The following is a 41,772-nucleotide window of genomic DNA, read 5'->3' as shown; positions in this document are numbered from 1 at the left end:
GGCGTGTCCCCTGAACCCCGCCCCCAGATCTGTTCGCGTTCACCCCAGTCGGGCGGTGCCGCCGGGGGGTCACGACAGGCGGCCGTGCAACCTTACGGTGTCCGGGCCCGCTGCGGCCTTGAGGGGCTACCGGGGCACTCAGGCCTCGGTCTTCTCCTCGGCGGAGGTCTCCTCGGCGGCGGCCTCGACGGTCTCGGCCGTCTCGTCCTCGTCGTCGAAGTTGATCTCGTTGCCCTCGGTGTCGACGACCTTGGCGGCCTCGACCACGGTGGCCAGCGCCTTGCCGCGGGCGACCTCGCCGACCAGCAGCGGAACCTGGCCGCCCTGGACGACCTGCTGGGCGAACTGGTCCGGGGTGAGGCCGGAGCCGGCGGCGCGGCGGATGAGGTGCTCGGTCAGCTCCTCCTGGTTAACACCCAGCTCCTCGTCGGCGACGATCTGGTCCAGGACGAACTGGGTCTTGATGCCCTTCTTCGCCTGCTCCTCGATCTCCGCGTCCCACTCCTCGGCGGTCTTGCCCTGGGTCTCCAGGTAGGCGTCGAGGGAGAGGCCCATCGGCTGGAGCTGGTGGTGCTCCACGTTGTGCTTGCGGGTCTCGACCTCGTCCTTGAGGAGCTTCTCGGGGTACTCGATCTCAACCAGGGCGAGCAGCGCGTCCAGGACCTTCTCCTGGGCCTGGGTGGCCTGGTCGTACTCCTTCATGCGCTCCAGGCGCTTGCGGGAGTCGGCGCGCAGGTCCTCCAGGGTGTCGAACTCGCTGGCCAGCTGGGCGAACTCGTCGTCCAGCTCGGGCAGCTCCTTCTCCTGGACGGCGGTGACGGTGACGGTGACCTCGGAGGTCTTGCCCGCCTGGGTGCCACCCTTGAGCTCGGTCTCGAAGGTCTTCTCCTCGCCGGCCGACAGGCCGACGACGGCCTCGTCGATGCCGTCGATGAGGCGGCCCGAGCCGATCTCGTAGCTGACGCCGTTGGCGGTGCCGTCGTCCGGCACCTCACCGTCGACCTTGGCGACCAGGTCCACGACCACGATGTCGCCCTCGGCGGCGGCGCGCTCGACGTCCTTGACCGAGGAGAAGCGCTCGCGCAGCTGCTCCAGCGACTTCTCGATGTCCTCGTCGGAGACGACGATCGGGTCGACGGTCACCTCGATGGAGGAGAACTCCGGCAGGGTGACCTCCGGACGGACGTCGACCTCGGCGGTGAACTTCAGGTCGCCGCCATCGGCGATCTTCTCGACACCCTCGATGTTGGTGATGTCGGGCTGTCCGAGGACCTCGATCTTGACCTCGTCGACGGCCTGCGTGTAGAAGCGCGGCAGGGCGTCGTTGACGGCCTCTTCCAGCACGGCACCACGGCCGAAGCGCTGGTCGATGACCCGGTTCGGGATCTTGCCCTTGCGGAAGCCCGGGACCGAGACCTGCTGGTTGATCTTCTTGTACGCCGCGTCGAGGCTGGGCTTGAGCTCCTCGAAGGGCACCTCGACGGTGAGTCGAACCCGGGTCGGGTTCAGAGTCTCGACGGCGCTCTTCACGGTTAGGTCTCCTAGGGGCTTGCGGTCAGGTTGTCTCCGCCCGTCCCCATCGCCCGGCCGGAGCCGGAAGGGGGGTCGGACGAGACGGGCGATGGGCGGTTGGAGCTGCATCTCCCGTGGGGTGGACGGTGAGCTTGACTCCTCGCCCTCGTGCGGTTGACCTGGGGGGACGCCACAGGGACTACCGCCAGCGCCCCATCCTACCGGTACCACCAAAGGCGGACGCCAGGCGCCACCGTACCGCCGCCGGGGAGCTCCCACACAGAACAGGGCCCCGCCCCCGTCGGGCGAGACCCTGCCGCACTGTCGGGGTGACCGGATTCGAACCGACGGCCTTCCGCTCCCAAAGCGGACGCGCTACCAAACTGCGCCACACCCCGTGGTGCCGAGAGGAAGCGTACACGCCGGGCCTGCACGGCTCGCCGAGTTGTTCCGCGCGGGCGCGACCGCGACATATACCGCGCGGGCGCGAGGGGGTGCGCGCAGGGCGCTGGGCGAGGGGGCGTGCGCTCGGACGGCCGGACCAGGTACGCTGTCCCCCGGACTTCCGGCCGGTGACGGCTGGGAGCGTCGTGCGGGCGTAGCTCAATGGTAGAGCCCTAGTCTTCCAAACTAGTCACGCGAGTTCGATTCTCGTCGCCCGCTCTCCGATCCGGCCCCGGTGTGCCCAGCGCACCGGGGCCGTCGGCGTTCCCCGGGCCGCCGCGGCCTCTTCCGCCTCAGAGTCCGAGCCGTGCGGCCCGGGCGGCGGCCCGGTCCAGCAGCTGGTGGACGTCGCCCTCCCGGGTGGTCGGGCGGTCGTTGTACTCGTCCGGGGAGCGCGCCGGGCGGCCGGTGGCGTGCAGCACCTCCATCAGCTGCACCCGGGCGGTGCGCACGGTGTCCGGGGTCCCGTAGCCGTGTGCCAGGACGGCGGCCTGCGCGCCGAGCAGGCAGACCCGGCCGGCCGCGTCCCACATCGCGCCCTGGAGCCAGCCGTGCGCGCCGATGTAGCGGGAGGCGAGCCGGAGGTGGTCGGCCGCGCCGACCGGCACGGGGCGCGCGGGCCGGCCCAGTGCCCGGTCGAGCAGGGTGGCCCGGGGCTCGGGGTGGCCGGCCTGCCAGGGCCGCAGGACGCTGCCGTGAGGGCAGACGTACGGCACCGGGGTGCGCGCGGGGGCGGGCAGCGAGGCGAGGTAGGCCTCGATCTCGGCGACCAGCCCGGGGCCGGCCGGACCGAACGGCGGCGCCCCGGGGGCGAGGAGGACGGGCGGGGGCGGGGCGGTGGCGCGGGGCATGCGGGTCCTCCGGGCGGACGGCCTTCAGGTTCCGCTGCCCAAAGTGGGGCATCCAGGACATTTCCGCGACCGGAGGACCGCGGGGTCCGCATGGTTTCCCGGCGGGCTGTCGGGCCGATAGCCTCGGCGGCGTTCGAGCGCAGTTCGAGCGCGAGCTCAGCCGCCGCGCTCCCGAGGTGGAGGAGTCCCGGTGCATCCTCAGGAGCGACTGGCCGTCATTCAGCGCTGTGTGGTCCGGGAGATGGCACGCCTGGGCCAGGTGTTCCGCCCGGACGGCGAGGTGGTCCGCGGCCCCGGCACCACCGCCGTGGCGGTGCGCGAGCACCCCGGGGACGACGGCGTCGGGCACGTGGACCTCGGCTTCGTGCTCCACCTGGGCCGGGCGGACGCCCCGGTGGTGTGGGACTGCGCGGCGGGCCTCGGCAAGACCGAGGAGGAGAAGCTCGCCAACGCGGTGAAGATGTGGGCGACCACCACCGCCCCGGTGCTGGTCGAGGTCGCGGGGAGCCGCGGGATCCGCGCCGACCGCCCGGCCCTGCCCGGACTCCCGGGCTGGCGCGCGGTGCAGGGGCCGGCCGCGGTGTTCGGCTTCGGCAACGAGCACCTGGCGGGCTGGCTCGCCGAGCACCGGGTGCTGCCGGCGCTGGCGCCCGCGCTGCGCGCCGGGTTGACCGGGCCCGGGCCGGTGGGCGTCAAGCTCTTCCTGGGCGGGAAGGCGGGGGACGACGTCGCCGAGGTCCGGGTGGGCGGCGAGGTGTCGGAGGCCGCGTCGGCGGCGCTGCGCGCGCTGGACTGGCCGCGAGGTGAACGGCTGTGCTGGGCACGGCTGTTCGTGCTGCTCACGGCCGAGCCGACGGCATCGGGGCAGCACCCGCCGGCGGGTGCGGTGGCACCCGCGCCGATGCGTGCCCCGGCGGCGGCGCGCCCCCGGGGACTGTTCGCTCGCTGGCGGGAGGCCAGACGGGCCGACCGGTGACCCCTGGGCGAGGGTGCGGACGGCCCGGCCGGGTCAGCCCCCGGTGATGCCGGAGATGCTGTGCGCGAGGTTGGCCAGCAGGGAGTTGATGGAGCCGGCGACCGTGGTCTCGTGGAGCATGAAGCCGAACAGGGCGGCGACGATCGCGTGCGGGATCTTCATCTGCTTGTTGCGGATGAAGATGATGCACAGGATCGCGAACAGGACCAGTGCGGAGACGGAGAGTGCCACCCGGACTCACTTCCTCGTTTTCATAGCGGGGTGCCGCCGCCCGGCGGCACCTGCGAAAGCCGGACCCCGGCCTGTCCGACGGTCCCGAGGCGGAATCGCGGACCGTCCGGCGCAGCGCCGGCGAGGGAGCCCACAGTCGACCGCTGTCTGTCGTACCGCACGTGACGCCCCCAATCCCCCGAATCCTGAACAGTCCCGCCCGGACTCAGTGTGGTCGACCGTGCCGATTGCGTAAAGGTCTGAAAGTCAGCCCAACGCCGATATCCTGCGATGCGAGACGAGTTTCCGCCGACCGGGACGATAGCGGAGCCGTCCTGACGAATCGTCGGCGGGGCCGTGCTGAGCGGCCGGAAAACGGCCCGGGGCGGGGAACGGAAGCCGCTGGTCCGCTCCGTCGACGGGGCCTGCGAATTGGCCGAAGATCAGCTGCCGGGCTTGACAGCGGCGGATGCCCTCGGCATGTGCCCCGGCGGCACCGTCAGTCGCGCCAGAGCAGCAGCACGGCGCGGTCGTCGTTGATGTCCCGGGCGACCGTCTCGATCAGCGCGGCCGCGGTGCCCGTGCCCGTCCCGGGTCCGCCGCCGGGCACCAGCCGGTCCGCCTCCCCCATCAGCCGGTCCATGCCCTCCCCGAGGTCCCGGCCCGGGGCCTCGACCATGCCGTCGGTGCACAGCATCAGCACGTCGCCCCGGTTCAGCCGGCCGCGCACGCCCTCGAACTTGGCGCCGTCGTAGATCCCGAGCAGCGGGCCCTCGGCCTGCTTGACCTCCCAGCGCCCCTCCCCGGCCAGCCGCTGCATGCCCGGCAGGTGCCCGGCCGAGAGCAGCTCGTACTCCCCGGTGTCCAGGTCCAGCACCAGGTGGACGGCGGTGGCGAAGCCCTCCTCCCAGGACTGGCGCAGCAGGTAGCCGTTGGCGGCGGGCAGGAAGTCGTGCGCGGGCAGCGAACCGACCAGGCCGCCGAAGGCGCCGGAGAGCAGCAGCGCGCGGGAGCCGGCGTCCATGCCCTTGCCGGAGACGTCCGCGAGGACCACCTCCAGCAGCCGCTGGCCGGGGCCGGTGCGGGCGGCGACCACGAAGTCCCCGGAGAAGGACTGGCCGCCGGCCGGGCGCAGCGCCATGTCCGCGTGCCAGCCCTCCGGCAGCTCGGGCACCCGGCTCTGCACCCGCAGCCGCTCGCGCAGGTCGAACAGCATGGTGGAGCCGCCCCACCAGGGCACGCCGACCCGGGCCCGGAACTGGGCGAGCAGCAGGCCGCCCACCCCGGCGGCGCCGACCACCAGGGCCGCGCCCGGGGTCACGCCGTAGATGTACGCCTCGGGGTTGTCGCTGGCGACCCGCTGGCCGGTGTGGATCACGGACTCGGAGGAGAGGCCCAGCGCGGCCAGCGCGTAGAGCACCACCAGGCTGCCGGGGCGCAGCAGCAGGGCGCCGGCCAGGATCGGCAGGACCAGGGAGGTGGGCGGGGCCCAGTCGGGCATCCAGATGTTGAGCAGGATCAGCAGCGGGACGAGCAGGGCGAGCGCGCAGAGCACCGGCCAGTCGGCGGCGCCGCCGCGGAAGTAGTCCACACCGGCTGTGCGCAGCCTTCGGCGGACCCGGCGGACCCTCTTGCGCAACCGGGCCGTCACGGACTCGGACGCCGTGGCGGCGCCGGGCCTCGTCGCAGTCGTCTGGGGCGGTTTGCCCGGCGCTCTGCCAGCCATGGGGTCCGACCCTATCCACGGGCACGGCCCGGCGTCGACGGGCCGGGGGCGGGCGCGGGCGCCGGAGCGCGGGGCGCCCGGCGGGTTTCGGCCGATCGGCGGGGTTGCGGGCGTGCCGTCAGGAGGCGTACGCCGGTTGGGCGTACGGAACCGTGCGGGCGGTGTGCGCGCCCCGCGTACGGGGGTGTCCGAGCGCCGGGGTCTGTGGCCGATCCCACAGGCGGAGCGGGCCGCCGCGGGCCTGTCGGGCGAGGTCCGGGGCCGTCCGGGGGCGCCCGGACACGGCGGCGGCCGGTCGCACGGGAGCGTGCGGCCGGCCGTCGGGAAGGGTGGGTGGCGGGATCAGCCCTGCGGGTGGTGGGCCGGGATCGGCGGGAGTTCGCCGGTGGTCTCGTACTCGCTCAGCATCTCGATCCGGCGGGTGTGCCGGGGCTCGCCGCTGTACGGGGTCTTGAGGAAGACCTCGACGAACTCGGTGGCCTCATCCTGGGTGTGCATGCGGCCGCCGATGGAGATCACGTTGGCGTTGTTGTGCTGACGGCCGAGCTCGGCGGTCTGCACGCTCCAGGCCAGCGCGGCCCGGACGCCCTTGACCTTGTTGGCGGCGATCGCCTCGCCGTTGCCCGAGCCGCCGATCACGATGCCCAGGGCGTCCTCGTCGGCGGCGGTGCGCTCGGCGGCACGCAGGCAGAACGGCGGGTAGTCGTCCTCGGCGTCGTAGATGTGCGGCCCGCAGTCGACCGGCTCGTGGCCGGCCCCCTTGAGCCACTCCACGAGGTGGTTCTTCAGTTCGTATCCGGCATGGTCTGAGCCCAGGTACACGCGCATGCCATGAGTGTGGCATGCGCGTGCGCCCGGGCCCGACAACGGGGGCGCCGACCGGGTGGGGCGGCGGGGTGGGACGGCCGGGCGGGCGGGCGGATCAGCGCCGGCCGAGCAGCTTCCAGGCCAGCGGCAGGGCGCCGGCGGCGAAGGCGGCCTTGACGGCGTCGCCGACCAGGTACGGGTAGAGGCCGAGCTCGGCGGCGCGGGCGAGCGGCACGTGCAGCGACAGGGCGAGGTACGGGACGCCGACCGCGTAGATGGCGAGGCTGCCGAGGACCATGGTGACGGCGGTGTTGACCGGGGTGCGGTCGGCGCCGCGGCGGGCCAGCGCGCCGGTCACGGCGGCGGCGAGGACGAAGCCGATCACGTAGCCGAAGGAGGCCGTCGCCCAGCCCGAGGTGCCCTCGGCGAACCAGGGCAGGCCCGCCATGCCGGCCAGCAGGTAGAGCACCATCGAGGCGACGCCGCGGCGGGCGCCGAGCGCGGTGCCGACCAGCAGGGCGGCGAAGGTCTGGCCGGTGACGGGCACCGGCGAGCCGGGGACGTTCACCGACAGCTGGGCGGCCAGGCCGGTCAGCGCGGCGCCGCCGGCCACCAGGGCCAGGTCGCGGGCCTGGGCGCCGAGGCGGGTGGAGGCGGCGGGCAGCAGGTCGGCGAGGACGGTGCGGCGCGGTATCGGGGTGGTGGCAGTGGCCATCGGGGCTCCTCCGTGAGAGTCCAGGTGAGTGAACACCTGTGAACCTACGCGGTGATCCACTGGGCGAACGGCACGGTTTCGGACAAACCCCCACCCTCGGGCATTGTCGGAACCGGACCGGAACAACTCCTGGTCACAGCATGATCACGGTAGGTTTCGGCAGGGTCCGCATGGTGGGCCCGAATCGAACATTCTTGGCATGGACAGGGGTGCCCCCGGATATTGGACAGCTCATGTCGCATACCGCACAGTCTGGAACCACCCCTATGGCCCCCACTTCCGCCCCGACGGCGACCGGGACCCCCACCGGCACCCAGCCGGCCGCAGGCCCGGCGTCGGGTGGTCAGCAGCTCTCGCACGGCCTGAAGCAGCGCCACCTGTCCATGATCGCCCTCGGCGGCGTGATCGGCGCCGGCCTCTTCGTCGGCTCCGGCGCCGGCATCGCGGCCGCCGGCCCGGCGATCATCCTGGCGTTCGTGCTCTCCGGCCTCCTGGTCATGCTGATCATGAGAATGCTCGGCGAGATGTCCGCCGCCCGCCCCGCCTCCGGCTCGTTCTCGGTGCACGCCGAGAAGGAGATCGGCCCCTGGGCCGGGATCACGGCCGGCTGGATGTACTGGGTGATGCTCTGCTGCGGCGTCGCCGCCGAGGCCACCGCCGCCGGGAAGATCGTCAACGGCTGGATCCCCGGCGTCTCCGCCTGGGTCTGGGTCGGCCTGTTCATGGCCTTCTTCTGCGCCAGCAACCTCACCGCGGTGAAGAACTTCGGCGAGTTCGAGTTCTGGTTCGCCGCGATCAAGGTCGCCGCGATCATCGCCTTCCTGGTCCTCGGCGGACTCGGCATCGCCGGGGTGATCGGCCCCGGCGCCCCCGGCACGGCGAACCTCACCGGCCAGGGCGGCTTCCTGCCCAACGGCGTCGACGGACTGATCATCGGCCTGCTCGCCTCGGTCTTCGCGTACGGCGGCCTGGAAACCGTCACCATCGCCGCCGCCGAGTCCGACGACCCCAAGAAGAACGTCGCCAACGCCGTGCGCACCGCGGTGTGGCGGATCGCGATCTTCTACATCGGCTCGATGGCCCTGGTGGTCACCCTGGTCTCCTGGAAGGACCCGAAGGTCGTCGCCGACGGCCCGTACGTCACCGTGCTGAGCCACCTCGGGGTGCCCGCCGCCGGAACGATCATGCAGGTGGTGGTGCTGGTCGCGCTGCTGTCCGCGATGAACGCCAACATCTACGGCGCCTCCCGGATGGCGTACTCGCTGGTCGGCCGCGGCCAGGGCCCCAAGGCGCTGGCCAAGGTCAGCGGCGGCGTGCCGCGCAGAGCCGTGCTGATCTCCTGCCTGTTCGGCTTCGGCGCCGTGCTGGCGGCCAAGTTCTGGCCGGACACCGTGTTCACCTGGCTGATGAACACCACCGGCGTGGCGATCCTGGTGGTCTGGCTGTTCATCTGCGTCGTCCAGCTGCGGATGCGCCGCCGGCTGGAGCGCGAGGCGCCCGAGCTGCTCACCGTGAAGATGTGGGGCTACCCGTACCTCACCTGGGTCGCGATGGCCGCCGTGGCCGCCATCCTCGCCCTGATGACCACCACCGAGGGCAACCGCGACCAGCTGTACGCGGCCGGCGTGCTGGTCGCGCTGCTCACCGTCGCCGGGCTGCTCAAGCAGCGCCGGGACGCCGCCGCCCTGCGCTGACCTCCCCGTCGGTGAAGGCGAGGGCCCGGTACCGATCGGTACCGGGCCCTGCCGCGTCTTTGGGGAACTACGTACGGCTCACTCGAAGGACGGGCCGGCCGTGCGGGTGCGCTTGATCTCGTAGAAGCCCGGGGTGGAGGCCACCAGCAGGGTGCCGTCCCACAGCCGGGCCGCGGCCTCGCCCTTCGGGGCGGGGGTGACCACCGGGCCGAAGAAGGCCACCCGCTCGCCGTCCGCGCCCTCGACCGCGATCACCGGGGTGCCGACGTCCTCGCCGACCAGGGTGATGCCCTCCTTGTGCGAGGCGCGCAGGGCGTCGTCGTAGGCGTCCGTGCCGCCCGCGTCGGCCAGCTCCGCCGGCAGGCCCGCGGCCACCAGGGCGGCCTCGATGGTCTCCCGGTTCTGCGGCAGGCCCTGGTTGTGGAAGCGCACGCCCAGCTCGGTGTAGAGCCGGCCGAGCACCTGCGGCCCGTGCTGCTCGGCGGCGGCGATGCAGACCCGCACCGCGCCCCAGGCGTTGTCCAGCAGTTCCCGGTAGCTCTCCGGGAGGTCCCGGTGCTCGTTGAGCACCGACAGGCTCATCACGTGCCAGCGCACGTCGACCGGACGCAGCCGCTCGACCTCGACCATCCAGCGGGAGGTCATCCACGCCCACGGGCAGGCCGGGTCGAACCAGAAGTCGGCGGTCTTGCGCTCAGTGGCAGTCGTCACTGGTGGTGTCCTTCGTGAGGCGATCCTGGGCAGGGAGGAGTTCCACCCCCGGAACGCCAACACCCGCCCGGGGCCGCTGATTCCGGCGCGGACGCGGCGGCCTGTGCAATGGTACTGACGGCGAGCGGCGTGAAAGGATGACCCCGCGCGCGGCACACCCCGCGCGAGACCGCACCACCCACAGGCGCACCACCGTGCGAGCCGGACAAAGGAGTACCGCCGTGCCGGGCAAGAACCTCAGCCGCGACGAGGCGCAGCAGCGGGCCAGCATCCTGACCGTGGACGGCTACCGGGTCCGGCTGGACGTGACCTCGGCCCCTGACCGGGCGGCCGGCACCTTCCGCTCCACCACCACCGTCACCTTCCGCTGCTCCCAGCCCGGTGCCGGCACCTTCCTCGACCTGCTCGCCCCCGCCGTCCGCTCGGTCACCCTGAACGGCCGAGCCCTCGACCCGGCCACCGCCTACGACGGCGCCCGGGTGCACATCGACGGCCTGGCCGCCGAGAACGTGCTGACCGTCGAGGCGGACTGCGCCTACAGCCGCACCGGCGAGGGCCTGCACCGCTTCGTCGACCCGGTGGACGGCGAGACCTACCTCTACACCCACTACGAGCCGGCCGACGCCCGCCGGGTGTTCGCGAACTTCGAGCAGCCCGACCTGAAGGCCCCGTTCACCTTCACCGTGACCGCACCGGCCGCCTGGAACGTGTGGTCCAACGCCACGTACGAGAAGGTCACCGAGCAGGACGGCACCGGACAGGACGGCGCCGAGCAGGACGGCACCGGGCAGGACGGCGCCGAGCAGGACGGCACCGGGCAGGACGGCGGCCGCACCTGGGAGTTCGCGCCGACCAAGCCGATCTCCACCTACCTCACCGCCGTCGTCGCCGGCCCGTACCACGTCGCCCGCGACCACTACCGCCGCGAGCTGGCCGACGGCACCGCGCTGGAGATCCCGCTCTCCGCGATGTGCCGCCAGTCGCTGGCCCCGTACTTCGACGCGGACGAGATCCTCGGCGTCACCAAGCTCGGACTCGACTTCTTCCACGAGGAGTTCGACTACCCGTACCCGTTCGGCAAGTACGACCAGGCCTTCGTTCCCGAGTACAACATCGGCGCGATGGAGAACCCCGGCTGCGTCACCTTCCGCGAGGAGTTCGTCTTCCGCTCGAAGGTCACCGACGCCGCGTACGAGGGCCGGGCCAACGTCATCCTGCACGAGATGGCGCACATGTGGTTCGGCGACCTGGTCACCATGCGCTGGTGGGACGACCTGTGGCTGAAGGAGTCCTTCGCCGACTTCATGGGCTCCTACGGCCTGATCGGCGCCCGCACCCGCTACTCCTCCGCCTGGGTCACCTTCGCCAACCAGCGCAAGGCCTGGGCCTACCGGCAGGACCAGTTCCCCACCACCCACCCGATCACCGCGGACATCCGGGACCTGGAGGACGCCAAGCTCAACTTCGACGGCATCACCTACGCCAAGGGCGCCTCCGTCCTCAAGCAGCTGGTGGCGTACGTCGGGTCCGAGGCCTTCTTCGAGGGCGCCCGCCGCTACTTCAAGCGCCACGCCTTCGGCAACACCGAGCTGGGCGACCTGCTGGAGGTGCTGGAGGAGACCAGCGGCCGCGACCTCAAGGCCTGGGCCGCCGCCTGGCTCCAGACCTCCGGGGTCAACTCGCTCACCCCGCAGGTCACCACCGACGCCGAGGGCCGGATCACCGAGCTGGCGGTGCTCCAGGACGGCGAGGTGCTGCGCCCCCACCGGATCGCGGTCGGCCTGTACGACCGGGACGCCGACGGCGCCCTGGTCCGCACCGGGCGGATCGAACTGGACGTCACCGGCGCCCGGACCGTCGTCGCCGAGGCCGCCGGCCTGCCCCGCCCTGCGCTGGTGCTGCTCAACGACGACGACCTGACCTACTGCAAGATCCGCTTCGACGAGGAGTCGCTGGAGAACCTGCGCGCCGGCCTCGGCGACATCCGCGACGAGCTGGCCCGCGCGCTGACCTGGTCCGCGGTCTGGAACCTCACCCGGGACGGCCTGATGCCGGCCCGCGACTACGTCGCCCTGGTGCTGCGGTTCGCCGGCCAGGAGGGCAACATCGGCGTGCTCCAGTCGCTGCACGCCCAGGCCAAGACCGCCGTCGACCTGTACGCGGACCCGGCCTGGCGCGGCGAGGGCGGCCGGCTGCTCGCCGACGGCGCCCTGCGCGAGCTGCGCGAAGCCGTCCCCGGCAGCGACCACCAGCTGGCCTGGGCCCGCTTCCTCGCCCAGACCGCCGGCGGCGCCGAGCACCTCGGCCTGGTCCGCGGCCTGCTGTCCGGCAGCGCCCGGATCGACGGGCTGGAGGTCGACCAGGACCTGCGCTGGTCGCTGTGGCTGGCGCTGGCCGCGTCCGGCCAGGCCGCCGACGAGGAGCTGGCCGCCGAACTGGCCGCCGACAACACCGCGAGCGGCAAGCGGCACCACACCCAGTGCCTGGCCGCCCGGCCCACCGCGGAGGCCAAGGCCGCCGCCTGGTCGGCCGTGATCGACTCGGACGAGCTGCCGAGCGCCCTGGTCGAGGCCAACACCGCGGGCTTCTCGATCCCCTCCCAGCGCGACCTGAGCGCCCTCTACGCGGCGCCGTACTTCAAGCTGCTGGAGCGGATCTGGGCCGACCGGACCATCGAGATCGCGATGCGGATCGTCGGCGGCTTCTTCCCGATCGCCCAGACCGACGAGCAGACCCTGGCCGAGGCCGACGCCTGGCTCGCCGGGCACCCGCAGGCCGCGCCCGCGCTGCGCCGTCTGGTGCTGGAGCGCCGGGACGACCTGGCCCGCGCGCTGCGGGCGCAGGCCTGCGACCGGGCCTGACGGGCCGCCCCCGGGCCTGACCGGCCGTACGCCGCAACGGCCGTACGCCACAAGGGCCTTCACCGCAACGGCCGGCTCGCCGGGACGGTTCACGTCCGCGCGCGCAGCCGGCGTAGCGGGGCCCGCCGCGGGTGCTTCCGCGGCGGGCCCTGGAGGCGGGGCGGTCAGTCGCGGCGCAGACCGCGGTCCAGCGCGGCGATCGCGCTGCCCTGGGCGTCGTCGCCGTCCAGCGACCAGACCATCACCCCGGCCAGGTCGTTCCAGCGCGTGTACCGCGCCTTCTGGGTGAGCACCTCGGCCGTGTCGTAGCTGTAGAAGGTGGTGCCGTCGTACTTCCAGGACGCGCCGTGGTCACGGTCCAGGTGGACCTTGCCCGGCAGCGCGTTGATCTCCTGGTACGAGTGGTCGGCCGCGGCCGCGGTGGCGCTCTGGAAGAGGCCGCCGCGCTTGCCGGGGGCGACGCCGGTCCAGCCGTGGCCGTACAGCGGGGCCCCGAGGACGAGCTGCTCGGAAGGCATTCCGCGCTCCTGGTAGTGCGTCACGGCGGTGTCGGCGCTGCGCCTGCGCGGGTCCGGGTCGGTCGGGTCGGAGTACAGGTTGGCCTGGTGGTTGGCCGGGCCCTTGCCCTCCCACGGACCGTGCAGGTCGTAGGTCATCACGTTCAGCCAGTCCATCGACTCGCTGAGCCTGGGCAGTTCGAGCCGGTCGGCGACGGTCTCGTTGGCGGCCACGGCGGCGGTCAGCAGGTAGTGCTTGCCCTTCCTGCCGCTCAGGGCGTCCAGCTGGTCGCGGAACTCCTGCATCAGCAGGGTGAAGTTGCGGCCGTCCTCGGGCCGGACCACGTTGCCCGCGTCCCCGCCGCCGCCCGGGTACTCCCAGTCGACGTCGATGCCGTCGAAGACGCCCGCGGCCGCGCCCTTGCCGCCCTCCGGGGAGCCGGCCAGGACCGGCACGTCGCCCTTGAGGTAGAGGTCGATGCAGGAGGAGACGAACTTCTCGCGGGCCTCGGGGGTGGCGGCCGCGTCGGAGAAGTACTTGGACCAGCTCCAGCCGCCCAGTGAGATCACCGTGCGCAGCTGGGGGTTCTTCGCCTTGAGCTTGCGCAGCTGGTTGAAGTGGCCCTTCAGTTTCTGGCCCGGGGCGTCGGCCACGCCGTCCACCGACTCGGCCGCGGAGAAGGAGCGCTGGTAGTCGTTGTGGGCGTCACCCTGGCCGGCCTCGTTGCTCTCGAAGCAGGTGCCCTCGACGGAGACGTTGCCGAAGGCGTAGTTGATGACGGTGAGCCTGGCCGCCTGGCCGGACTCCTGGACCCGCTTGGCGGAGCTGTCGGCGCCCCACTGGGTGAAGTAGCCGACCCGCTGGCCCTTCAGCTTCGGGCCGTGCCGTCCGTCGGCGGCGTTGGCGGTGGCGGGGGCGGCGAGCAGCGCGGCGACGGTGGCGGCGGCGAGCAGGGCTGAGGCGCGAGTGGGCATACCGGACCTGTTCTCTGAAGCGACGTCAAATGGTCTGGACCAGATGAGAGAGAGGTTTAGTCCATCTGCCGTTCACCGCACAAGGGGGCGGGCCCGGTCGGTGCAGCATGCAAAAGAGGGGCCGGACCGCGATGTGCGGTCCGGCCCCTCCTCGGGCCCGTGCGGGACTCGGCCGCCGTGCCCGGTCAGCCGATGAGCCTGATCAGCCGATGAGCCCGATCAGCCGATGAGCGAGCGCAGCACGTACTGCAGGATGCCGCCGTTGCGGTAGTAGTCCGCCTCACCGGGGGTGTCGATGCGCACGACCGCGTCGAACTCGACGTCACCGGCCTTGACCTTGACGGTCTTCGGGGTGCGGCCCTCGTTGAGCTCGGTCACGCCGGTGAAGGAGAAGGTCTCCTCGCCGGTCAGGCCGAGGGACTCGGCGTTCTCGCCCTCCGGGAACTGCAGCGGCAGGACGCCCATGCCGATCAGGTTCGAGCGGTGGATGCGCTCGTACGACTCGGCGATGACGGCCTTGACGCCCAGCAGCGCGGTGCCCTTGGCCGCCCAGTCGCGGGACGAGCCGGAGCCGTACTCCTTGCCGGCCAGGACGACCAGCGGGATGCCGGCGGCCTGGTAGTTCTGCGAGGCGTCGTAGATGAACGACACCGGCGCGTCGGCCTGGGTGAAGTCGCGGGTGTAGCCGCCCTCGGTGCCCGGCGCGATCTGGTTGCGCAGGCGGATGTTGGCGAAGGTGCCGCGGATCATCACCTCGTGGTTGCCACGACGGGAACCGTAGGAGTTGAAGTCGCGCTTCTCGACACCGTTGGCGGTCAGGTACTGAGCCGCCGGGGTGCCCGGCTTGATGTTGCCGGCCGGGGAGATGTGGTCGGTGGTGACCGAGTCGCCCAGCTTGGCCAGGACGCGGGCGCCGGCGATGTCGGTCACCGGGCTCGGGGTCTTGGCCATGCCCTCGAAGTACGGGGGCTTGCGGACGTAGGTGGACTCGGCGTCCCACTCGAAGGTGTTGCCGGTCGGGACCGGGAGCGACTGCCAGCGGTGGTCACCGGCGAAGACATCCTGGTAGCCCTTGTCGAACATGGCCTCGTCGATGGAGCCGGCGACGGTGTCGGCGACCTCCTGCTCCGACGGCCAGATGTCGGCGAGGAACACGTCGTTGCCGTCGGCGTCCTGACCCAGGGCGTCCTTGGTGATGTCGATGTTCATGTTGCCGGCGAGGGCGTAGGCGACCACCAGCGGCGGGGAGGCCAGGTAGTTCATCTTGACGTCCGGGTTGATCCGGCCCTCGAAGTTGCGGTTGCCGGAGAGCACCGAGACGACCGCGAGGTCGGCCTCGTTGACGGCGGCCGAGACCTCCTCGGGCAGCGGGCCCGAGTTGCCGATGCAGGTGACGCAGCCGTAGCCGACCAGGTTGAAGCCCAGCTTCTCCATGTACGGGAGCAGGCCGGCCTTCTCGTAGTAGTCCATGACGACCTTGGAGCCGGGCGCCAGGGTGGTCTTGACCCAGGGCTTGACGTGCAGGCCCTTCTCCACGGCCTTCTTCGCCAGCAGGGCGGCGCCCAGCATGACGGAGGGGTTGGAGGTGTTGGTGCAGGAGGTGATCGAGGCGATCACGACCGCGCCGTTGTCGATCTCGTAGGACGAGCCGTCGGGGGCGGTGACGGCGGTCGGCTTCGAGGCCTCGGCGGAGTAGGTCGGCAGCGCCTCAGCGAACCGCTCGGCGGCCTCGGCCAGGATCACGCGGTCCTGCGGGCGCTTCGGGCCGGAGATCGACGGGACGACGGTCGAGACGTCCAGCTCCAGGTACTCGGAGTAGACCGGCTCGTGCGACGGGTTGTGCCAGAGACCCTGCTCCTTGGCGTACGCCTCGACCAGGGCGAGCTGCTGCTCGTCGCGGCCGGTGAGCTTCAGGTAGTTGATGGTCTCGGCGTCGATCGGGAAGATCGCGCAGGTCGAGCCGAACTCCGGCGACATGTTGCCGATGGTGGCGCGGTTGGCCAGCGGGATGGAGCCGATGCCGTCGCCGTAGAACTCGACGAACTTGCCGACCACACCGTGCTTGCGCAGCATCTCGGTGATGGTGAGCACCAGGTCGGTGGCGGTGGTGCCGGCCGGCAGCTCGCCGGTCAGCTTGAAGCCGACGACGCGCGGGATCAGCATGGAGACCGGCTGGCCGAGCATGGCGGCCTCGGCCTCGATGCCGCCGACGCCCCAGCCCAGCACGCCCAGGCCGTTGACCATGGTGGTGTGCGAGTCGGTGCCGACACAGGTGTCCGGGTAGGCCTGGCCGCCGCGGACCATGACGGTGCGGGCCAGGTGCTCGATGTTCACCTGGTGGACGATGCCGGTGCCCGGCGGGACGACCTTGAACTCGTCGAAGGCGGTCTGGCCCCAGCGCAGGAACTGGTAGCGCTCCTTGTTGCGGCCGTACTCGATCTCGACGTTCTGGGTGAACGCGTCCTTGGTGCCGAACTTGTCGGCGATGACCGAGTGGTCGATGACCAGCTCGGCCGGGGCCAGCGGGTTGATCTTGGCCGGGTCGCCGCCCAGCTCCTTGACGGCCTCGCGCATGGTGGCGAGGTCGACCACGCACGGCACGCCGGTGAAGTCCTGCATGATCACGCGGGCCGGCGTGAACTGGATCTCCTGGCTCGGCTGGGCGTTCTCGTCCCAGGCGCCGAGGGCGCGGATGTGGTCGGCGGTGATGTTCGCGCCGTCCTCCGTGCGGAGCAGGTTCTCCAGCAGCACCTTGAGGCTGTACGGCAGCCGCTCGGAACCCTCGACGGCGGAGAGCTTGAAGATCTCGTACGACTCGTCGCCCACCTGCAGCGAGCTGCGGGCGTCGAAGCTGTTCGCGGACACGACTGACTCCTTCTGGGTGCTTCGTGCGATATCCGGCCGTCACACGGTGGTAAGGTCACCCTTACTTAGGCTGACCTTGCCCGCATCGCCGGCGAGCGCCTCTCGGCAAGTATCTTGATGTCGAGATATATCGTAAGGGGCAGTTATCTCGATGTCGAGATAAACCATAGTGCATGCCGTGACTCACCGGTCGTCCGGGCCGCGCCGCTTGCGCTCCAGCCTGATCAGCCACACCGCACCCGCCACGACAGCCGCCGCCACCAGCAGCACCACCACAAGCTCACCACCGGAACCGCCGGTCGGCGAGGGGGCGATGTCGGCCAGCCGGATCGTCGTCACTCTTCCTCCTCCGTTCGCGCCCGGTTCACTCCCGGGCCCAGAACCAGCATCAGCAGCACCGGGAACTCCAGATAGGCGTGGTAACTCGCCAACGCGGCGTACACCGACCGGCCCCGGGCGTAGTCCACGGCGAACAACAGGGCCAGCAGCAGCCCCAGGCCCGCGCCCAGCCCCCAGGCCCGCACCCCGCGCAGCCCCGGCACCCGGGCCTCGAAGCGCTCCGCCGCCTCCGGCGCGTACCGCGGCAGGAACCACACCCAGACCACGTAGTGCATCGACTGGAGGAAGGCGAACACCGCCAGGAAGCGCAGACCCGCCTGCGGCGTCAGCAGGGCCGGCGGGGTGTACGCCGCCGCCAGCCGGTCCGTCCAGCCACCGGGGCGCTGGGACAGCAGCCCGTCCAGCAGACCGCTCAACAACAGGGCCGGCACCAGCAGCACCCAGGCCGACTGCAACGCCAGGAACGCCGCACGGCCCCGCGCCAGCCGGCGCGACCACTCGGCCAGGAACAGCAGCGGCACCACGTTGTGCAGATGGGCCAGCACCACGAAGTGGTACGCGGGAAACGCCAGCGAGGCCGCGCCGGCCACCCCCAGCAGCGCCACGCCCGCGAGCAGCAGCCGGGGACGGCCGCGCAGCCCGTACCGGCAGGCCGCCGCCAGCAGGCCGTACGCGAGCAGGATCTCCGCCGACTGGGCGGCCCGCGAAGGCGGCAGCAGGCGGCACAGCACGATGCCGGTCACCAGCGCCAGCAGCAGCCGCAGCAGCGGGCCGGTCAGCACGGCGGCGAAGCGGCCGGCCACGTAGCGCAGCTCCAGCACGTTGTGCAGCAGGCCGAAGACGGCCAGGCCCAGCACCGCCAGGCCGGTCGGCGCCCGCAGCGCCAGCGCCAGGGCCAGGACGGCCGCCAGGGCGAAGCCCGCGAACGGCGCGACGCCGGGCCGGGCGGCCGGGCCGGGCGCGGGCCAGGCGGCTCCCTCGGGTCCTGCGGGTCCTGCGGGTCCTGCGGGTCCTGCGGTTCCGGGGGCGCTGGTGGCGCCGGTGGCGCCGGTTGCGCCGGTGGCGCCGGTTGCGCCGGTGGCGCCGGTTGCGCCGGTGGCGCCGGTTGCGCCGGTGGCGCCGGTGGCGCCGGTTGTCGCGCCCGCGCTCGTGGTCGCCATGCTCCCCCTCTCCGTGGCACGATCCCCGCCGTGCGCTACCCGGTGGCCCTCGCCCTCACCCTGCTGACCGAGACGCCCGTCTACACGGCCGCCCTCGTCCGCGTGGGGCGGGTCCGACCCGGGCGGGCGGCCGCGGCCGCCGTCCTGGTCAACCTGGTGACGCACCCACTGCTCTGGTGGACCCTCCGGCACTGGACCGACGGGCCGGCGGCAGCGTACTGGACGGGCTTCACGCTCGGCGAGGCCGCGGTCTGCGCCGTCGAGGCGCTGCTGCTGGGCCCGCTCGCCGGGCTCCGCCCGCGCGACCCGCTGCCCTGGCTCGCCGCCGGCACCGCCAACGCCGCCTCGCTGCTGGCCGGACTGCTGATCCTGTCCTGACCGCCCGCCCCGCCCACCTCGTCACGGGGCGGGCGGGGACGGCAGGGATCCGCGGGACGCGCCCGCGGGCCGCCCCGGTACCGTGACCGGTGACTCGACGTGCGGAAACGGGCAGGGGCCGACAGATGATCGTGGTGGACGCATCCGCGCTGGTACTGGCGCTCGCCGACCAGGGCCCGCGCGGGATCCGGGCCCGCGCGGAACTCACCTCCGGCGGCGAATGGGTGGCGCCCGAGCACATCGTCATCGAGGTGATGCAGTCGCTGCGCGGGCTCTACCTGGCCAAGGAACTGACTGCCGAGCGGGTCGCCGAACTCACCCGAGAACTCGCGGCGGTGACGATCCGCAAGGTCGAGGTGGCGCCGCTGCTCGGCCGGATCTGGGAGCTCAAGGACAACCTCACCCCGGACGACGCCGCGTACGTCGCGGTCGCCGAGCGGTACGGGGTGCCGCTGGTCACCGCCGACCTGCGGCTGATGCGGGCCAGCGGGCCGCGCTGCGAGATCCGGGGGATCCGGCGCGACTGAGCCGCCACGGGCCGGGTGTCCTCGGAGCCCCGGCCGCGTTAGCAGGGCGACCCCCGCCCCGCCCGTGGAAGGCCCCGTCCCGATGACCGCTCCGTTCGCCGCCGCCCTGCTGCCACTGGCCCTGCTCGTCCCCGCCACCTCGCCGGTCTCCGTCGTCGAGGCCGACTTCGACCCGGCCACCGCCTTCGTCCCGCCGGCCGCCATCAGCTACGCGAGCGACCTGGTGCCGTACGGCTCGCACGTTCGGATCGTCACCGACCGCTCGGTGCCCGGGCGGACGGTGCTTACCCTGACGGCCTCCGGGCTCGCCCCCGACCACGAGTTCCCGGTGCACCTGCACACCGGCGGCTGCGGGGCCGACCCGGCCTCCTCCGGGCCGCACTACCAGGACGATGTCGACCCGGTGCAGCCGTCCAGCGACCCGGTGTACGCCAACGAGCGCAACGAGCTGCGGCTGGTGCTGTTCACCAACGGGCGGGGCGGGGGCAGTGCCACCACCGCGGTGGCCTGGCAGCCGCGGCCGGGCGAGGCCCGCTCGCTGGTGCTGCACGCGGGCACCCCGGCCGGCCCGCACGCGGCGGGCGACCGGGTGGCCTGCGTCAAGCTGGACGACTGAGGCCGGGCGCCGAGCCGGCCCCAACCCGCCGGCCTCCGCGGCCTCCGCGGCCCCCGGACCAGTCGGGGCCGGTCAGGAGCCGAGGGTGGCGACCAGCACCGCCTTGATGGTGTGCAGCCGGTTCTCGGCCTGGTCGAACACGATGGAGTGCGCCGACTCGAACAGCTCGTCGGTGCACTCCAGCTCGGTCATGCCGGTCGCCTCGTGCATCTGCCGCCCGACCACCGTGCCGAGGTCGTGGAAGGCGGGCAGGCAGTGCAGGAACTTCACGTCCGGGTTGCCGGTGGCCCGGACGGTGTCCATGGAGACCTGGTACGGCTTGAGCAGCTCGATCCGCTCGGTCCAGACCTCCTTGGGCTCGCCCATCGAGACCCAGACGTCGGTGTAGAGGAAGTCGGCGCCGGCCACGCCCTCGGCCACGTCCTCGGTCAGGGTGATCCGGGCGCCGGTCGTCCCGGCCAGGGCCTGTGCCGACTTCTGCACCTCCTCGGTGGGCCAGAGCGCGCGCGGGGCCACGATCCGGATGTCCATGCCGAGCAGGGCGCCGGTGACCAGCAGCGAGTTGCCCATGTTGGAGCGGGCGTCGCCGAGGTAGGCGAGGGCGACCTCGGACAGCGGCTTGGCGGTGTGCTCGGTGACGGTGAGCACGTCGGCCAGCATCTGGGTGGGGTGCCACTCGTCGGTCAGGCCGTTCCAGACCGGGACGCCGGCGTGCTCGGCCAGCTCCTCGACGACCTCCTGGCCGTGGCCGCGGTACTCGATGCCGTCGAACATCCGGCCGAGCACCCGGGCGGTGTCCTTGATGGACTCCTTGTGGCCGATCTGCGAGCCCGCGGGGTCCAGGTAGGTGGTGGTGGCGCCCTGGTCGTGGGCGGCGACCTCGAAGGCGCAGCGGGTGCGGGTGGAGGTCTTCTCGAAGATCAGCGCGATGTTCTTGCCGCGCAGCCGGGGCTGCTCGGTGCCCGCGTACTTCGCCGCCTTGAGCGTGGCGGCGAGGTCCACCAGGAAGCGGAACTCCTGGGGCGTGAAGTCGAGCTCCTTGAGGAAGTGCCTGTTCCGGAGGTTGAAGGCCATGCCGGGCTCCTGGGGTGACGGGACTACGGGAAAGCGGCAAGTCTATACGATGCTCGGAATTTCTATACAGAGGCAGGCCGGAGGAGGGGAGCCCACGGGGGGGCTCCCCTCCTCCGGCACCGCCCTCACAGCCGCGGGTCGACCGGCTCCGACTCCAGCGCGAGCACCGCGAAGACCGGCTCGTGCACCCGCCACAGCGGCTCCCCCGCCGCCAGCCGGTCCAGCGCCTCCAGGCCCAGCGCGTACTCGCGCAGCGCCAGCGAGCGCTTGTGGCCCAGCGCGCGCAGGCGCAGCCGGTCGAGGTGCTCGGTGTAGTCCGGACCGTAGATGATCCGCAGGTACTCCCGGCCGCGCACCTTCACGCCGGGCTGCACCAGGCCGCCCGGCCGGCCCTCGCCGCGCGCGGTGCGCACCAGCGAGGCCAGCGGCTTGACCACCATGCCCTCACCGCCCGCCGCGGTCAGCTCCTCCCACCAGGCGGTGGCGGCGGCCGTCGAGGCCTCGTCCTCGGTATCCACCAGGATCCGGCGGGTGCGGTGCAGCACCCGCTCCTTCCGGGGCTCCGGGCGCTCCTGGTGCTCCGTGCCGTCGGCGGAGTCGGACGCGCCAGGCCCGTCGGACGCGTCGGACGCGTCGGCGGCCACCAGGCGGTCGATCCAGGCCAGGTGCTCGTCGTGCGGGCGCACCGCGAGGTTCGCCCCCTCGGCCGCGAGCAGCTGGAACGGCGCGAGCCGGATGCCCGACAGGCCCTCGGTCGGCCAGCAGTAACGCCGGTACGCCGCGGTGAACGCCCGCGCGTCGGCCGCGCGCTGCCGCTGGCGGGCGGTCAGACCGGCCAGGTCCAGGCCGCGCCCGGCCGCCCGCTCCAGCGCGGACAGCACCTCCGGCAGGGCGGCACCCGCCGCCGCGCCGACCGCCGCGTACTGGCGGCGCAGCAGCTCCACCGCCTTCAGCGACCAGGGCATCAGCTCGGCGTCCAGCAGCAGCCAGTCGGTGGCCAGCTCCTCGAACAGCCCGGAACGCTCGGCGGCCGCCCGGACCCGGTCGAGCACGGCGCCGGTCAACTCCTCGTCGGCGAGGAAGGCACGGCCGGTCCGGGTCCAGATCGCGCCGGGGCCGGCCACCCCGAAGCGGCGCTCCAGCGCGGCCCCGTCCCGGGCGACCAGCAGCACCGCGCGCGAGCCCATGTGCTTCTCCTCGCAGACCAGGTGCCGCACGCCGTCCGCCCGGTAGCCGAGGAAGGCCTCCTCCGGGTGCTCCAGGTAGCCCTCCCGGCGGGAGGTGGCGCTCGGCGCCATCGTCGGCGGCAGGTAGGCGAGCAGCCGCGGGTCCAGCGCGAAGCGGCTCATCACCTCCAGCGCGGCGGCCGCGTTCTCCTCCCGCACGGCCACCCGCCCGTGCAGCCCGGTCTCGACGGTCCGGCGCCCGGCCACGTCGGCGAGGTCCAGCGGACGGCCCTCGCGGGCGCCCGGCGCGTCGGTGATCAGCGGGCGGACCGGGGCGTACCACTCGCGCTCGGCCTCGACGCCCACCAGCTCGCGTTCCGGGTAGCGCAGCGCGGTCAGACTGCCGCCGAACACGCAGCCGGTGTCCAGGCAGACGGTGTTGTTGACGAAGCTCGCCGACGGCACCGGGGTGTGGCCGTAGACCACCAGCGCCCGGCCCCGGTACTCCTCCGCCCACGGGTAGCGCACCGGCAGGCCGTACTCGTCGGTCTCGCCGGTGGTCTCCCCGTACAGCGCGTGCGAGCGGACCCGGCCGGAGTTGCGGCCGTGGTACCTCTCCGGCAGGCCGGCGTGGCAGACCACCAGGGCGCCGCCGTCCAGCAGGTAGTGGCTGACCAGGCCGCGCATGAACGCGCGGGCCTCGGCCCGGAACTCCTCGCTCTCCCCGGCCAGCTGGTCCAGCGACTCCTGGAGGCCGTAGGCGACGTTGACCTTCTTGCCGTCCAGCGCCCGGCCGAGCTTGTTCTCGTGGTTGCCCGGCACGCAGAGCGCGTGGCCGGCCGCCACCATGCCCATCACCAGGCGCAGCACGCCCGGGGTGTCCGGGCCGCGGTCGACCAGGTCGCCGACGAAGACGGCGGTGCGGCCCGCGGGGTGCGCGGCGTCCACCGGGCGGCCCTCGGCGTCCCGGGTGAGGGTGTAGCCGAGCCTGGTCAGCAGGGTCTCCAGCTCGGAGCGGCAGCCGTGGATGTCGCCGACGATGTCGAACGGGCCGGTGAGGTGGCGCAGGTCGTTGTAGCGTTTCTCCAGCTCGACCCCGGCCGCCGCCACCTCGGCCTCGCCACGCAGGACGTGCACCTTTCGGAAGCCCTCGCGCTCCAGGCCCCGGAGGGAACGGCGCAGCTCGCGGTGCTGGCGGGGGATCACGTGGGCCGGCAGCCGACGGTCCGGGCGGGAGCGGTTGCGCTCGGCGCACACCCCCGGCGGGACGTCCAGGACGATCGCGATCGGCAGCACGTCGTGCTCGCGGGCGATCGCGACCAGCTGACGGCGGGCCTCGGGCTGGACGTTGGTGGCGTCCACGACGGTCAGCCGGCCGGCCGCCAGGCGCTTGCCGACGATGTAGTGCAGGACGTCGAAGGCCTCGGCGGAGGCGGACTGGTCGTTCTCGTCGTCGGCGACCAGGCCCCGGCAGAAGTCGGAGGAGATCACCTGGGTGGGCAGGAAGTGGCGACGGGCGAAGGTGGACTTGCCCGCGCCGCTGGTGCCGATCAGGACGACGAGGGAGACGTCGGTGACGGGGAGGCGGCGGGGGGTGGTGCTCTCCGCGTGGTCCTGGCCCTGGTCGTCGCCAGGGGTGTCGGTCGTGTCATCGGTCATCGGGGCTCGCCTCCTTCGGGCGTCGTGGTCGTGGTGAACAGGGCCAGCTGGGTCGGGGCGCCGACCTCCTCGTCCTCCGGGCCGACCGGGCGCAGCTCCACGGTGTAGCCGTACGCGGCGGCGACCTTCCCGGCCCAGGCGCGGAACTCGGCCCGGGACCACTCGAAGCGGTGGTCGGCGTGCCGGACGGCGCCCGCCGGCAGGCTCTCCCAGCGGACGTTGTACTCGGCGTTCGGCGTGGTGACCACGACCGTCCTCGGCCGGGCGGCGCCGAACACCGCGTACTCCAGCGCGGGCAGCCGCGGCAGGTCCAGGTGCTCGATCACCTCGCACAGCACGGCCGCGTCGAAGCCCTTGAGCCGGGCGTCGGTGTAGGTGAGCGCTCCCTGTGCCAGCACCACTCGGGCCGCCTGACGCTCCGGCAACCGCTCCAGGCCCAGCTTACGACTCGCCGCCCGCAGCGCCCGGGCGGAGACGTCCACGCCGAGGATCCCGGTGAACCGCTGGTCCTTGAGCAGCTCGCCGATCAACTCGCCCTGGCCGCAACCGAGATCGGCGACACGGGCAGCACCGCTCTCACGCAGCGCGGTGAGGATCGCGGCGCGGCGCCGCTCGGCGAGGGAGGGCTGCCGGGGCTCCGGCTGCTCGCCGACCTCCTTCTCGGGCCGGACCTCCTCCTCGGGCCCGACCTCCTCCTCGGGCCGGTCGTCGACCGCGTTGTCGATCTCCTCGACCTCGCGGTCGTCGGCCTCCGCCAGCCGGGCCAGCTCCAGGCGCTCCATCGCGGCCCGGGTCAGCGACCAGCGCCGGGCCAGGTAGCGGCGGGTGATCAGGGCGCGCTCCGGGTGGGCCGCCAGCCAGCCCTGGCCGGCGGCGAGCAGCTTGTCCACCTCGTCCGGGGCGACCCAGTAGTGCTTGGCACCGTCCAGCACCGGCAGCAGCACGTACAGCTGCTGGAGCGCGTCGGCGAGCCGTACCGTTCCGGAGGAGAGCGCGATCCGCACGTAGCGGGACTCGCCCCACTCGGGGAACGACTCGTCCAGCGGGATCGCCGTCGCCTCGACCTGCCAGCCCAGCGGTTCGAACAGCCGGACCACCAGGGCCGGACCACCGCCGTCACCCGCGCCGTTGGCGGGCACGGCGGGCAGGTCGATGCGCAGCGGACGGGCCCGCCCGGGCAGTTCGGGCCGGGCCGGGCAGGCGCCCTTCATCGCGGACCGGAACACCGTCCGCAGCGCCACCGCGAGCAGCGAGGACGCCGCGTACGGGCGGTCGTTGACGTACTGGGAGAGCGCGAAGTCGGGCGAGCCGCCGCGCCCCCTGCCGTCGCCCCGGCCCTTGCGGACCAGTGCGATCGGGTCGATGTCCAGCAGCAGCGCCGCGGTGCAGACCTCGTCCCCCGCCTCGGGGTAGAAGACGTGGGCCTCGCCGTGCGACGTGGTGAACCGCTGGACCTTGTCGGGGTGCTTGTGCAGCAGGAACCCGAGGTCCGCGGCCGGGTCCTCGGCGCTGCCGGTGGTGGAGATCGACATGAACACCCGCTGAAGTATTGCCCAGCACCGGGACGGCGAGCACCGGGTTTTCCCGCCCCGCGGACCGCCGACCAGCAGGTCCGACGGGTGTGTCCGCCCGGCGGGCGTGTTCGGCACCGGGGCCCCGCATTGGTTAACGTGCACGGTGTGACTGCTGAATCCACCTCGCTCGAATCCACCTCCCCGGCGAACGGCGCCGTGGCCGCCGGTCTGGCCACCATCGCCGCCGACGGCACCGTCCTCGACACCTGGTTCCCCGCCCCCGTGCTGGCCGCCGAGCCCGGCCCGGCCGGCACCGTCCGCCTGACCGCCGAGCAGGCCGAGGCCGAGCTCGGCGCCGGCGCGGCCGAGGCGCTGCGCGCCGACGCGCGCCGTGGTGTCGAGGTGGTCGCCGTGCGCACCACCATCGCCTCGCTGGACGAGAAGCCGCTCGACACCTACGACGTGTACCTGCGGCTGCACCTGCTCAGCCACCGTCTGGTCAAGCCGCACGGCCAGAACCTGGACGGCGTCTTCGGCCTGCTGGCCAACGTCGCGTGGACCAGCATCGGCCCCGTCCCGGTGGACAAGGTCGAGCAGGCCCGCCTGGCCGTGCGCGCCCAGGGCGGCCAGCTGGCCGTGTACGGGATCGACAAGTTCCCGCGGATGACCGACTACGTCGCCCCGACCGGTGTGCGCATCGCCCACGCCGACCGCGTCCGGCTCGGCGCTCACCTGGCCGTCGGCACCACCGTGATGCACGAGGGCTTCGTCAACTTCAACGCCGGCACCCTGGGCACCTCCATGGTCGAGGGCCGGATCAGCGCGGGCGTCGTCGTCGGCGACCACAGCGACATCGGCGGCGGCGCCTCGATCATGGGCACCCTGTCCGGCGGCGGCAAGCAGGTCGTCTCGGTCGGCGAGCGCTGCCTGCTCGGCGCCAACGCGGGCATCGGCATCTCGCTCGGCAGCGACTGCGTGGTCGAGGCCGGCCTGTACGTGACCGCCGGCACCCGGGTCACCACCCCGGACGGCACGGTGGCCAAGGCCGTCGAGCTGTCCGGCCAGGACAACCTGCTGTTCCGCCGCAACTCGCAGAGCGGCGCGGTCGAGGTCATCGCCCGCTCCGGCTCCTGGGGCGGCCTGAACGCCGACCTGCACGCCCACAACTGACCTGCGGGCAGCGACTGTCGGGGTCCGGCGCCGGGCGGCGCCGGGCCCCGCTCGCATCCCGGCCCGCTCGCGCCTCGGGTTCCACTCCCGTCCCCGACGTCCGGCCGCAGGTGGGATCCGGCCGCGGGTGGAGCGGCCCACCCGTGCGGACCTCAGGGCTTGCGGTGGCGCCCCGGCGCCTTCCTCGGCCGTCGCCCGCCACTGGCGTCACCCGACCGGGCGATGCGCGTTTCGGCCCGTCCGCTCCCTCCTTCCGCAACCCGCTCCCTTCGCCACCGCCGGCTCACGAAGTCCTGAGGACCACCAGCCGCTGGGTCGCCCTGGTCATCGCGACATAGCGGTCGACCGCGCCCTCGACCCCACCGCCGAACGCCTCCGGATCCACCAGGACGACCAGGTCGAACTCGAGTCCCTTGGACAGCTCCGGGGTCAGCGACCGGACCCGCGGCCGCGCCTCGAACCCGGGGGCGCCGATCACACAGGCGATCCCCTCGGCATGGCCGGCGAGCCAGCCGTCCAGGACGGCGTCCAGCTCCGCCACCGACCCGTGCACGACGGGGATGCCGCTGCTGCGGACGGAGGTCGGCACGTTGGCGTCCGGCAGCGCGGCCCGGATCGCGGGCTCGGCCTCGGCCATGACCTCCTCCGGTGTCCGGTAGTTGATGCTCAGCGAGGCCACCGTGGTCCGGTCGAGCCCGATCCGCTCCAACCGCTCCTGCCAGGACTCCGTGAAACCGTGCCTGGCCTGCGCCCGGTCCCCGACGATGGTGAAGCTCCGGGACGGGCAGCGCAGCAGCAGCATCTGCCACTCGGCGTCGGTCAGCTCCTGGGCCTCGTCCACCACGATGTGCGCGAACGGCCCGGCGAGCGGTTCCGGGTCGGCGACGGGCAGGGCCGTTTCGTCGACCAGGGTGTCCTGGAGGTCGCGCCCGCGCAGCATCGTCACCGCGCCCTCGCCGTCGTCGTCGGCCTGCAGCAGGTCGCCGATGACGTCGGCCATCCGCGCGCGCTCGGCGGCGGCTGCGGCCTCCCGCCGGTGCCGGCGCCGGTCCGCCTCCGGATCGCCCAGCCGCTGCCGGGCCGCGTCCAGGAGCGGCAGGTCGGACACCGTCCAGGCCTGGGGCGCGTCCTTGCGCTGGAGCCTGCGGACGTCCTCGGCTGCGAGCCAGGGCGCGCACATCCGCAGGTAGGCGGGCACCGACCAGAGGTCGCCGACCAGCTCGGCCGCGTCGAGCAGCGGCCAGGCCCGGTTGAGCGTCTCGACCAGCTCCCGGTCCTGCCGCAGCGACCGGCGGAACAGCTCGGGCGAGACCCCCTCGTCCTCGTCCAGCTTGTGCATCAGGATCGTGGCCAGCTCCTCCCAGATCTGCTCGCGGGCCTCGTTGTGCGGGGTGCCCGGGTCCGGCGCGTCGAACGCGTCGGACCAGTCCTCGGCGCTCAGCCAGAGGTCGGCCCAGTGAGTGGTGACCTCCAGCCCCTCGGTGGGCGGCTCCTCGTAGAACCGGACGGCCTTCTCGATCGCCCTCACCATGTCGGCCGAGGACTTCAGCCGGGCCGCCTCCGGGTCGGCCTCGGCCCCGGCCTTCGCCCCTTCGGCGACGAGGTCCCGCACGGTGCAGGTGCGCACCCCCTCCTCGCCGAGGCTCGGCAGGACATCGGCGACGTAGGCCAGGTAGGGCTGGTGCGGGCCGACGAACAGCACGCCGCCCCGCCGGTGGCCGAGCCGGGGGTCGGAGTAGAGCAGGTACGCGGAGCGGTGCAGGGCGACGACCGTTTTGCCGGTGCCCGGTCCGCCGTCCACCACCAGGGCACCCCGGGAGCCGGCCCGGATGATGGCGTCCTGGTCGGTCTGGATGGTGGCCAGCACGTCCCGCATCCGGGCCGACCGGCCGCCGCCCAGGCCGGCGATGAACGCGGACTGGTCGTCCAGCGCGGCGTGCCCCTCCATGGCCTCGGCGGTGAACACCTCGTCCCAGTAGTCGGCGATCCGGCCACCGGTCCAGCGGTACCGGCGCCGGCTCACCAGGCCCATCGGATCGGCGTGGGTGGCCGCGAAGAACGGCTCGGCCGCGGGCGAGCGCCAGTCGACCAGCAGCCGTCGGCCCGCGCTGTCGGTGAGGCCGAGCCGCCCGATGTACACCGGCTCCGGGTCGTCGGCGAGGACGACCCGGCCGAGGCACAGGTCCAGGCCGAAGCGGCGCAGGGCGCGCAGCCGACCGGTCAGCCTGTGCACCTCGATGTCCCGGTCCATCGCCTCCCGGCCGAGGCCGCCCGGCGCGCGGCGCAGCGCGTCGAGGCGGTCGGACAGGCCAGTGATCGCCTCTTCCAGGCTCTCCGCGACGGCCGCGAAGTGCCGCTCGTCCTCGCCGATCAGTGCCGGGTCGGCCTTGGCGGCGAGGCGGGCGGGAAGGTCGAACGCACTGGTGGTCCGGCTGTTCATGGCATCAGCTCCGATCTGAGGCCTGCGATTGTGCGCCAGCACGGGGGCCTTGCCGCAAGACCCCTCGTGCGCTATACGTTGAGAGTGGCAAGGGGTGGGTTCTCCCCCAGGTCGTTCCGGTTCGTCCCCGGCTCCTTTCCGGGCACGTCGACCACGCCGCGCTCCGCATCATCGATCGCATCCCCGCTCCGCGACGCCCGGGGCCCGCTCCGCAACGCACCCGGGGGCCGTTCCGCGCCTAGCCGAGGCGGCACCGCGACGGCAACCCCGGCTCACCCGGGAGGCTTACCCCGCAGCGGAGTTGGACCGCATCGGGTGGTGTCCGGGTGACGGCGTCCGGAGCGGTTCGTTGGGTGTTACGGCGGGGGTGGGTTCCCCGGTGGCGGGCGACTGCCGCCTCCCGCCGTGCGGTCCGAGCCACCGTCGGCCGCCCCACACCGCACCACCGATGCGAAGAGGTCCCGTCATGTCCGAACCATCTGCCACGCCGCAGTTCCCGAGCAGCCCGACGGGCTCGGCCGACGGCACCTCGGCCGGACCCGCCAGCCCCAAGAGCCTGCTGGAGCAGATGCAGGAACTGCTCGCCTCCGTCTCCGCGGACCTCGCCGAACTCCAGGGCTCCGTCCCCGGGAGCGCCGACTCCACCGCCTATCCGACCGGCACGGACACCTCCGGGACCTCGGACACGCAGGGCACCCGGTAGCCATCCACCGGTTCCTCCTCGGTCGGCCCGCCCTCACCGGGCGGGCCGCCGCGGCTCGCGGCACCTCCACCGCCACCGCCACCGCCACCGCCGGACGGACCGGTGTCGCCCGGCGGGCCGATCCTGACCACCAGTAACGGCGCCCCGCCGCCGACCTGCTCCCGCTCCCGCTCGGCCCCACCGAGCGCCGCGGGCTGCGACTCCCCGGCCCGGACCGCCGCCTCACGCAGCCGTACGGTGAGGTCCTTGCACTCCGACACCGCGTCCACACCGTCGATGCACGTCCAGTAGAGGCTCTCGGTGTCCGCCCCGCAGGCGAGCACCACCAGCGTCTCGCCGACGTCCCGGAGCAATCCGTCCAGCGCCCCCAGGGCCGGCGCCAAGTCTCCCAGGTCGGTGAGCCGCGCGGCCCGGCCCCCGCTCACCAGGGCGGCCCGGAGGACGGAGCGGTCCAGGCAGACCGCCGCGTGCGCCCCGGCCTCGGACAGTTGCTGCCCCAGCCCGGTCAGCTCCTCGTCCTCCGACTCCGCCAGCCTGGCGCCCACCGCCTCGGTGAGCAGCGCGGCCTGCCGCGCCTCGGCCAGCACGTCCGGTACGTGCCTGGCCTCGGCCAGGGCGTGCCGGGCCGTCTTGATCAGTCGCAGCGCCTCCATGGCCACCGCTCCCCTCGCTCGCTGTCGCCGTCGGCCCGGGCCGCCGGGAGGGGCGGTCCGAGGGGCGACGGCTGGTCACGGCGAAAGCGTGCGAGGAAGAGCGCGGACGCGCATCCACGGTGTCAGAAGCTGTGGAAAAGTCGGGGGCTGTGGATGAATTCCTTCCCTCACAAGGGTTGGTCGCCTACGTCCGAGTTGACTCCGAGCACATTTTCACCGGCGCCGACCGCATGTTCACCGCTGCCGACGGCGTGTTCACCGCCGGCGACCGCGCCCTCCGGTACCGGGAAGCGGAGTTCGTTCCGCTCGATCTTGGCTGCCAGGGCCTCCAGCGGATCCACCCCGACCGCGGTGCAGAACTGCAGCAGGTACGCCAGCACGTCCGCGACCTCGTCGTGCACCCGGTGCGCGCGGCCCGGGTCGGACATCACCGCGCCGGCCTGCTCGGGCGTCAGCCACTGGAAGATCTCCAGCAGCTCCCCCGCCTCCACGCTCAGCGCCGCCGCCAGGTTCTTCGGGGTGTGGAAGGGCTCCCACCGCCGGGCCGCCGCGAAGTCCACCAGCCGCTGCCGCAAGGCCTCAACGGTGGGCTCCGCCGGCCCCGTCACTCGTTCGCTCACCCCTCCAGGTCTACCGCATCAAGACCCGCCGCCCCACCGTCCACCGGAAACGCCCCGCTGCCGGCCGGAGCTCCCGCGAGCCCGGCCGGCCCCTCCTGCCCCGCCGGAGCCCCCGCCGGAGCCCCTGCCGACGACCTCGCCGACGGCTCCGCCGGCCCCTCCGTCAACCCCGCCGCCGACCGGCCCGCGCCCGCCGCGGCCCCCTCGCCGGCCCCACCCCGGGCCTCCCCATTCGCCTCCCCGGCCGCCTCCCCGCGCACGCCCTGGACCGGTACCCGCGTCGTCTCCGTCCGCAGCACCGTGAGCCCCGAGTCGGGATCCCGCCGGCACTCCACCAGCACCATCCCGCCCCCGGGTGTGCCGCCCAGCACCTCCCGCGCCGCCGCCGGCTCCTGCAGGGCCGCGACCACCCGCAGCTGGCGGCGCTCCGCCATGTCCCGGGCCAGCCGCAGCAACGTGGCGGCCTGCTCCGCGGAGAGCCCCGCGCCCAGGTCCTCGGCCAGCACGATGAGCTGCCGGTGCGCCCAGGGCACCTCGGCGGCCACGTCGAGGTCGAGCACCCCGGCCCCGGTCAGCAGCACCGCGGCGAAGGAGAGGTAGCGCAGCATGCCGTCGGAGGCCTGGTCGGCCCCGGTGCGCCCGAGGACGCCCTCGTCGAAGACGGCGAGGACCTTCCGCACGCCCGCACTCTCCCGCTCGGCCAGGGTGAGCCCGAGCAGCGGGTGCGGCGCGGCGGACTGCACCGCGCGCAGCAGCTGCCCGTACCGGCGCGGGCACTCGTTGCTCAGCCGGGCCACGACGGCGGAGATGTTGGCGGCGTTGCCGCGCAGCCGGGCCTGCGGGTCGGCCCGGGCCCAGCCGCGCATCAGTGCGGGGACGGGGTGCAGCGGGAAGACCTCGCGCAGCGCCGTGAGCAGGTCCTCGGTGGCGGCGAGGACGAGGCACTCGCCGGCCGACGAGCCCGCGACCCGCAGCGGCAGCTGCGCGGTGATCATCGTGCCGCTGGGGAACGGCGCCCGGATGTCGCCCTGGCGGGTGTCGTTGTGCCAGCAGACGTTGACCCGCCGGTTGCGGACGTCCTGCTCCCCGGTGTCCATCAGGGTCCGGCCGTCGAGGGTGAGCGACTCCCGGGCGATCCGGACCGGGCCGTCGGTGCGGATCACCACGTCGAGCCGGATCAGGCCGTGCGGCGAGCGGACGGTGCAGCCGAGGATGATCGCGTCCCGCCCGTGCGGCACGCACCCGTCCAGGCCTCCGCGGACGGGCTCGGCGAGCGGACCGGTGCGGTCGGGCAGCCCGTCCAGCGAGTCGGCGATCTCCTCGCCGAGGGCGAGCCGGGAGAGCACGGCCAGCGCGTCGAGGGCGTTGGACTTGCCGACCCCGGCGGGCCCGTGCAGCACGGTGAGGGGCGCGAGCGGCAGCACCGAGCGCCGGTAGGACTTGAACGAGGTGAGCCGGAGCTCCTCGACTGTGGGGCGCGGCACGGGCGGCCGGTCGGGCCGTGGGGCGCCCGTTCGGAGGTGGGACGGCCCTGCGGGCCTGGTGGCGTCGCGGTTCACCTGTCGGACGTTAGCCGCAGGCCGACCGGAGGAAACGTGCCTGCGCGGCAGATTCATCCCAACGTGGCGCTCAGCGCCGGTACGCGGCCACCGTCACCGAGGCCGTCACCTCGACCGGCTCCGGCAACTCCGCGAGCGCGGCACCGAGCCGATCCGGATCGGTGTGCCAGGCGCTCGGACCCATGCCGACGACGGTGCGCACGTCCTGCGGGCCGAGCCGCAGGGTGAACTCGACCTCCCGCCGCCCGGCGGGCTCCAGGTACGGTCCGAGCTTCTCGTCGATCCGCCGCTGCTTCTCCTCGTCCACCGACAACAGGCCCAGTGCGTCGACGAGTTCGCGCAGATGGCGGGCGGTCGGCGAGACCAGCAGCAAGGTGCCGCCGGGGCGCAGCACCCGGCGGATCTCGGGCCCGTTGCGCGGGGCGAACACGTTGAGCATCAGCTCGGCCGAGGCGTCCCGCAGCGGCAGCGGGCGCCAGGCGTCGCACACCACGGCGCCGATCCGGGGGTGCGCCTTGGCGGCGCGGCGCAGCGCGAACTTGGAGATGTCGAGAGCCGCGCCGACCGTGCCGGGCAGGGCGTCCAGAACGTGCGCCAGGTAGTGGCCGGTGCCGGCGCCGAGGTCGGCGACCAGCCCGCCGGGCTCACCGGAGACGACGGCGGAGGCCGCCCGCGCCAGCGCCTCGGCGATCGGCCGGTAGTGCCCGGCGGCGAGGAAGTCCGCGCGGGCCGCGACCATCCCGGCGGTGTCCCCGGTACCGGTGTGGGCGTCGCCGGCGAGGAGGCTGACGTAGCCCTGCTTGGCGAGGTCGAAGCTGTGCCCGGCCGGGCAGCGCAGGCTGCGGTCGTGCCGGGTGAGGGCCTGCGCACAGTGCGGGCAGGCCAGGTAGCGCTCGATGTCCTGGAGCAAGGTTCCGTCTTCTCTCGCCGTACGCCCCGGCCGGTCGGGGCGCCAGCCAGCCTAACGACCCCGACGGACCCGCGCCCCGGGCCGCCACCCCGGCCCAGCACTGACGGATCCGCGCCCCGGGCCGCCACCCCGGCCCAGCGCCGACGGGCCCACGCCCCGGCCACGTCCGCCGGCCCTACCCCACGCCCCTCCCGAGTCCTGCGAGCTCCCGCCCGGCGGGGCCCCGCCGCGCGCGGTCCCGCCCCGCGAGCACCGGCCCCCGCTGCGCCCCGACCCGCAGCGCCAGCGCCACCAGCGCCTCCGGCGCGCCGGGGCGGCCGCGCACTCCGGGAAAGGCGTTGACGTCCACGATGACCGGCTCGGCGGGCCCGTCGAGCAGGTCGACTCCGTACACGTCGAGCCCGAACACCTCGCCGACGCGCAGCGCGAGCGCGGCCCGCCCGGCGGACGGCTCCCAGTCCTCCGCCCGCCCCGACTTCCCCGTGCCGGTGGCGAGCTCGGACTGCCGCCGGGCCGCGAACACCTGTCCGTCGACCACCCACAGCTTCTGGTCCCAACCCGTCCCCGGGACGAACGGCTGCGTGACCACCGGCTCCTCGGGCCAGCGCTCGGCGAGTTCGCGCAACCGGGCCGGGCCGTCCACCCGGGCGACCAGGTCGTGCCGCCTGCTGTGCCGGCTCTTGACCACGAACGGGTAGGCCGGATCGGCGAGTTCGCCCAGGCGTCCGGCCGCGTCCGTGGCCGCGAAGGGCAGCCCGGCGGCGCGGGCGAGGTCGGCCATCCGCACCCGGTCCTGGCACAGCCCGGTGGCCGCCGCCGAGTTGACCACCGGCACGCCCCGCCGCTCCAACTCCCCGGCCAGCGCCAGCGCCTGAGGCGTGCGGGCCTTGAGCAGGCAGACGTCGGGGAGCCCGGTCACGGGCCCGGAGGGCGGGACGACCGCCACCTCGTGCCCCCGGCGCACCAGCAGTTCGGCCGCCGATGCCAGCACCGGATGCCCCGGGTCGCCGGTGATCAGTCCGACCTTCACAGCAGCTCCCCCTCACCGAAGCCGCGTTGACCGTAGGCGTCACCGCCGGCGGGCACCAGCTCGACCGGCCCGCCGGGCACCAGTTCGGCGGGCCCCCCGGGCACCGACACGGCCGTCCCGCTGCGCGCGAGCCGCAGCACCGCCCGGGAGACCCGGGCCACCGCGTCCGGCACCTGCCGGAAACTCGGGAAGTCGTTGACGTCCACCACCACCGGCCCGTCCGGCCCCAGCAGCACGTCGACCCCGTACAGGTCCAGCCCGAACACCTCGCCGACCTGCGCCACGATCCGCGCGACGCTCCCCGGCAGCGGCACCTGCCGTTCGCGCACGCCCTGCCCCGGGTGCAGCGGGGAGGAACGTTCCGTCGCGAAGAGCTCGCCGTCGACGCAGTACACCTTGAGGTCGGTCCCGGAGTTGGGCACGTACGGCTGGGCGATCAGCAGCCCCTCCCCCGCCAGCTCCGGCCCGACCTCCAGCAGCTGGTCGGGGCTGCGCACCAGCCGGACGGCACGCCCGGAGCTGCCGTCGGCGGGCTTGACCACGAGCGGGTACTCCGTGGCCGGGATCTCGGCCAGCCGTTCCCAGCGCGCGGCCGCGTACGTCACCGGGACGGGCAGCCCGCGGGTGCGGCCGATGACCGCGGCTAGCGCCTTGTCCCGGACCCCGCGGATCGAGCGCACGTCGTTCACCGTGGTGAGGCCGACGGCGGCGGCCGACTCCAGCAGGGTCAGCCCGGGCCCGCCGGACACGGTCTTGAGCACCCAGGCGTCGTGGCTGCCGGCCCGGACCTCCTCGGAGATCGCCAGCAGCGAGTCCCCGGGGCGCAGCACGTCCACCCGGTGTCCCCACGCCGTGAGTTGGCGTGCCACGTCGAGCGGCATGCCGTCGTGCCGGTAGTGTTCCTCCACCAGAAAGCAGAGCCTCATGGGCCTGTCTTCCCCCTTGCCTCGCCTAGTGCAGACGTCCGCCGTCCCCCTCGGCAGAGCTGTAAAGGCTTCAGCATGCACGCTGTGTTCGCACAAGATCGCTGCGAGCGGGTAAGCGTTCGGCAACAATCGGGCCCCGGGAAGGCGGCGAGGGCCCTCGGGGCGCCGTCGAGTGGCGCCGGGGGGCGTCGGGGGACGGCCCCGGGACGTGCCCCGGTAATCCGGTGGCACCGCGCCGCAGCCCCTGCTTGGATGCACGCCGTGACCCCTGCTGATCATGCTCCCGACCGCCCCCTGCTCGACGAGATCGAGCGCTACTACGACGCCGTGCCGCGCAGCGCCGCCCGCACCGAGGACTTCGGACCGCTGACCCTGTTCGTCCGCGACGGGGGCGGCTGGCCGTACTACGCCCGCCCGGCCCTCGGCCACGGCGGCCCGGCCGCCACCGCCGAGGACGTCCGCCGGGTGCTGGAGCGGCAGCGGGAGCTGGGTGTCCCGGAGGCCTTCGAGTGGGTGGCCGAGCAGACCCCGGAGCTGCGCGCGGCGGTCGAGGCGGCAGGTCTGACGGTGCACGAGCACCCGCTGCTGGTGCTGGGCCCGCAGGACGAAGCGGCCCCGGCGCCCGAGCTGCCGGAGCCGGTGGAGGTCCGGGTGCTGGCGCCGGACGCGCCGGAACTGGCGGCCGCGCTCGCCGTCCCGCACCTGGCCTTCGGCGATCCGGGCACGGCCGTCGGCCCGACCGGTGCGGCCGAGCTCGCCACAGCCGCGGCGGAGCTGACGGCCGACGGCACGGCGGAGCAGGTCGCCCGGCGGATCGCCGCCGGCACCACCGTGCTGGCCGCGGCCCTGGAGGACGGCACGGCCCTGTGTGCGGGCCAGCACAACCCGGTGGGCCCGGTCACCGAGGTGGCCGGGGTGGGCACGCTCCCGTCCGCGCGCCGCCGCGGGCTGGGCCTGGCGGTCACCGCGGCGCTGGTCGCGCACGCCCGGGCGAACGGAGTTCGGACGGTGTTCCTGTCCGCCGCCGACGAGGACGTCGCCCGGATCTACCGCCGGGCCGGCTTCCGCACCTTCGCGACGGCCCTGATCGCGGAACCCGCCGCCCAGTAGGAGCCCGCCCGGCGGGAGCCCGCCCGGCAGCAGCGGCCCGCCCCTCGGCGGCCCCGCCGCCCGGCGCCCCGGGGACCCGGCCGAGGACGGCGCCGATCAGTCGTCGTCCTCGTCCTCCTCGTCCGCCCCGGTGACCTCCTCCCCTTCCGCCTCGTCCACCATCCAGGCCGCCAGCCGCTCGGCGACGCCCGACACCCCGAGCCGCCCCTCGCGGATGGCCCGGGAGAGGCTGCGCACCTCGCGGGCGGTGGTGGCAATGGTGCAGCCGCTGGCGACCAGGTAGGCGTAGGCGACGGCGGTCGCGAAGAGTTCGTTGGTCTTCTCCAGGGCGGGCACCCGGATCAGCTGGTGCATCAGCGCGGCGGCGCGGTCCTGTGGTTCGGGGTAGACCGCGATGTCGAATATCTCGGCCTGGTGGCGGGTGACGGCCGCGAGCAGCGAGCCGTAGTCGGTGACCTGCGGGTCACCGGGGGTGTACTGCTCGGCGGTCATGAGCAGCCACGAGAGGTCGACCTCCAGCTTCAACGGCGCACGTCCTGGAGGTTGCCGGGCTCCCCGAACTCGGCGAGGAAGGCCGACTCGTACTCCTTCATGAACTGCGCGGCCGCGTCCACGAAGGCCCGCCCTGACTCACCCATGTCCTGTTGGACCAGGCGCTCGATGTACTGGTTCATGGAGATCCCCTGCTGCTCCGCCCGTTCCCGGGCCATCTCGGCGGTCGTGGCGTCGACCCGCACGTTCAGCTGCTTCTTACCCATGCCGTTCAAGCTAGCGCTCAAGTGCTAGCACAACAAGGGCGCGTGCACACCGCCCGCACACCTGCCGCACGCCCCCGCGCAACCTCACCGTCACCGGGACGCCGAACGGCCGGGCCCGCGGCGGCTGCCACGGACCCGGCCCGCGCCGGAAGGGAGGCGGATCAGAACTGGGTGCTGACGGTCACCCCGCTGAAGTCGGTGTTCGCGTAGAGGCTCACGTAGCGGTAGCCCGCCGTCGGGTTGGTCACCGTGATGCTCTGGGTGGTGCCCGGGTTGGTGGACGAGGCGGTGTACGCGCTCGGCGAGGCCCAGGTGCTCTCGTTGTAGTACAGGGAGGCGGTGCCGGTGCCCCCGGAGGTGGTGATCTTCAGGGTGCTGGTGCCGGCCGGCAGGTAGACGTACAGGTAGTCCAGATTGCCGGCGGTCGCCGCCAGACCGGCCCGCGAGCAGTTCTTGCCGAGCGCGTCGGTGCGCGGGTCGGTGCAGGCCGGCGGGGTGGTGGGGCCGCCGCCGCCGGTGGTCACGGTGACGGAGGCCGGGGTGCTGGCGGTCCTGCCGGTGTCGTCGGTGACGGTCAGCGCGACCGTGTAGGTGCCGGCGGCCGCGTAGGTGTGGCTCGGGTTCTGCTGGTCGGACGAGCTGCCGTCGCCGAAGGTCCAGTGCCAGGCGGTGATCCGGCCGGGGCCGGTCTGGACGGACTTGTCGGCCAGGGTGACGGTCGGGCCGTTCACGGTCTGACCGAACAGCGCGGTCGGGCCGGCCGCGTAGCAGGCGCCGCCGGCGCAGGCGTCGAGCCAGGCGTCGAAGTCGGCGTCGTAGCCGGTGCCGATCCCGTTGTAGACCGCGTAGCCGCCCTGGTAGTCACCGGTGCGGAAGTGCGCGAGCACGGAGTCGATGTCGGCCGGGTGCTTCTCGAACATGTACCGGACCGCCAGGTAGCCCCACGGGTAGGTGCGCACGGTGTCCGAATTGCCGTACGTGTTCTGGAAGATCGTGCTCAGCTTGTACGTGTGCCTGGCGGCCTCGGCCATCGCCTGGGTGTCGGTGGTGCCGCGGTAGGCGTAGGACTCGTACTCGGCGACGCCCTCGATCCACCAGATGTCCGGGACGGAGATCTCGGTGGAGAAGTTGCCCTTGAGGTCGTAGATGTTGTCCAGGTAGTGGGTGTACTCGTGGTTGAGGTTCCACACGTTGGCGGTGAAGCCGTCGTTCCAGGACTTCTGGTACATCACGCACACGGCCCGGTTGTTCGGGTCGGTCGGGTCCATGACGGTCTGTCCGCCGTTGTCGGTGGAGTTGTTGAAGATCGCCCAGGAGTAGGTCAGGTAGTCGGCCTGGTTGGCGAAGACCGCGAGGGTCAGCTCCTTGTCGTACTGGCCGGGGATCGGCCCGTTGTCCTTCACCAGCTTGTGGAAGAAGGTGTCCTCGCCTCGCAGGCTGGCGCAGACCGCGGACAGGTCGGCGGGCGGGAGCACCTCGGTCAGGATGGTGCGGTTGTCACAGACCAGCTGGTTCGGCAGCACCGCGGCGGTCAGCTTGGCCGGCAGGTCGCAGGTGCCGTAGTACGAACACTGGCCGGGGTCGAAGCTGTTGGCCTGGTACGCGGTGTGGACGTACAGCGGGCCGGTGGCACCGGTGATCCGGGCGCCGTCGAGGACGGCCTTGACCTTGCCCTTGACCGCGGCCTCGACCGCCGGGCCGTCGCCGGCCATCCGGCCGAGGTCGTTGCCCGCGTTGACGTCCAGGTAGGCGTTGGCGGTGCCGAGCAGGTCCTTGTGGTTCAGGGCGAAGTCGCCGAGGGCGGCGCCGATGCTCGGGTCGGCGCCGACCGCGCTGACGAAGTCGGGGTTCCAGTTGCCCCGCCACAGCGGAGCGGAGAGCACCGCGTTGACCGCCTTGAGCATCTTCGGGAAGGCGTTGTACGAGTTGTCGTACGACGTCAGCACCTGCTTGTAGACGCCCAGGTAGCTGCCCTGAAGGTTGGCGCTGTCGGTGAGCACCAGGACCTCGTTGAGCACGGTGCCGTTGCCGTCGCTCACGTCGGTGCGGTGCGGCGCCGCGAAGAACGCGTCCAGGGCGGCCTTGGAGGCGCCGGTCAGGGCCGCGTCGTACGGGCCGACCGCCCCCTGGTTGTTCGACTGCACGTACCAGCCGGCCCGCTGGAAGAGCACGAGTTGCAGGATGCCGGTCGAGTTGTCGCCGGTGTAGCCGCCCGCCGCGTTCTGGAAGGCGTTGGCGACGGTGAGCATCTTCGCTTCCTTGAAGACGGCGCCCGCGTCCGTGCCGGTGACGTTGAACAGCGTGTTGACGCAGTCCGGGGTCGAGGCCTCCAGGAAGGAGACCAGGTCGGCCCCGCTGCGGCTGCCGAAGTCGGCCGGGGTGCAGCTCTGCGCGGTGGTGGCCGCGGCGGCGGCACCGCGGGCGGCGAGGGGCTGCTTGACCGGGGACGTCTTCGGCCCGGCCGGGCGCTGCGCGGTCTGCACGGCGGTGCCGGCCGGCTGGCCCATCACGAGCTGCCCGAGCAGCGCCGGGGGCAGCGGCTTGGCGACCGGGGCGGGTTCCTCGGCCGCACGGGACTGCTCGGCCGGATCGACCGTGAGGAAGGCGCCGAGCGGCTTCGGCAGGGCGGAGCCCGGGTCGGCCGCCGGGGCGCCGGCCGCGGGCCGGGCGCTCGACCCGGAGGCGGCCGGGCCGGAGGCGGCGGAAGCGGCCGGGGCGGCGAAGGCGGCCGCGGCGGGCAGCAGCGTGGCGGCGGCGCAGCAGCCGGCGACGAGGCCGGCCAGCAGGGTGGGGAGTGGTATCCGTGGGCGCACTGGTGGGTCCTTCTCCTGTGGGGGGAGGCGCTGGGAGGACTGCCGAGGCGTTGGGGGAACGCGTCATGATCCTGCCAGCGGCGGGCATCCAGAACAATGTCACAGGTCATATGACATAGCCCTGCCCAGCCATAACACCGCCCGTCATGCCCTAAGGCCGGTACGTCCGTGCGGCCCACGCCTGGAAGCCCGGCGCCGCCGCGATCAGGTCCCGGTACGCCGCGGCGGCCGCCCCGAGCAGCGTCTCCAGCACCTCCCCGCCCACCCCGGCCGGCCGCCAGACCAGCAGTTGCCGGACCCAGATCGGCGTCCCCGCGAGCGGTTTGACCACCACCTCGGCGAGCGGCCGGGTGGTGGCCTGGACGACGGAGATGCCGAGCCCGGCGGCGATCATCTCCTGGAGCTCCAGCCGGCCGCCGAGGAACTCGTGGACGGTCGCCGGGGCGAACCCCGCCGCGGCGCAGGCCCCGTGGAACACGCCGTGCCAGCCGGCCCCGTCGTCGGGGGTCAGGAACCACTCCTCCTCCGCGAGGTCCGCCAGCGCCACCTCGGTGCGGTGCCGCAGCCGGTGGCCGGCCGGCAGCGCGACGAAGACGGGCTCGGTGACGATGCCGCGGTGCGCGACGGACGGCGCGTGGCGCAGCTCCCGGCCCGGGTAGTCCACGGCCACCGCGGCGTCGGCCCCGTCCCGCTCCAGCAGCTCGACGATGTCGGAGGAGCGGTAGACCGATGTCAGGGCGAAGCGCTGTCCGGGCCGTTGGTGCCGCGCCCTGGTGACCAGTCCGGGCAGCAGCGGCGAGTTGGTCGCCGCCAGCCGCAGCTCGCGAGGGACGGGTCCGGCCGGGGCCTCCGGGCGGCGGCCCAGACCGTCGGCACGGGTGAGCAGCTCCCGGGCCGCGGCCACCACCTCCGCCCCGAAGCCGGTCGGCGCGACGCCGACGGTGGTGCGTTCGAACAGCGGGGCGCCCAGATGGCGCTCGATCCGGCGCAGCTGGGTGCTGGTCGCCGGCTGCGAGGCGCCGAGCAGGACGGCGGCCCGGCCGACGCTCCCGGTGTCGGCGATCGCGCACAGCACGCGAAGGTGCCGCAGCTCCAGCTCCATGACGCTCCCCCTCGCGCACCCGGCCGGCCCCGGCCGACGGCGTGGGGCGGCTGCCGTCACGGGCGGTGCGACGGCGCACCGGCCCGCCGGTACAACGGCACACATCACATGTCAGCGGCTCACCTTCGCCCCGGGGAATGACCTCGTCAAGCCCTCTCCCGGGGCCCGACGGCCTTGCGCGCACCATCTTTTACCAGCGCATTGCCGGCACCTGACCTTCCGCCCGGTCCGGGCCGCCCGCGCCCGCCCGTGCCCGCTCCGCCCCGCCTCGCCGGGAGGGGCGGGACTTGAAGACCGACCCGCCGTCCGGGAGGCTGAAGACCCCCCTGCGTTCCCCCGAGCGGGCGCCGACCGGTGCGGAGGCCTACCGATGACAGCCATGTTCGACCAAGAGCTGCGCGAGCAGCTCGCCCAGGCCCGCCGGGACCTCGCGGCGGCCCGGGCCGAGGAGACGCCGACGGCGTCCAGGCGTACGAGGGCCGGGTCGCCGCGCTCCTGCGGCTCGCCGCCCAGCACGGCATCGACCTGCCGCACAGCGTCGACGAGGAGGAGCACAACGAGTAGCCGGCCCGGACGCGGGGGGGGGGGGGCCCCCCCCCCCGGGGGGCGCCCCCAGGCCGGGAGCCCCCCCCCCCCGGGGGGGGCCCGGGCCGCCCCCCCCCCCGGGGCTGAAAAAAAAAAGACGCAGGCGCCGAGATATG

Annotated in this window: 34 protein-coding genes and 2 tRNA genes; 10 read left to right on the top strand and 26 right to left on the bottom strand. The window is 73.5% G+C overall.

Annotated elements, in window-relative coordinates:
• Window positions 1–138: 138 nt before the first annotated feature.
• Together tig and ACWGJO_RS25695 are read right to left on the bottom strand one after the other, a co-directional pair.
• Complete coding sequence (tig, locus tag ACWGJO_RS25700; RefSeq protein WP_452187221.1) at window positions 139–1,530, bottom strand: trigger factor; 1,392 nt, start codon at window positions 1,528–1,530, stop codon at window positions 139–141.
• 306 nt (window positions 1,531–1,836) lie between these two features.
• Window positions 1,837–1,910: transfer RNA gene (locus ACWGJO_RS25695), tRNA-Pro, on the bottom strand.
• 194 nt (window positions 1,911–2,104) lie between these two features.
• On the opposite strand from ACWGJO_RS25695, the gene ACWGJO_RS25690 reads away from it, so the two are divergent.
• Window positions 2,105–2,175 (top strand) — tRNA-Gly (locus tag ACWGJO_RS25690).
• 74 nt (window positions 2,176–2,249) lie between these two features.
• Here the strand turns inward: ACWGJO_RS25690 and ACWGJO_RS25685 are convergent.
• On the bottom strand, window positions 2,250–2,807 hold the full coding sequence (locus tag ACWGJO_RS25685) for a DUF6197 family protein (protein ID WP_452187219.1): 558 nt from the start codon (window positions 2,805–2,807) through the stop codon (window positions 2,250–2,252).
• Window positions 2,808–2,997: 190 nt separating this feature from the next.
• Between ACWGJO_RS25685 and ACWGJO_RS25680 the strand changes: the two genes are divergently transcribed.
• Window positions 2,998–3,783, top strand: coding sequence for a DUF6348 family protein (locus ACWGJO_RS25680; protein ID WP_452187217.1), 786 nt, complete (start codon window positions 2,998–3,000; stop codon window positions 3,781–3,783).
• 33 nt (window positions 3,784–3,816) lie between these two features.
• Here ACWGJO_RS25680 and ACWGJO_RS25675 read toward each other — a convergent pair whose 3' ends face one another.
• From ACWGJO_RS25675 to ACWGJO_RS25660, 4 genes are all read right to left on the bottom strand, one after another.
• Entirely contained in the window at window positions 3,817–4,014 is a 198-nt protein-coding gene (locus ACWGJO_RS25675; protein ID WP_359914825.1) for a hypothetical protein, read from the bottom strand.
• Between the two features lie 478 nt (window positions 4,015–4,492).
• A complete protein-coding gene (locus ACWGJO_RS25670) occupies window positions 4,493–5,719 on the bottom strand; it encodes a PP2C family protein-serine/threonine phosphatase (protein WP_452187215.1) in 1,227 nt (408 codons plus the stop codon).
• 342 nt (window positions 5,720–6,061) lie between these two features.
• Window positions 6,062–6,547: a ribose-5-phosphate isomerase gene (locus ACWGJO_RS25665; protein WP_387695340.1), complete on the bottom strand. Its 486-nt coding sequence runs from the start codon at window positions 6,545–6,547 to the stop codon at window positions 6,062–6,064.
• A gap of 94 nt (window positions 6,548–6,641) precedes the next feature.
• On the bottom strand, window positions 6,642–7,241 hold the full coding sequence (locus ACWGJO_RS25660; protein ID WP_380353532.1) for a biotin transporter BioY: 600 nt from the start codon (window positions 7,239–7,241) through the stop codon (window positions 6,642–6,644).
• A 266-nt stretch (window positions 7,242–7,507) separates the two neighbouring features.
• Here ACWGJO_RS25660 and ACWGJO_RS25655 point away from each other — a divergent pair, with 266 nt between their 5' ends.
• Window positions 7,508–8,935, top strand: a complete 1,428-nt coding sequence (locus tag ACWGJO_RS25655; RefSeq protein ID WP_452187212.1) for an amino acid permease — start codon at window positions 7,508–7,510, stop codon at window positions 8,933–8,935.
• A gap of 78 nt (window positions 8,936–9,013) precedes the next feature.
• On the opposite strand, the gene ACWGJO_RS25650 is transcribed toward ACWGJO_RS25655, so the two are convergent.
• Entirely contained in the window at window positions 9,014–9,646 is a 633-nt protein-coding gene (locus ACWGJO_RS25650; RefSeq protein ID WP_387695343.1) for a mycothiol-dependent nitroreductase Rv2466c family protein, read from the bottom strand.
• A gap of 221 nt (window positions 9,647–9,867) precedes the next feature.
• On the opposite strand from ACWGJO_RS25650, the gene pepN reads away from it, so the two are divergent.
• Complete coding sequence (pepN, locus tag ACWGJO_RS25645; protein ID WP_452187210.1) at window positions 9,868–12,507, top strand: aminopeptidase N; 2,640 nt, start codon at window positions 9,868–9,870, stop codon at window positions 12,505–12,507.
• Window positions 12,508–12,671: 164 nt separating this feature from the next.
• On the opposite strand, the gene ACWGJO_RS25640 is transcribed toward pepN, so the two are convergent.
• The 4 genes from ACWGJO_RS25640 to ACWGJO_RS25625 all read right to left on the bottom strand — a co-directional run bounded on the left by ACWGJO_RS25640 (window position 12,672) and on the right by ACWGJO_RS25625 (window position 18,343).
• A complete protein-coding gene (locus ACWGJO_RS25640; RefSeq protein WP_452187208.1) occupies window positions 12,672–13,979 on the bottom strand; it encodes a glycoside hydrolase family 18 protein in 1,308 nt (435 codons plus the stop codon).
• Between the two features lie 219 nt (window positions 13,980–14,198).
• Window positions 14,199–16,844: an aconitate hydratase AcnA gene (acnA, locus tag ACWGJO_RS25635; protein WP_387736437.1), complete on the bottom strand. Its 2,646-nt coding sequence runs from the start codon at window positions 16,842–16,844 to the stop codon at window positions 14,199–14,201.
• Window positions 16,845–17,027: 183 nt separating this feature from the next.
• On the bottom strand, window positions 17,028–17,183 hold the full coding sequence (locus ACWGJO_RS25630) for a hypothetical protein (protein WP_359909976.1): 156 nt from the start codon (window positions 17,181–17,183) through the stop codon (window positions 17,028–17,030).
• On the bottom strand, window positions 17,180–18,343 hold the full coding sequence (locus ACWGJO_RS25625; RefSeq protein ID WP_452187206.1) for a hypothetical protein: 1,164 nt from the start codon (window positions 18,341–18,343) through the stop codon (window positions 17,180–17,182). The genes ACWGJO_RS25630 and ACWGJO_RS25625 overlap by 4 nt, the downstream gene beginning before the upstream one ends.
• 30 nt (window positions 18,344–18,373) lie before the next feature.
• Here ACWGJO_RS25625 and ACWGJO_RS25620 point away from each other — a divergent pair, with 30 nt between their 5' ends.
• The 3 genes from ACWGJO_RS25620 to ACWGJO_RS25610 all read left to right on the top strand — a co-directional run bounded on the left by ACWGJO_RS25620 (window position 18,374) and on the right by ACWGJO_RS25610 (window position 19,864).
• On the top strand, window positions 18,374–18,721 hold the full coding sequence (locus ACWGJO_RS25620; protein ID WP_380546605.1) for a hypothetical protein: 348 nt from the start codon (window positions 18,374–18,376) through the stop codon (window positions 18,719–18,721).
• 125 nt (window positions 18,722–18,846) lie between these two features.
• Window positions 18,847–19,248: a type II toxin-antitoxin system VapC family toxin gene (locus tag ACWGJO_RS25615; RefSeq protein WP_452187204.1), complete on the top strand. Its 402-nt coding sequence runs from the start codon at window positions 18,847–18,849 to the stop codon at window positions 19,246–19,248.
• An 82-nt stretch (window positions 19,249–19,330) separates the two neighbouring features.
• Window positions 19,331–19,864, top strand: coding sequence for a superoxide dismutase family protein (locus ACWGJO_RS25610; RefSeq protein ID WP_452187202.1), 534 nt, complete (start codon window positions 19,331–19,333; stop codon window positions 19,862–19,864).
• A 72-nt stretch (window positions 19,865–19,936) separates the two neighbouring features.
• Here ACWGJO_RS25610 and argF read toward each other — a convergent pair whose 3' ends face one another.
• The 3 genes from argF to ACWGJO_RS25595 form a co-directional block, all read right to left on the bottom strand.
• A complete protein-coding gene (argF, locus tag ACWGJO_RS25605; RefSeq protein ID WP_452187200.1) occupies window positions 19,937–20,938 on the bottom strand; it encodes an ornithine carbamoyltransferase in 1,002 nt (333 codons plus the stop codon).
• A gap of 125 nt (window positions 20,939–21,063) precedes the next feature.
• Window positions 21,064–23,763 (bottom strand): polynucleotide kinase-phosphatase, encoded by a 2,700-nt coding sequence (locus tag ACWGJO_RS25600; protein ID WP_452187198.1) that lies wholly within the window; start codon window positions 23,761–23,763, stop codon window positions 21,064–21,066.
• Complete coding sequence (locus tag ACWGJO_RS25595) at window positions 23,760–25,301, bottom strand: 3' terminal RNA ribose 2'-O-methyltransferase Hen1 (protein WP_452187196.1); 1,542 nt, start codon at window positions 25,299–25,301, stop codon at window positions 23,760–23,762. Before ACWGJO_RS25595 ends, ACWGJO_RS25600 begins: the two co-directional genes overlap by 4 nt.
• Before the next feature lie 141 nt (window positions 25,302–25,442).
• Here ACWGJO_RS25595 and dapD point away from each other — a divergent pair, with 141 nt between their 5' ends.
• On the top strand, window positions 25,443–26,447 hold the full coding sequence (gene dapD, locus ACWGJO_RS25590) for a 2,3,4,5-tetrahydropyridine-2,6-dicarboxylate N-succinyltransferase (RefSeq protein WP_452187195.1): 1,005 nt from the start codon (window positions 25,443–25,445) through the stop codon (window positions 26,445–26,447).
• 283 nt (window positions 26,448–26,730) lie between these two features.
• On the opposite strand, the gene helR is transcribed toward dapD, so the two are convergent.
• Window positions 26,731–28,887: an RNA polymerase recycling motor ATPase HelR gene (gene helR / locus ACWGJO_RS25585; RefSeq protein WP_452187193.1), complete on the bottom strand. Its 2,157-nt coding sequence runs from the start codon at window positions 28,885–28,887 to the stop codon at window positions 26,731–26,733.
• Between the two features lie 466 nt (window positions 28,888–29,353).
• Between helR and ACWGJO_RS25580 the strand changes: the two genes are divergently transcribed.
• On the top strand, window positions 29,354–29,590 hold the full coding sequence (locus ACWGJO_RS25580) for a hypothetical protein (protein WP_387736432.1): 237 nt from the start codon (window positions 29,354–29,356) through the stop codon (window positions 29,588–29,590).
• Here the strand turns inward: ACWGJO_RS25580 and ACWGJO_RS25575 are convergent.
• The 6 genes from ACWGJO_RS25575 to ACWGJO_RS25550 all read right to left on the bottom strand — a co-directional run bounded on the left by ACWGJO_RS25575 (window position 29,536) and on the right by ACWGJO_RS25550 (window position 35,288).
• Window positions 29,536–30,243: a DUF6099 family protein gene (locus ACWGJO_RS25575; protein WP_452187190.1), complete on the bottom strand. Its 708-nt coding sequence runs from the start codon at window positions 30,241–30,243 to the stop codon at window positions 29,536–29,538. The genes ACWGJO_RS25580 and ACWGJO_RS25575 overlap by 55 nt on opposite strands.
• Before the next feature lie 167 nt (window positions 30,244–30,410).
• Window positions 30,411–30,851, bottom strand: a complete 441-nt coding sequence (locus tag ACWGJO_RS25570) for a nucleotide pyrophosphohydrolase (RefSeq protein ID WP_452187223.1) — start codon at window positions 30,849–30,851, stop codon at window positions 30,411–30,413.
• A gap of 8 nt (window positions 30,852–30,859) precedes the next feature.
• Window positions 30,860–32,347, bottom strand: coding sequence for an AAA family ATPase (locus ACWGJO_RS25565; protein WP_452187188.1), 1,488 nt, complete (start codon window positions 32,345–32,347; stop codon window positions 30,860–30,862).
• Between the two features lie 145 nt (window positions 32,348–32,492).
• Complete coding sequence (locus tag ACWGJO_RS25560) at window positions 32,493–33,332, bottom strand: putative RNA methyltransferase (RefSeq protein WP_452187186.1); 840 nt, start codon at window positions 33,330–33,332, stop codon at window positions 32,493–32,495.
• A gap of 175 nt (window positions 33,333–33,507) precedes the next feature.
• Entirely contained in the window at window positions 33,508–34,362 is an 855-nt protein-coding gene (locus tag ACWGJO_RS25555) for an ATP-grasp domain-containing protein (protein WP_452187184.1), read from the bottom strand.
• Window positions 34,359–35,288, bottom strand: a complete 930-nt coding sequence (locus tag ACWGJO_RS25550; RefSeq protein ID WP_452187183.1) for an ATP-grasp domain-containing protein — start codon at window positions 35,286–35,288, stop codon at window positions 34,359–34,361. Before ACWGJO_RS25550 ends, ACWGJO_RS25555 begins: the two co-directional genes overlap by 4 nt.
• A gap of 261 nt (window positions 35,289–35,549) precedes the next feature.
• Between ACWGJO_RS25550 and ACWGJO_RS25545 the strand changes: the two genes are divergently transcribed.
• On the top strand, window positions 35,550–36,398 hold the full coding sequence (locus ACWGJO_RS25545) for a GNAT family N-acetyltransferase (RefSeq protein WP_452187182.1): 849 nt from the start codon (window positions 35,550–35,552) through the stop codon (window positions 36,396–36,398).
• Window positions 36,399–36,494: 96 nt separating this feature from the next.
• Here ACWGJO_RS25545 and ACWGJO_RS25540 read toward each other — a convergent pair whose 3' ends face one another.
• The 4 genes from ACWGJO_RS25540 to ACWGJO_RS25525 form a co-directional block, all read right to left on the bottom strand.
• On the bottom strand, window positions 36,495–36,923 hold the full coding sequence (locus tag ACWGJO_RS25540) for a fic family toxin-antitoxin system, toxin component (protein WP_359909922.1): 429 nt from the start codon (window positions 36,921–36,923) through the stop codon (window positions 36,495–36,497).
• Complete coding sequence (locus ACWGJO_RS25535) at window positions 36,920–37,156, bottom strand: toxin-antitoxin system HicB family antitoxin (RefSeq protein ID WP_452187180.1); 237 nt, start codon at window positions 37,154–37,156, stop codon at window positions 36,920–36,922. Before ACWGJO_RS25535 ends, ACWGJO_RS25540 begins: the two co-directional genes overlap by 4 nt.
• Window positions 37,157–37,317: 161 nt before the next feature.
• Complete coding sequence (locus ACWGJO_RS25530) at window positions 37,318–39,969, bottom strand: collagenase (protein ID WP_452187178.1); 2,652 nt, start codon at window positions 39,967–39,969, stop codon at window positions 37,318–37,320.
• Window positions 39,970–40,120: 151 nt separating this feature from the next.
• Entirely contained in the window at window positions 40,121–41,071 is a 951-nt protein-coding gene (locus ACWGJO_RS25525; protein WP_452187176.1) for a LysR family transcriptional regulator, read from the bottom strand.
• Between the last annotated feature and the right edge of the window lie 701 nt (window positions 41,072–41,772).

It is taken from the genome of Kitasatospora sp. NPDC054795 (assembly GCF_053611565.1).
Note: the sequence above shows the minus strand (reverse complement) of the source record. Positions and strands in the feature narration are given on the sequence as shown.

Excerpts from the sequence above, each read along its gene's own strand:
- ACWGJO_RS25685 (WP_452187219.1), bottom strand. The coding sequence starts at position 2,807 with ATGCCCCGCGCCACCGCCCCGCCCCCGCCCGTCCTCCTCGCCCCCGGG.
- ACWGJO_RS25670 (WP_452187215.1), bottom strand. The coding sequence starts at position 5,719 with ATGGCTGGCAGAGCGCCGGGCAAACCGCCCCAGACGACTGCGACGAGG.
- ACWGJO_RS25665 (WP_387695340.1), bottom strand. The coding sequence starts at position 6,547 with ATGCGCGTGTACCTGGGCTCAGACCATGCCGGATACGAACTGAAGAAC.
- ACWGJO_RS25660 (WP_380353532.1), bottom strand. The coding sequence starts at position 7,241 with ATGGCCACTGCCACCACCCCGATACCGCGCCGCACCGTCCTCGCCGAC.
- ACWGJO_RS25655 (WP_452187212.1), top strand. The coding sequence starts at position 7,508 with ATGGCCCCCACTTCCGCCCCGACGGCGACCGGGACCCCCACCGGCACC.
- ACWGJO_RS25640 (WP_452187208.1), bottom strand. The coding sequence starts at position 13,979 with ATGCCCACTCGCGCCTCAGCCCTGCTCGCCGCCGCCACCGTCGCCGCG.
- ACWGJO_RS25625 (WP_452187206.1), bottom strand. The coding sequence starts at position 18,343 with ATGGCGACCACGAGCGCGGGCGCGACAACCGGCGCCACCGGCGCCACC.
- ACWGJO_RS25615 (WP_452187204.1), top strand. The coding sequence starts at position 18,847 with ATGATCGTGGTGGACGCATCCGCGCTGGTACTGGCGCTCGCCGACCAG.
- ACWGJO_RS25610 (WP_452187202.1), top strand. The coding sequence starts at position 19,331 with ATGACCGCTCCGTTCGCCGCCGCCCTGCTGCCACTGGCCCTGCTCGTC.
- argF (WP_452187200.1), bottom strand. The coding sequence starts at position 20,938 with ATGGCCTTCAACCTCCGGAACAGGCACTTCCTCAAGGAGCTCGACTTC.
- ACWGJO_RS25600 (WP_452187198.1), bottom strand. The coding sequence starts at position 23,763 with ATGACCGATGACACGACCGACACCCCTGGCGACGACCAGGGCCAGGAC.
- helR (WP_452187193.1), bottom strand. The coding sequence starts at position 28,887 with ATGAACAGCCGGACCACCAGTGCGTTCGACCTTCCCGCCCGCCTCGCC.
- ACWGJO_RS25580 (WP_387736432.1), top strand. The coding sequence starts at position 29,354 with ATGTCCGAACCATCTGCCACGCCGCAGTTCCCGAGCAGCCCGACGGGC.
- ACWGJO_RS25575 (WP_452187190.1), bottom strand. The coding sequence starts at position 30,243 with ATGGAGGCGCTGCGACTGATCAAGACGGCCCGGCACGCCCTGGCCGAG.
- ACWGJO_RS25550 (WP_452187183.1), bottom strand. The coding sequence starts at position 35,288 with ATGAGGCTCTGCTTTCTGGTGGAGGAACACTACCGGCACGACGGCATG.
- ACWGJO_RS25535 (WP_452187180.1), bottom strand. The coding sequence starts at position 37,156 with ATGGGTAAGAAGCAGCTGAACGTGCGGGTCGACGCCACGACCGCCGAG.
- ACWGJO_RS25525 (WP_452187176.1), bottom strand. The coding sequence starts at position 41,071 with ATGGAGCTGGAGCTGCGGCACCTTCGCGTGCTGTGCGCGATCGCCGAC.